We start from the raw sequence: 57,671 nt of genomic DNA, 5'->3' as shown, positions 1-57,671 counted from the left end.
GCACACTGGTCACTACCATCGTATCGGCTGAGCAGCTCGACGGCGCGGAATATTACGCGGCCGGATGGGCTTTGCTGCAAGCTGCATTAGGGAATGCGAAGGCGGTAAACAGCGATGGCCAGGCCGTTCAAACGGCGGTTGTGGCTGCGACGGAAGCACTTGCTGCAGCGATTCAAGAGCTTAAGCCATTGCAGGATATCGCTGCGTTTAAAGCAGCGACTTCTTCCAGCAACGCAGGCAGTGGCGGCGGAAAGACCAATGCTCCAGAAGGTGCAGTCGATCAAAATGAAGGCACATCATGGGGTACAGATAAAGGAGTGGACAGCTGGTGGATGGTCGATCTGGGCCAATCCTCGCTGGTGAAAAAAGTAGTGCTCAACAAATGGGCGGGAGTTGTCCATTACAAGGTGGAAATTTCCGATGATGGTGTAACGTTCCGCACCGCAGCGGATACGAAAACGCTGGCGATGCCTTCAGACAGCCACAAGCTGACGGATAACAACACGGGCCGATATCTCAAGCTGACGATTACTGAGGGTCAAGGCTGGGTCGGCATGATGGACTTCAAGGCATTCGGGCTTGCTCTGGCCGATAAGGCCGAGCTGCATGCTGCAGTCGCTGAAGCAGCTGGCTTGACGCAAAGCGAATACACGTCGGCAAGCTGGTCTGTGCTTGCTGAAGCATTGGCTGCTGCGCAGCGGGTAAGCGCGGATCAGGAAGCCGATCAGGCGCAGGTAGCTGCAAGCGCAGCAGCAGTGACAGCTGCGGTTGCAGGGCTGGAAGTGGCGACGGAACCAGAGGTGCCGACGCCAACACCGACACCAACGCCAGGGGAGCCAACACCGACGGTACCTCCGGTGACACCATCGCCAGAGATACCGACACCGACAGTATCTCCGGTGTCGCCAACACCAGGGACGCCAACGGCATCTCCGGCGTCAACGCCGGGCAGCTCGTCGGGGTCGGGTACTGGGGCGGCTAGCCCACAACCAACAGCAGCTCCATCGGCTGCTGTGATTACGATCGCAAGCGGCGTGCCGGATGCTTCCGGCAAGCTGGTCGCGACTGTCACCGCCAGCGAGCTGGGCAAGGCGGCGACGCAGGCAAGCGGGAACGACGTCACGATTCGCGTCGTTCCAGCAGCTGCAGCACAGCAGGCAGTCGTACAGCTGCCAGCGGCTGCAATTAAAGAGCTGACCGATCACAACGTTCCGGTGCTGCATGTATGGCTCGACGGCGTACGCATCAGCGTCTCCGTCGAAGCCCTTGCCGGAGCAGCGGCGCAAAACACCGCTGCAACGCTGGCCTTCACAGCCGAGAAAGTAGACTCGGCTGCCCTTACAGCTGAGGAGCGCGCGCAAGTTGGCACGAATCAGGTTTATGATTTGACGCTTGTCCATGATGGCAAGCAGATCGCATGGAGTGAAGGGCAAGTTGAAGTATCCTTGCCCTATACGCTGAAAGCAGGCGAGCAGCCGCATCAGGCAGTCGTTTATTATTTGAACAGCAACGGCACTGTAGAAGCCGTCCATAGCGGTGTGTACCGCGAGTCGGAGCAAGTGATCGTATTCAAGGCGGCGCATTTCAGCCGTTATGCAGCGGCTTATGCAAATGTTTCGTTTGACGATATCGCGCAGTATCCATGGGCAAAGATTGCAATTGAAGGCCTTGCGGCCAAAGGCATCGTTCAAGGTACAGCGGCAGGCAAATTCCAGCCTGCCGGCAGCGTAACCCGGACGCAATTTGTGCATATGCTCGTTCAGGCCTTCGGCCTTAAGAGCACAGACGGCGCTACAACGAAGCTGAGCGACATCAAGGCTGGCAGCTGGTATGAGCAGTCTGTCCTTGCCGCAGAGCAGAACGGTATTATTAATGGCAGAGCGGATGGCTCCTTCGGCATCCATTCTTCCATTACACGTGAAGAAATGGCGGTTATGCTGTACCGCGCTGCGAAGCAAAGCGGATTCGCAGCTGATGCAGGAGCAGCGCAGCCTGCGAATGCATCCTCCTCCTTCACAGATGCCGAGCAAATCTCCGATTATGCGCAGGAAGCAGTAGCTGCGATCAAGCAGCTTGGGCTGATTTCTGGTATGGGCAATGGTGCTTTCGCGCCACAGGCGATGGCAACTCGGGCACAATCGGCAGTCGTAATTGCCAAGGTGCTTTCCGTATTATACGAATAACAACAAAGCCTGCTAGGCAGTAAATGAAGACGGTGTTCCAGGTCGATAGCGACCAGGGCACCGTCTTTTTGTCAGTCATTTGAACGAAAGCGAAGCCTGTTCAATTAATTTAGATTCAAAAAACCCGAGCCGCTTGCGGAAACAAGCGGCTCGGGTTTTAAGTTTTTGCAAAACAGTTAATATCTGTGTTGCATTTACAATCCAATTAGTCAAGAACAGCCGTAATATGCTCGGATGTGATCGCCCAGTGAGTAGCGCTCCAAACCTTCTCTTGGTTTTGGATGAAAATAATTTGCGGCGACTCGTGCTTAACCGACGTGTCTTCAGCGATTTTGTTCGATACAGGGCGGGATTCGATGACCTTTACAAGGACATAATCGGTATCCTGACGCGGATTAGCTTCCAGATAAGTTGTAAATTCGCGGTGCGCGTTCGCGCTGACCGGGCAAGTTGTACTATGTTTGAAAACAACCAGAGCACGATCCTTGGAGCCCTCCAAAGCGGCATCCCATTGCTCTGCTGAATCTATTTCACGATATTGTGTCATTGTTAACACTCCTTTTGTCTGTTAATCAATAATTGATATTAGCTTACTTCCCTTTATTGTACCCTTCTCGGAGCAAAAAGTCATCTTGCCTTTTATTTGGACGAGAGCCACACAGAAGGATTGACCTATTTTCCATGCCTTATAGTTTTGGGTAACATATTAATATAGAGAAATGTTAGAACGAACTGAGGATGGCTGGACAAAAGACTATGCTTCAAATAAAAAGAGAAATCCATTGTTTTTAAACATGTTGGACTTCTCTTTACATTTATATTTAATGAAACTAGTTGAATGTTGGATCTGTGTAAACGCCTGACATACCAAGTCCATCAAATACACGACTGTACTTAGAGAATGTTAGATAAGCAGTGCTGGAAGGTGTTTCTTTGTATCTTCCGCCAAACACGCCTTCAATTCGCGCATAGTTTTTTGTGCCTTTGTATGCTAAGGAATATACCAAACCACCGCTATCGCCATTTATCAGAGAAGTGTTATTTTCAGTTAGGACCATGTCAGTTGGCCCCTGAAGTAAGTCATATCCTACTATCTGCACCCTCAGTTTACCATAGCTATCTCCTCCACCAGATCGAGCATGAATATATATATAATCACCTACTTCACGGTGAACACCGGAGTAGTCCGTTGCTCCGATTGTCATGGTGTTGCCATTAAGATAGTAACTTGGGGTTACTCCGCTAGCATATTCAATGTAACCAGCATCGAATAATGAGTTGTCTGAAAAAACAGCATTGCTCATTTTACCGATAGCAGTATTTCCATCTGACAGATCATACCAAGTACGGTTCCCACAGTGTCCGGCTGTTACGCCAACATCTTTAGAGTTGGCTCTTCCATTAAATGAGAGAGAGCATACTCCCGTACTCTGGGTAGACTGCATGTCAATTTGCTCACCAGGGTACAAATGATAGGCTAATGGCTCATATACAGCGCTTTCCTTGTTTACTTTCCAGTGAATAATGTTAGAGTCTATTTCTTCATCCAAAGCAACTTTTTGTGTTTCTTCAAGGGTATTAGTAGTAATAGCAATAATTTGGTTGTTTTCTATATCTAAACCAACACCTTGAAGATTCATTATTTTAGCCGAACTGGAAAGCTGTTTTTTTGCAGCCTCTAATTGATTCTCTGAATATCTTACTTTTTTTAAAATAAAAGAATCAGGGTAATTACTGATTTCTTTTATTACCCTTTCTAATTCCGGCGTGACCTCTTTCAAAAGGAAGTATTTTTGTCCTTCAACAGAAGTGTAGGTTCCACCATAAATTTCACTATAGTGATTTTGTAAATATACAGCTATTAATCCATGATCTTCATCCCTTTGTGTCTTCTCAGCATTACTCTCTTCAAATGGAATATGCGATGTTATAGCATTCAATGGAGGAGGACCAAGATTAATTTTAATATCTCCAGTTAAGTTTTCTTCTTTAACGGTGTCAAATAGTTTTTCGTCTGTTGCAGAATAAACTGTGCCTGTTAATAATACTAATGCTAGTATATTTAATAGGTATACGGTTAAACTTCGCTTCATTTTCTTGTCTCCTTCAAATTTATATTCTATTTCTTAATTGTATCTTTCAACTTTTTGAGCAATAGCATGTGGTGGAGAAGAAAATGTCATGTAAGGAGCGGTAACTTTAACACGTTCTCCCAATACAAGTTCATCAAATAATTTTTTATCTTCTATTACATAATAGATTACATCATTTAGATCATCATTTTCCAAGAATTCTGAAAGTGTTCTATTAGATGCCTCCTTCTTGGTAATGTTCTGTACAACGGCTATCGTATTAGATTTATTCACATCTACTTTCTTTTCAAAAATATAATCCCCTTTTTCAGAATTTGCAGCACCACACCCAACAAGCAGAAGACAGAGTAGTAAGATTGTAAAGAAAAGTTTGGATCTCATCATGATCCCTCCTAGAGCAATTTCTCTAAAGATCATTTCCTCGTTTTGTACGCCAAAACAAACCAAATGTTGCTAAAAAAAGTTATAAATGTGAAAATGGAGGCGGGGCATCAGACGAATAAACCCTTGCCAGAAATATGTCCTCAAAATCCAACAGACAAAATAAGGAGTTGATATTTAAAGATTAATATTCAAGTACATGAAAGGTAAAACGATTTACTACTAGCATAATGACCCAGAACACAAAAGTAGTTTCAAAGTAACTTTTATTTCTGATGCTACGTCTATAACTAATAAATACACTGTTACGAAGGAGTGGGTACACTGTGGTGTTAATGAAGTTTAGTAATACAGCTCTTATTAGGGCTGCTGCTGCCTTATCGGTTATTGTAGGAATATTATATTTGCCTTCGTTATTTCGTATTCCCTTACCAATTAGCTTAGGTCCTGAACTAGTAGAAGGACAAAGAGCAGCGGAATTATGGGCGTTATATGCTATTACAGGTGGCATTTTATTATTTATGAGCTCTTTCTTATTGAGATTATCAAAAACTCTGATTTTAAAACGTATAGTATTAAGTGTTCTATTACTTGCTACTGTATTGTTAATTTTAGCGCAGTTCATACCGCTTTTTTGGTGGATACTGGTTAGTATTACTTCCTTTTCTTGGTCTAATATACTCGGTTTTTCTCTACATCTAATTCTGTTAGTTTTAGGTTTTTGGGGAGTTATAGTTAGTATTTACTCATTTGAACGTTTAAGATAAATGATATCAATTAATATTATAACCATAAGTTATGGTAATGAGAATTTAAAAGATGACCCCTTTTACTAAAGGGTCATCTTTTAAATGTTTCTTAGAACATTTACATCAAGAAGTATAAAACTTCTGTCCTTACTGACCGATATCCTCTAATTTCCAGTATAATCCGTTTGATTGAAAGTTTTCTGTCGCTACTTCAATAGCAAAAATATTCTCTTCTTGCTGCTTGATTTCTTTTAACACATCACTTGTAGATTGACCATCAATTTCAATGAATCCAGAAAGTTGAAGATTTTGCTCGGATAGGATAGAGTCCAGCACTTCTTGATTAAGACCGTTCAATGCAACAGTTACCCTTTCACCGCTATCATTGAAAGCGCGAGCATAAAAAACGGAAGAATCCAAGTTATACAGAGTAGCCAAGGAGTCTACTTCATCAAAGGTTAAAGCACTTTCAAATGTAATTGTGAAATCATACTCTTGTCCCGATAAAGTAGACGATAGTGTACGATTTGCATCACCAACATATTGAGCCAAATCATCTGGGGTTTGCAACTCGGTATATGTGTAATCTACTGCAGGATTGCTATCAATTGTGCCCAACTGAGCTACAATCTGTTGCTTTTCTTCCCAAGTTAGGAAAGCAGGTTTTGATAGAAAAGACATTGTATTTATTGTATTCCAGTAGTGGCCTCCAAGTGAGTCGGATGAGCCTGGCACAGTATTGTAATCTGTTCCCAAAAATGGAGCCATGCTCTGTGATGAATACGCTATCATGTATGCATTGGTTGTGCCTGATCTTGACCAAGATGCATAAAAATTATAATCTTGATAAGCTATAATATCATCTTTTCCACGAGCAACCACTTCAATCTCATCAACTTTACCGTCCCCATTGTCATCTTCGAAATCGAATTTAGGATTTGGTAAATTAGTAGAAGCTCCACCACCTGAGTCAAGAGAACTTCTGCCGTTATCTCTAAAATCAAAGGTAGGGTAATTTTTAGTTAAAGTTTGAAAATTGCTTACTTGTGTGGAAGACCACCAAAAATCAAGCTGGTTATAAGCAAGAGAAGAAGAAATTTTTTCTGCCTTAAAAGTACCGGAATAAGGTTTATCCCAATTTGTCGAATTGGTATTTGACCATGACGTGGAATCAGCGAATGCATTGGTGGAAAATAATAAACTGAAAGAAACTACTGAAACACTAATTTTTGATATCATTTTTTTACTAGTCATAATTGAACAGCTCACTCCCTTATTTTTATATCTATTACACTAATCAAAATAAAGTTCTCCTTTCTTTATCTTGAAGACTGAAACCTGTTTAAGTACTTCTATTTATATAGACGGATAATCCGGTGCTCATCTAACGCTTTTTTTCAAAAATTACATTATTTATTTTTTAATGTGGTTTTTAGGTGATAGTTCTGGTTTGATTTATTATTAGTCTTATATCGTAATGATTACATATTGAAAGCTTCGGTTTTTGGTAGTGGCGTATCTGTGGAAAAGTCTATTCACTATTGTTGTTATTTTGCTCTGGATTTTGGAGTATTGTTTAGTTTGAATCATACTTTAAAAAGGTTGGTTTTCTTTACTTCAATCTATTTAAAGTGTAATATTTACATATAGTATTTTTATTTACAAATTAGGGATATTAGACTTTTATATGAACACAAAAAAAGAATGGGATGCGATTATGAAGAAATGGCTCTGCTTGATTAGTCAAGAATTTGGAACCCTATCACCGCGGTCTCAACAACTAATTTATCGTTCTTTTTATAAACTAATATATAAAGATATCGTCCTCATTTTGAATGATCACGCCACTGCAGAGGACATTATTCAAGAGGCTTTTTTGAAAATTCTAGAAACTGTTCAAAAAGGAAACATTACAAATTTACAAGCCTGGATGAGAAAGGTTGCACGAAATATGGCTTTGGACTACCTAAGAAAAAACTCGAAAATCCATTTTGTAGCGAACTGTCCTGTCGTTAATAGTGTTAAAAATGTTTTAGAATTAACTACAGACCAGATAAGTGTAAGCAAGAATGTTGAGAATAGGTTCAGAGATGACTTATTGCATCAGTCGATTGCTGAGCTGAATCCTAATTATCAAATAATGATTAAATTGTTTTACATAGAAGAATTGTCCTATAAAGAATTAGCTAGTAGACTTAGTCTTTCAGAAAAAGCGGTTAGCCAAAAACTTGCACGTGCCCGTAAAAAGCTATTTCAGAAATTTCAAACGAAATGGGCTGATTAGAAAGATTGTACGGTTATATTCATTGTGGAATTTATTTATCGGAGAAGGACGGAAGGCGTAGTTAAAGAGGTCTAGTCATATAGGACTTACAACGTAATAAATAAAAGACATAGGCGTCTGTTTGATAATCAAGAATGTTTAGATGCCTATGTCTTTTTTATTAAGGATCAGGTAGTGAAAATTAATGACCCATCATCATCGCAGGGTCCGGTGCATCCTCTTCTTGCTCGTGATCATCCCGCAGCTTCGGCTTGCGCAGGATGATACTTAATAATACTCCTGCTACTGCAATGCCCGCTGATAGGAAGAAGGTATCGCCAAAGGCGAGTGACATATTATCCAGCATGTTGCTGCTAGCGCCAGTCTCGGACATATGGACCGTGATCTGTGACGAAAAATAGCCTGTCAGACCAGCAATGGCAAAGGATGTAACGACCTGCTGGCTAGCTGATGTCAAAGGCGTTACACGGCTGACAAGTCTGCGCGGCGCAGAGTTCAACACATGGGTGTTAAGCGGCATCATGGATAAGCCCATCCCCGCTCCCATCATGCCAATAGGGATCATAACGAGACCGATTGGGGTATCCGCCCCAATTTGGGAAAGGGAGAACAAAGCGATTGTAATGATGGATAGTCCCGTTAAAGCTAACGGGCGAGCGCCCAACTTGTCAAACAGCTTACCGCTAATCGGCATAAAGATCATCGAGCAGATGGCCATCGGCAAGGTAGTCAGTCCGCTCTCAAGGGCAGAGAACCCGCGGACATTTTGCAGGTACAAAGGAATCATCAGCATCGATCCGAACAAGGCAATTTGTGAAATCCATGATAAAATAATACTGCGAGTAAAATCAGAGGAGCGGAACACGCGCAGCTCCAGCAGCGGTTGTTTTTGTAATAGCTCAACAATAATAAACAGAATGAGAGCCGATCCCCCTACGATTAATCCGGTTAAGGTTCGGGTGGAGCCCCAGTCTGTTCCCCCTTCACTGACGCCGAATGCTAGCATAGCGAATGCGATAGGAGCAAGAATCATCCCCAAAATATCGAGTGCAGGAGCTTTTTGACGTTCAAGATTCGGCAGGAATTTATTACCAACAATTAAAGCGGCAATACCGATTGGTAGATTGATTAGAAAAATCCAGTGCCATGACGCAAAGCCGATCAGCCAGCCGGATAATATCGGGCCAATGGCAGGGGCTAGCAGCATTGGAATTCCGAGCATCCCCATAACAGCGCCGCGTTTATTGGGTGGCGCCATTTTAAAGATCATGGCCATACCGATAGGGGAGACCATGCCGCCGCCAACGCCTTGAATGATTCGAAACAAAACAAGCTGCTCAGGCGTTTGTGCCAATGCGCATAGGATGGAGCCCAGTGTGAATAGCGCGATAGTAATGAGAAATATTCGTTTTGCCCCAAATTTATCGGTCATCCATCCGGCAAGCGGGATAACAGCGGATAGAGCCAGCGTATAGCCAGTGATCGTCCACTGGATCGTTTTGAGCGAGCTGTCGAAATATTCTTGCAGGTTAGGAACAGCGACATTGACGACGGTACTGTCCAGAATAACCATCATCATGCCAATAATGACGGCCAGAAGCGGTGCCAAAATCGATTTGATGGAAAATTCCGGTTCTGAGGCTAACTGTGAAGCATTTGGTGTAGACATGTGTAGGCTCCTCGCCCTCTCTTGGGTTTTGTATACCGATCTGAGCTCAAAGAACCAGTCAGCCTAGCGAGCTGCTCCTTGACGAAGGAGGAGTAGATTTCGTAAACTTGACTAGTGGTTTCTTTGTAAAACTGGTCGGTCACGCTAGGCTTTATTTTATCGATTTTTTGCTGAAAGTCAAATGATTTTGAAAGAAGGGATTTTATTGAGCCTGATTAGAGACAGAATTATTGAGTCTGCCGTCCGCCATTTTATGGAGAAGGGCTATGCGGCAACATCGATTCAGGATATTTCCGATGATTGCGGAATCGCCAAAGGCTCCTTATATAAATATTTTCAGTCGAAGGAAGAACTATTCAAGGAAGTTCACAAAAGTCGGCAGCAGCTGCTGGATGATCAGCTTGCAGGGATTCTTAAGGAAGAGGGGCTCTCGCCTCGTGAAGTTTTTGTGCGGGAAACGGAAGTGACGCTGGAGTTTTTTGTGATCAATAAGTTTATTATGCAGGAAATTAAGGAATTAATTAAAACGAAGAAGGAGCTAGCCCCTTTTTTCATCCAAATGAGAACGATGATGTACGACCTTCATAAAAACAGCCTGATTCGCCTGCTTGGAGAACAAATAACGCCTCATATTTGGGATATGGTGACGGTATATGGCGGGATCATTAAAGAGTTTAACTTCCTGATGATTTTTGAAAATAGACCGATCCGCATCCGGGATATCACCCTATTTGTTTTAGAACGGATGGAGGAAATGGCTGCAAATATTTTGGCCAAGCAGGAGAAGCCCATTTTAACGGACGTATTGATGTTCGATCGGATAAGCCAAGGAATGAAGTGCAAACAGATTTCGATGGAAGAGAAGCGCAGCCAATTGCTGGACGCCTTGCTCGCTGTAATTAAGGAACTGGCGATTACAGGCTCCAGACGGACCCAACTCGTCGATGCGACCGAGGCGCTTGCTGAGGAATTTGCACGTGACCAGCCAAAAGTGGTCATTATCCAGGCGCTGCTTGGTTTGCTTCAGCAGGAGCATGAGCTTAGGAGCCTCACCCTCCAGCTGGAGAAGCATGTGATGAAGCTTAAAAAGGATCATGTGGACCCTGGGCCATGCTAATTCCGATGTTGCCATACTGTTCGCCGCGTTTCATACGTTCAAAGGCCTCTTTGATTTGAGGGAGCTCGTACACGCGATCGATGACAGGGTGCAACTGGTGCTGCTCCATAAATGCCAGCATAGCGGCGAATTCCTCGCGGCTGCCCATGGAAGTGCCGATCACACTGACCTGAGGGAAAAATAACGCCCGGATCGGTATCGTGATTTCATCACCGGAGCTGGCACCGAAGGTGACGATGCGTCCGTTCGGCTTGATAACCTCGAAATATTGTCCGAAGGTTGCCGGTCCAATGCTGTCCAGAATCACATCAACGACATGCGGGCCCAAGCTGCTGCGCCAATCGGTATGGCTGTCTAATGCGCTGCTTGCCCCTTGGGCGATAGCCGCCTGCTGCTTGGCTTTGCTGCGGGAAGTTACACTTACCGTTGCACCTGCTGCTAACGCCATCAGCATGGCGAAGGTAGCGACCCCGCCGCCAATGCCAGGGATCAAAACATGCTCGCCCCGCTGCAATTGCCCTTTAGTGAACAGCGCCCTGTAGGCGGTCAAGGCGGATAAGGGCAGCACACCTGCTTCTTCCCAGCTTAAATAAGCTGGCTTAGGGAAAACATTTGCTGCAGGGACAATGACCGATTGGGCAAATGTCCCATTCGTCGGACCGCCTAATATGGCGGGCACCGCAGGGACCTCGGCTGTTTTTTCCCATCCTAAGCAGGGATGTATAATGACCTCGTCGCCGAGCTTGGCGAATCCGGCATTCGTTCCAATCGCTTCCACGATCCCTGCTCCGTCCGAGCCGAGAATAAGCGGAGCATCGGCAGCAGTTCGCGCATCCATCAGGAATAAATCCCGATGATTGATCCCGGCTGCCTTCAGTCTTATTTTGACCTCGCCTACACCGGGCAGCAAATCTGCCTCTTCTTCATAATTCAACCCCTCTAAACCACTTGCATTCTTATGTAAAATTGCCTTCATTTTATGTCCTCCTGCCATTAATGGTTGATGAAATACTTAGCTAACCGCATTGTACACAGTGAAAACCATTAGGTAAAATGATTGAATTAGATAGTCGCTATCATAAATAATCATAGTGGAAAAGAGTTGGTGAGATGGAGAGCGGGGATTTGCGAATATTCCGTGCGGTTGCCCACGAGGGCAGTGCGACGAAGGCGGCTGAGGCGCTGAATTATGTGCAGTCCAATGTTACGACCCGAATTCAATATTTAGAGTCGGAGCTGGGGCTCCCGCTATTCGTCCGCTCCAATCGAGGGATGACGTTAACGGAGGCGGGAGAAAATCTGCTGCAATACGCAGACCGTATCTTGGCCTTGCTGGATGAAGCGGCTCGTACAACCAAATATGCTGAGCAGCCAGCGGGACCGCTGCGAATCGGTTCGATTGAGACGACCGCAGCCACTCATTTGCTTCCGCTGCTTACCCGCTATCAGTCTGAGTTTCCTGACGTCCAGCTATCGCTAGCTACAGGCGGTACCCATTCGCTCGTGCAAAGGGTTGTGAAGGGGGAGCTTGATGGCGCCTTTGTATATGGTCCGATCGAGGAGCGGGGAATCAGCAATGTACGGGCATTTTCTGAGGAGCTGGTGCTCATATCGGAAGCTGGCGGAGACAATATGGGCGATCTGCTGGCTAAGCCGATGCTTTTTTTTGACGTAGGCTGCACGCATCGTGCCAGAGCGGAGCATTTTTTACACGCAAGCGGGCTAACCTCCTATGAAATCCGTGAGTTCGGGACATTGGATTTAATCGTGAAGGGCGTATCGGCAGGCTTTGGCATCTCTTTGCTGCCGAAATCCTCAATTGCCAAGGCGGAAAGGGAGGGAGTAGTCTCTTCCCATCGACTGCCGGAGGCTTACCGAGAGCTGCCTGTCGAATTTATTTATCGCTCAGACATGTTGGATTCAAGTCCATTATTAGGCCTGCTAGCGTTGATTGGAGAAGGGGAGAAGGTTTTATGAAGCTAGAGAAAAGAAGGAGCAGGACAATGCCCAGGTAGAATTATTGATACGGAGCTATTTGTTTAAAGCAATTTACTGTACATGCAGTAATGAGTCCATTTGGTCGAAACGACTAGCTTCCCGCAGCGTCAATCCATTGCCCAATCAGTTAATTACCATCTTATCCAATGTTCGGCAGTTATGTTGAGAGCAACATAAGTTGCTTTTGGTACGTCTATGCTACAAACAAGGGGGAGGAACATGAGGATAATATGGTGCGTTTTACTGGTGCTACTCATGGGGCTTGCGATCATAGCTTGCAGCGAACCTCAAGCTGAGAAGCTGACCACAAAGACATTGCAAGAACTCTACCCAGGGGATATTGCGAATGTGGATTCCATTGAAATTACTGACGGCAGCTCGGGCGAGCGGAAATTGTTCTCTAACAAAAAACAGATCCAAGAGTGGATCGATCAGTTGAAAAACATGAAATTTGAGCCTGATCCGAACCAAGAAGACAGGAGCGGCTTCCTGTACGCGGTATCTTTACGGGAAGGTCACGAGAGCAAGCTGGGATTCACTCCGAATTCGCAGGGCGGGCATTATTACATCCACAACGAGGAATTGAAAACCCGAATTCAAGAGTTTTTTGGAAACGGGAATTTCACAAAAAATGATGAATAAGAACCACACCAAGGCGACATTCATTGCGCTAACGGTGAACGTCAGCATTCCTATAGAGCGTTAATTAAGAGCTTTGCAAAAAGAAAAGCGCCTCGGCAGAACGAATGCAGCGTTGATGGGCAATCAAGCCAAAAGAAGCCTTTCTCGACCGTTTGGATGACGGTAGGGGAAGGCTTCTTCTATGTGCGAGCAGCCGTTCGCCTACTCGCTAGCGCTCTATAACGAATGACTAGGCGATATAAGGCTGCACAACCGCTTTCACTCGCTCGAGCCCCTCCCACATATCTCCCGGCCCATCATAGACGAGTACATAAGCGCCGTCAAATCCGGAGGCTTGTACCTGATCGAGGCAGCGGCGAAGCTCGGCTTGATCGGGATGGCCATGCTCATTATTCATCGCTTTCACATGGATCGAAACGCTGCGCAGAGCTGTGCGACCAATATCCTCATATTTGGCTGGCCCGCTGAAATTTCCGAAATCGGTAATCAAATCAAGCGAATCTCCTGCCTGCTCCAGCAGCTCCATACAGCTGTCACCTATACTCGTCAGCAATTTAAAGTTTTCGGTTACGACCTTCACCCTGCGCGAAGCGCCATAGTCTACCAGCTTAGCCAAAGCTTCGGCAGACTGGCGAATGGCCGCGTGATCAGTTGGCTCCGCTTCCCCGGCGATAATGCGCACCTGCTTGGCGCCGCAAGCTGCCGCTACGTCAATCCATTGCTGCATCAGCTGATAGTCAGCTTCTCGGCGTTCCGCCTCGGGAGATGTAAGATCGCCATAATCGACGAGCAGTGTGTCAAAGGATAGACATGCAGCCGAAAAAGAATCTTTTAGCTGCTGCAAATAGGCTGCATCCGTAGATGGAAAATGGAAATGGCATACCTCGATGGCTTGGTAGCCTTTGGCTGCTGCGACAGCTGGCAGCTCCAGCAGCGTCAGCTCTAAGGGCTGCTCATGATCCGTCGTTTGATGGGTTTGCGTCTCAGCGTCCCAAGACGTCCAATGAAGCGGGCCAAGCAGTCTATGCAGGCTCCAGCTGTTCAGCGATAAATATGACATACAACATCCCGCCTTATCTTTTCATGTGAATTACATAATAAGGTTATTGTACCACGCGCAAAATTTGCCGCAAGAGACTTTCCATTTTTCACAAAGCCTTGCTGTGGGCCGCGAGGAACCAGGACAATAGGGGCCAAATGCAATAGGACGCAAGAATATTGTCGAATTCAATCGAATGAGGGGCGGATGCAAACAAAACCCGATTTTGAATATAAGAGTCGAGGCCCTTGCTGCTGCCTCTGATATAAGCGATGATTTTAGGAAAAGCACGGTTTCCCTTTCGCTTGCTGTTGGCTAAGCCATTTCCAAGCGAGGGAGCCTGGCGAGGAATGGAGTGAACGACTAACCTATGAAAACATTTAAATCTGTTATGCTTCTCGGCCTTATGCTTTGCCTTATGCTGCCTTACACGGTCTTAGCACAGAGCGGTTCCAGTTCCAATAAAGCAATTGTTGCAAAGCCGCTTTCAGTCAGTCTGGCTTTTGACGGGGAGGAGCTGGAGCTGCCAAGCGGGCAGTATGTGTTTGAATTTCAGAGCCGGACTTATGTGCCCGTTCGATTCGTCTCTTTTGCACTACAGAAGACGGTGAAATGGAATAGCGAGACAGCGACGGTTACGGTAGCTGTACCAACGGCGGAAGAAGCGGCGGCATTGAAAGAGCAGCTCGCTGGCGTGATTGCTGCTGGAGAGGAAGCTGCTGTGGCTGCTGCTACACCAGTTTCGATTCGGCTTACAGCGGTGCAGGCTTCCTTCGTGTTTGAAGGGAAGGAGCAGGCTTTGCCCGAGAATCAGTCCGCTTATTATTATAAAGGCTCGATCTATGTGCCGCTCCGTTTTATGGCGGAAGCATCCGGTGCTGCGATTAAATGGGACAGCAAGACAGGCGCTGTAACAGGCGAAACAGCTGCGTATCAGCAGGAGCAGGCCGAAGCTGGCGGCAGTGAAGGAAGCGGCGAAGGCTCGGCGGGCAGCGGCGGTACTCAACCGGGTACCACAGAAGGCAGCCAACCAGGCACAGGCGGAAGCGGCCAGCCTGGGACCGGCGGCGGAATAGTCGACAATACGCCGAAGCTGGCGTATGAGGTCATTACAAGCGAGGCGGAAGCCAAGCTTGATACGCTCAAAACCGAAGCTACCTCGACGCTGACGAATTTGTATATGACATTTGTGGCAGCGCGGGATGAAGCGACTAAGGAGCAGGTGAAGCTGCAAGCCCAGACGGAGGTTGCCCGAATTAAAAGCGATTTTGAAGCGATATTAGCGGATACGGAAGCGAGGCTGACGGCCAACGGGCACAGCACAGCTGTTATTGCAGAGTACCGCGCCGCATTTGAGAAGGATTTGGCGACTGTGCTTTCCTATGCTGAATCGTTGGCGTAATACCCTGTATACAATAAGCAGCTCATTCTAAAGCGGGCAGGTCGCTTTGAACGTTTTATAGCTAGTCGATGAAAGGTCCCCGGGTCCACTGTCGGGGGCTTTTCGTTTATTTTTTAAATTCTAAGCGGATATAAGTTTCATCCTTATATCCGCTTAGAATTCTAGGGCAAAGCTCTTCGCTCGTCCCAGAAGGACGACGAAGTCGTTTTTGCTTGAAATATAAGCATTTATAAGTTTTGCACTTATAAATGGACTTATATTTCTCGGACTGAAACGCGCCGCGCCGCCAAAGGACGGCGACAGCCGTTTCACCTTGCAAGGTACCGTGTTAGCAAGTTGTAGCTGGGAATGAAAATTTGATACAATTAGGATCAATAATGAAACAATTTGTTTCAAAAGAGCGGAATGAAGGGATAGGAGCTGATCAAGGTGGAAACTAGGAGCAACCGTTATATAATAGGGATATGGCTTGTTATTTTGGCCGCTTGGATTTTGTTTGTGTTTCATCTCTCCTCACAGTCCTTCGACCAGCAGACGATTAAGCCGAAGCTGCAAGCGTGGATTGGGCAGGAGCAGCTGATCCGGCTATTGCCTGATTTGTCGATTACGTATTTAGGCAAGACGATCGAGGCCAAATCGAACCCGTATCATTTTGTCGAATTTATTTTTCGCAAGAGCGCCCATCTGTTCGTTTATGCTATGCTAGGAGCAATCTGGTTTATGCTGCTGCGCGTCGTCATGAAGGGTCGTTTGCTTGCGCCGGCGATGCTGTCGCTTCTTGCGGCGGTGAGCCTGGCGGCGCTTGATGAGCGCAACCAATTAACCAGCCTGAACCGGACGGGCAACCGTATGGATGTGGTCGTTGATTTTACAGGAGCGTGCATCGGAATTGCGGTGTGCCTGCTTCTGCTGGCAATGGTGAAGCTGTTTTTCAGAAAAGGAAGGTCGCGTTAAATTAAAATATAGATCCTTCTTCACAGCCCCTGTCAGACATCATTTAGAACGGAGTGACTTGTGTCTGTGAATAGCGCAAACTTAACGCTGCATACGGATAAATATCAGATCAACATGATGTATGCGCATTGGAAAAATGGAACGGCAGATACGCCAGCGGTATTCGAGGCGTATTTCCGCAAGCTGCCTTTTGGCAATGGATATGCTGTATTTGCGGGACTTGAACGCATTGTGAAATATATGGAAGAGCTGTGCTTCGGCGAAGAGGAGCTTGCCTATTTGGCTGAGCAGGAGGAGCAGTATGAGCCAGCCTTTCTCGAACGGCTGCGGCAGTTTCGATTTAAGGGCAGCATGTATGCGATGGAGGAAGGCACGATCGTGTTCGCTAATGAGCCGCTGATTCGCGTAGAGGGTACGATATTTGAATCGCAGCTTATTGAGACGGCGCTGCTGAACTTCATGAATTACCAGACGCTGATTGCGACGAAAGCCTCGCGTATTGTGCAGGTTGCGGACGGCGATACGCTGCTGGAGTTTGGGACAAGGCGGGCGCAGGAGGCGGATGCCGCCGTATGGGGCGCGCGTGCCGCTTATATCGCCGGCTTCCATGCGACGTCCAATATGCGTGCGGGAATGCTGTTCGGGATCCCGGCTAAAGGGACACATGCCCACTCCTGGGTGCAGGGGCATGATACCGAGGAAGAAGCATTCATGAAATATGCCGAGGCGCTGCCGGATCAGGTGACGCTGCTCGTCGATACGTACGATACGCTGGAAAGCGGCGTGCCGAATGCGATTAAGACGGCTCGCTGGCTCGAGAGCCAAGGCAAGCAGCTCAGCGCGATTCGCCTCGACAGCGGCGACCTCGCGCTATTGTCCAAGGAGGCGCGAAAGCAGTTGGATGCTGCGGGGCTGCCGCATGTGAAGATCGTCGCATCGAATGATCTCGATGAGACGCTGATCTTTAACCTCAAGGCGCAGGGGGCGCGCATTGATACGTGGGGTGTGGGCACGCAGCTGATTACCGCTGCGGACCAGCCTTCGCTGGGCGGCGTATACAAGCTGACCGCACGCTGGAAGGACGGGCGTTACGTGCCCGTCATCAAGCTGTCTGCGAACCCCGAGAAGGTGACGACGCCGGGGCGCAAAGATGTGTTCCGTATCCGCAACCTGAATACGGGGAAGGCGCGTGCCGATTATATTGCATTATGCGGCGAGGAAGAGAAGCCTGACGGCAGCAGGCTTAAGCTGTTTGATCCGCTGCACCCGTATTTGTACAAATACGTGAACGGCTATGAGGCTGTTCCGCTGCTGAAATGTATTTTCGACAAGGGCAGCCTCGTTTATGAGCTGCCGTCCCTTGCGCAGGTTAGGCAGTTCCATCAGGAGCAGCTGAGCAGCTTTCTGCCGGAAGTGAAGCGCAAGCTGAACCCGGAATTTTATCCGATTCATCTAAGCGAGAAAACGTGGCAGATGAAGATGGATTTGATTCAGCAGCATCAAGAGTAGCAGCGCGAATAGCTGCATCATGAGCTGCGATTAGCTGGGCGACTAGAATAGAACAAAGCAGCAGAAAGAAGGTTGTTACGATGCTGATGAATGAGAAAATCAAAGCCTCAGAGGTGGAGCTGACTGGCCTAAACGGCGAGCCGCTTGGCGTCGTTTCCCGCGCCGAGGCACTCGCGCTGGCGAAGCAGCACAAGGCAGATCTCGTATGTTTGTCCATTATGAGCAGTCCGCCGCCCTGCAAGCTGATGGGACGCGGTACTGCGAAGCAGGAGGCCAGCCAGGCCAAGCGGCAGGAGAAGGCGCAAGGCCAGCCAGTGAAGGTGAAGGAGCTGCGCCTGGGCATTGATATTGAACAGCATGATTATGACACGAAGCAGCGCCAGGCAGTGAAGCTGCTGGAGTCGGGTCATGCGGTGCAGCTCGTCGTTCGCGTTCAAGGAGGCAAGCAGGGGACTGCTGGCAAAGCGCTGCTGGAGCGCCTGCTAGCTGATCTGGCAGAGCAAGGCAAGCCGCAGACAGGCATTCAAGTAAGCGGCAAGCAGGTAATGGTACAAGTTAACCCGTCATGAATTGGCGCATAATCGTTGATTAGCATATTTTGGGATGCCCAAAGCATAAAAATCGGTTATAGTAATGATACAGAGGTAAATACTAACGCTGAGGTGATTTTAATGCCATTAAAAACACGCATTCAAGAGCTAAAAGCTCAACTTCCGAAGGAACATCAGGAATTATCCCATTATGTAGAGCATGCCCTTCAGGCGTTGGAAAACTTTGAGTCGGAGCACCGCCGTTTCGCTGCCACACAGGCAGTGGCCGGAGTGAGAATTTCGGGCGCAGAGGAAGTTGTCTTTTACGAAACGATTGCCAAGATCAAGGAAGAGCTTGTGAACACCTTGCATAAGACAGTGGAGGACTACGTTCACAAAGGCGATAAAAACTGGAGCAAAAACTTTAAAGACGGCATCGACTAGAGTGCCAAGCTAAATAACCCGACTATACAAAAAAGCAAGCCTGCCTTGACCCGCGAAAATAACACTTCGTCGGTTGAGGCAGGCTTGTTAAATTTTTAGGCTGCATAGGTAGACAAGTCGTTTAATTGGACACGTCCGGCTCTTTGAGTGGTTCTTTGTCTTTAGCCTTCTTGCGGTCAAAGCGGAATACTTTGTTCATGCCGTTGTAAATGAGCTTGGATTCCTTGGTGAGCAATGGCCCCAAAATCGCAAGCAGCAGTACATATAAGGCAGCAAAGGGCTGAAGCAATTCCATTAATCCTCCGGCTTTGCCGAGATTCGCCATAATAATCGAAAACTCGCCACGCGAGACGATCGTCAGTCCAATATTCGCAGAAGCTTTAGGCGATAGCCCTGCGCTTTTGCCCGCCAGCATGCCTGCGAGCACGTTCCCGAATAGCGTAAGGGCAACAGCACCTAGCGATAGCCATACTGCGCCTCCGAGCGCTGTTGGATCAATCGTTAGACCGAAGCTGAAGAAGAATATTGCGCCGAAGAAATCACGGAAAGGCAAGATCAGATGCTCGATCCGTTTCATATGAGCGGTTTCGGCAAGTACTAGTCCCACGAGAAGGGCGCCGATTGCTTCAGCGACGTGAATCGTTTCGGAAAAGCCTGCAACGAGAAACAACGCGCCAAAGATCAACAGAAGAAACAACTCATTCGAGCGGATATTTAATATTTTGTTCAACAGAGGAACAGCTTTGCGACCAACTACGAGTACAAGGAGCATAAATCCAAGCGCATAGGATGCGGAGAGGAGTACACCGCCAACCGAGCTGGAGCCGCTGAGTACAAGCCCGGAGAGGATGGAAATATACACAGCGAGGAAAACATCCTCGAACATAATAATGCCTAGAATCATCTCGGTTTCACGATTCGCGGTTCGCTTCAAGTCCACGAGCACCTTCGCAACGATAGCGCTTGAAGAGATCGTTGTAATACCGGCCATTATGAGCGTTTCCTCAAGCGGGAAGCCTAGGGAGAAGCCATAAACAAGTCCAAGCGTGAAATTGATAACAATATAAATGGTACCGCCTACAGCGATGTTTTTACCTGATTTCATCAGACGTCCGACCGAAAATTCCAGACCGAGATAGAAGAGCAGGAACAATACGCCTAATCGGCCGAGAAATTCAATGAAGGGGGCGCTTTCGATAAAGCGGAAATCGAAAACGCCGAATTTTGGAGCATGCGGCCCCACAGCCATCCCGATCAAAATATAAAACGGAATGACTGAAAATTTTACTTTATTTGCTAATAAGCCGACTAGGGCAATCAAAGTGACGGCGAGACCAATCTCCAGCACCAGATGATCCATAATTAACGGCTCCCATTCACGAGCAATTGCTTAAGCGTCTTAAGATGCGGGCGTTCACCTGCAACAATCAGTGTAGAGTCGGCTTTGAAAATATAATCCGGACCCGGATTAATATGCTTGCCATCTTTGTCAATCGCGGCGATAATCGTCGTCCCCGTCCGCTTGCGGATATCCGAACCCCCGATCGTTTTGCCTACGCAGCTTGCGCCGGCTTCGACTTTATACCACTCAATGGTCAAATCGTCGAGCGCGACTTCAATCGTCTCAAGCGCCTTCGGCGTATAGGTCATTCCTCCAATAATGGCAGCAACCTGACGGGCCTCCTCGTCATCCATGGATACCATGGAAATGCTGTCATCCGGATCATCATATTCAAAATGGTACATTTCTCTTCTTCCGTCATCATGGATGACGACAACGAGCTTGTCGCCGCCTCTCGTCTCCATTTGATACTTACGTCCAATGCCTGGTAAATCCGATTCTCTAATATTCATTTTCGCCAGCTCCTATATCGTGAGTTTGTGTGGTTATCGTGATAGGACGGATACGTATAATGCTGGCAATCGACTATATAAAGCTTCCGGTGAATTTAACAGGCATCAAAAATAAATCCTTTATTTGCTGCGGTATAAAGGCACGGCGAATGGATAGTGGGATCAGCCGCTGCTTTCGGCATGCGAGCAAGCCTAAAATGAGGGTGATGCCTATAAGCGTTGTCTGGGAAAGCTGCTTCAAAATACCGGAATGATATCGGATCGCCACACCATGATGATCGCCTGTTGCAATCGTTAATTGATCGGAGGGAGATTTCAGTTCGGGCAAGTCCTCCGCTTGATAAGCAAATAGTATGGCTGTGCATAGCAAGGCTAATATGATCAGGCCTTTCACTAGCCGGCTTTGCCTTGCCAACTGCTGCAAAACATGGTTGTTCACCTGTTCACCCCCTGTCTCTTATTACTATTATAAATGATTGTAGGCCGAATGTCACAAGGCTGCCGCGAAAGGTATTGACGTTGTCCCGAGTGTTGGATACACTGGGGGAATTAAATGAAATAAGCATTTTTTCCAGTTGGAAGGAGATTGAATGATGAGTGAAGCGAATAAGGCGATTTCGCCGTTAGTTGAAGCATTGGGCTTAAAGCCGCATGTAGAGGGCGGTTGGTATAAAGAATTGTGGAAGGCTTCCTTCCAAATTCCGCAGGAGCTGCTTGGTGAAGCTTATTCTGGACCGCGTGCCGCAGCGTCCTCGATTTATTTTTTATTGCACCCGCATGAGATGTCGGATTGGCATAAAGTACTATCTGATGAGCTGTGGATTTGGCATTCGGGCGGCCCAATTACGCTCTCCCTAGGCGGCACTGCAGACGATCCAACGCTCAGAAAGGAAATTATTGTAGGCGGCGATGTGCTGAACGGCCAGCAGCCGCAAGCGGTAGTGCCAGCAGGCGAGTGGCAAATGTCGCAGCCGATTGGCGATGAGCCATCGCTGTTCTCCTGTATTGTTTCTCCGGGGTTCCATTATGATGATTTCCAATTAATTAAACGTTAATCCAAACTTTCAAACGATTTTATAAAAAATCCGCCTGCATGAGGCGGATTTTTTTATTATAAGGGGATTATGCTGCATGCTAGGAATCGAGCAGCAGAGCTTATCTACGCCTCTGCACGAGTATCCTCGCAAGCCTGCTGCTCCTGCTTCCTGTGCCAGCGGATGAACAGCTCGGCAAGTTCAGGGTCCCACTGGGTTCCCTTGCCTTCCTCCAAGATGCTGAGCGCTTTGCTCACGGTCATGCCCTTGCGGTAGGGGCGATCAGAGGTCATCGCATCGAAGGCATCGGCGATGGCAATAACCTTGCCGAGCAGCGGAATATTTTCGCCTGTCAGCCCGTCGGGATAGCCTCTGCCATCAAAGCGCTCATGATGGGAGCGCACGCCCGGAAGCAGCTGCTCCATTGCGTCAGCCGGCTCAATGCGTCGCAAAATATTTTCGCCTAAAATCGGATGCTGCTTGATCTGGTCGAACTCCTCATCGGTCAGCTTGCCGTCCTTCAGCAGCACGGCGTCGCGGACACCGATTTTGCCAATATCATGGAGCAGCGCCGATTTGCGAATCGTAGCCAGTACGGAATCGTCCCAGCCAGCGAGCTGCCCGATGAGGACGGAATATTCAGCTACGCGCTCCGAATGTCCTGCAGTATAGTGGTCGCGGGCTTCAAGCGCCGCAGCGAGTGTAATGAAATAGCTTTGCAGCAGCTGGGCATTGCGCTTCTCGCGTTCCTTCAATCCATCGACCATATGATTAAAGCCGGCAACGAGCTTAGAAAATTCATCCGAATAAATATCCTCGGCCTTACGGTCGAGATTGCCCTCCTGAACGCTGACCATCGCCTGCTGGAGCGTCTCAATGGGCGACTGAATATCTTTGGCGAGCAGAGATGCGCTAAGCCAGGAAAATAAAATGCCAATAACGAGAATGATGATGGCCCATTGCCAATAGGCGGCGGAAGTGGAGTCGGTACTGGCGAAACCCTCTATGCGAATTTGCGTTGCGAGGCTGAACATAAGCATCGGCAGCGTCCCGATAATAAAAGCGCTGAGCAAAAACTTGCGCCTGATCGTCATCAAAACCTGCCCCTCGAGCGTCAAATCAGCGTTAAACCGTTTAATATGCAGCGCGCGTATATGCGTAATGAGCGGTGGGATCGCCCTAGTTGTCAGAAAAAACTCAAGCATGGCATGCATCGCCGCAATAAGCACCGCACATGCCGCACCTATTGCAATATAGTAGTAAGGAAATACGATCCATTGCAGCTTTATACCTATATAAGTGAGACTGCCCACGGGAATCGCCAGACCTAGAAAGTGGGGGCCGACGATTCGCTTAACCGATAGGAGCGGAAAGTTATGTACTTGCAGATAGGCCTCTCGGAGCTGGGCAGAAGTAGCTTCTATGTGAAAAATAACGCGTATAGGCTTGATGTGCCGCTTGAAAGCCAGCCATTCGCAGCTGAACATGATGAGCAGCGAAACGATGAGCAGAAGCGCCAGCCGAAAAAATTCAATGCTGGTCAGCTGTAAGGTTGAAAAAATCAAAATGCTTCCAACCCCAAGTACAGCGACAGACCCGCCAAACAGATAATTACGGATAAGCTGAACAAGAAATTTTTTGAAAATAAATACATCAGGCTGTTCATCGCTTATCATTTGTTTCATAGACAGGCTCCTCACTTCAAGTGGAAAATGAGATTTCTGAAGACCAACCTCTTCTACAGGTTATCACACTTGCAGAAGACCGCAATAGAAAGTTGAAAGCCGCAATTATCATCGTAGACAGGGCCGAGAAACTGCTATATGATGAACCAATCGTAAGTGGATCGGAACGTCACATACTTAGCTAGGCAACATAAAGGAGCGAGACAAATGCGCGAGGCGCTATGGTCGAAAAATTTTATTTTATTAATGGGCTCTAATCTGCTGTTGTTTATGGCCCTTGAAATGCTGCTGCCGACACTTCCTGTGTTTGCCGCGGAGCAGGGGGGCAGCCAAACGCAAATTGGCCTGATTATGGGCTTATTTACGTTTACGGCCGTCCTTTCCCGGCTTGGAACAGGCTATGGCATTAAGCGGCTGGGCCAAAAGAAGCTGCTGCTTCTCGGAGTAGCTATAAGTCTTATCGCGCTTACCGGCTATTATTTAGCTGCGACGCTTGCTGTGCTGCTGGTGCTGCGCGTCGTGCACGGCATCGGATTTGGTATTGCAACGACGTTGTTTGGCACAGCGGCATCCGATTTAGTGCCAGCCTCTCGAAGAGGAGAGGGCATGGGCTTTTTTGCAACAGGGAATTCGATTTCATTCGCTCTAGGTCCCTTTTTTGGCATTTGGATCATGACGGAATATGGCTTTAAGGCGCTGTTTTTAATTGGAGCAGTTGTTATACTGCTTAGCTTGATCAGTACCTGCTTTGTGCGCTTTCCGCGTGTGGAGAAAAAGGTGCCAGCCGCAGCGCCTGTAATAGAAACGGGAAACTGGATGGACAGCGTCGTGGAGCGCAAGGCGTTTATGCCTTCGCTGCTTGGCTTGCTTATCGGCATCCCCTTCGGCACGGTGCTCAGCTTTATCGCCTTGTTTGGCAAAGAGCAGGGCCTAGGCAGTGTCGGCATTTTCTTCCTTGTCGTGGCTATCAGCGAGTTTCTGATCCGCTTTATTAGCGGCCCGTTGTTCGATCGCAAAGGACGCATGTGGGTGCTGCTGCCTGCTGCTATTCTATGCATTATTGCTAGCGTCATGCTTTATTTTACGCATTCTACAGCGATGCTGCTGCTGTCGGGCCTGTTTTATGGCTTTGGCTTTGGCGCCCTATTCCCAGCGCTTCAGGCTTGGGTTATCGATCTCGTAGAGCCAGAGCGCAGAGGCGTAGCGACGGCAACCTATTACAATGCTTTTGACATCGGTATCGGAAGCGGTTCTATTTTGCTGGGAGCCGTAGCCGCTGTGACGAATTATTCGACGATGTATTTGCTGTCCGGCGGATTTTTCGTCCTCTACATTGTGCTTTATGTCGGTTTTGAGCGCAGGCTGCGCCGCAAGGCCATGAGAAAGCCCATACAAGCCTAGCATTGACATGTCAAAGCTATAACGGAAACAGCCCTTCACCATTTAAAATGGCGGAGGGCTGTTTTGCTGCTATACCGGAATTTTGAGCTGCTGTCCGATGTAGATGCGGTCGGGATTTTTAATTTGGTTTACGTCGCGAATAGCTTGCCACGTCGTGTTATAGCGCTTCGCAATCGACCAGAGCGTATCGCCTTTTTTTACGGTGTACTGGGCATAGTCGGCAGCCGTCGCAGGCTCCTCCTGAGTAGTGCTTGGCGCCGTAGACGATGGGGCGGGCTGAATGACCTCAGGCTTTGGCTTCGTCCCGCCAGACGAGGCAGACGGGGCAGACGGGGCAGACGGAGTAGACGAAGAAGCAGCGGAAGGCGTAGCGCCCTCCGTAATGCGGCCCTGAGCAGCGGGGCTTGCCGCTGTCTCATGCTCCCTCAAATAGCTCGTTAGCGCTTCGTCCAGCGCGCCAAACATGCCGGCCTGGGGATAGCTGGCGAACATCGTGTATTCATCCCCGCCTGCGGCCATAAAATCATTCGTCGCAAGCGTGTATTGTTTTTTCGCATCAAGAGGAGCGCCGCCTATGGTAACGGAATGAACGCGCGAGCCTTTTGCCTTGGCGGTATCGATTTTGAAGGCGATGCCGGATACTTGCGGAAAAGCGCCCTTCGGATTCGGATAATCCGACACGCCATTTTCCAACGCGGCTTTAATATCGGCGCCTGTTACGTTAAGCGTCACGATTTGATTGCCGAAAGGCAGCACCGTAATAATCTCGCCTAGCGTGATCGTTCCTTCATCAATTGAAGCGCGGATACCGCCGCCATTCATTATGGCGATATCGGCCTTCGTGATTGAACGCAGACTGTCGGCAATCAGATTGCCCAGATTTGTTTCTCCTGCGCGAACCTGCTCCCGCTCGCCATCAAGCTTCACGGCCGTTTCGCCAATCTCGCTTGAGAGAACTTCCTGCTGCTCAGCGACGATGGAATCGACCAGCTCGGCGATTTTTTTGTCGGGTGCAATTGCAGCAGCGGCTTTGTAGTCAATCAGCTTTGCTTCCTTGCTGACTACCTTGTCTTGATCGATCCATAGATCGACGACGCCAATGTATTTGGTATATTCGCCAGCGCTGGCAATAAGCATGCCATGGCCTGCTTCAAGCCCTTTTTGCAGCACCGTATGGCTGTGTCCATCAATAAAAACATCAATGCCAGCGACTTCCTTGGCGATGCCAAGACTTGTATCGGCGCTGGATTCATCCTGTCCGATATGTCCTAATGCAACAATGACGTCTACCTGATCCTTCAGCTCGGCGACAATAGCCTTCGCCTCCTCGGCTGGGTCGGTGAACACAAGCCCGTCCACATTTTTCGGATGCGTCTTGTAGGCGGTTTCAGGTGTAGTCAGGCCGAAAATACCGATTTTTACGCCGTCCACCTCTTTAATAACATAAGGATGAAACAGCGGCGAATCGTCTTTCTTTACTCTAATGTTGGCGCTCAGAAGCGGATATTCCATTTGGGGTTCAAGTTCCACGAGGCGGTTGTAGCCATAATTAAATTCATGATTTCCGGGGACGGCCGCATCGTAGCCCATTGCGTTCATGACGCGCACGACGCTTTCGCCTTCTACGAGGGTTGCGAAGGTAGTGCCGTGAATGGCATCGCCGCCATCAAGCAGGAGCGTATTCGGATTGCTGGCCCTGTAGCTGTCGATGATTCCGGCAAGCCGTGCAAAGCCGAGTTCACCATTGCTTTCGGATTCGACTGCTCTGGCATGCATATCATTGGTGTGCAGCAGCGTAATATGCTTGCCGTCCTTCTCTCGGGTGGATGCAGCCGCCGAGACGCTTGCCGCGCCTATAAGTAGAGCCGCGGTCAAAAGAATAGATGTGAACCACTTAAACTTGTTCAACATAGCAGGTGATACCTCCCATCAGAATGTCGTTTATGGTCGCGCCTTATACGTATTCCACATGATGACATGAAAATCCTGTCCAAAAGCTGTAGTTGTTGTTTTGCTTTTTTCCTTATATAATGAAACTGAAATATTGCTTATTTTTCTTTGAACATATTCTCAAGATAGATAAATGTGGAAGAGCGACTCACCAAAGGAGATGCCTGATGGAGGAACTCAGCGACAAAAAGATGAAAATGATTGAAGCAGCGCGCATGTATTATGAGCTTGACTACAATCAGCAGGAAATTGCCAAGAAGCTTGGCGTGTCACGTCCAACCGTTTCGCGTTTTTTGCAGCAGGCGAAGGTTGACGGAATCGTACAGATCAAAATTATGGACCCGGCAGCCGACAACGCGGAGCGCGAACGGCAATTGCAGGAGCGCTTCGGCTTGAAGCGCGCTATTGTAGCTACGGTGCCTAAATATGAGGATGCGATGGCCAAGCGTGTCATTGGTGAAGCTGCCGCTGCGTTTCTAAATGAAACGGTGCAGGATGGCGATACGATAGCCGTAACCTGGGGCACGACGCTGTATGAAGTAGCAACTAGGCTGCCGAACAAGCATGCGAAGAAGGTCAAGGTCGTTCAGCTCAACGGCGGTGTCAGCCATTCCGAGACCGATACGTATGCACACGAAATCGCGCAGCTGTTCGCTAAAGCTTATCAGACGTCGCCCTATTTGATTCCGCTTCCTGCTATTGTTGACCATGCGGTCGTGAAGCATGCGATTGAAGCGGATCGTCATATACGCAAAATTCTTGATATGGGCAAAAAAGCGAATATCGCAGTTGTGACCGTAGGGGCGCCAACCGAGGATTCGGTGCTGATGCGGGCGAATTATTTTTCCGATGAGGATTTGGGCATTATTTTCTCGCGCGGCGTAGGGGATATTTGCTCAAGATTCATAGATATCGACGGGCAGTTGGTCAGCGAAGAGCTGGACCTGCGCACGATTGGCATTGATTTGGGCGAGCTGAAACGCAAGGAATGGTCAGTACTAGTAGCTGGCGGCCCAAGCAAAGTCGAAGCAGTATATGGCGCGCTTGCTGGACAATATGCGAATACGTTGATTACCGATCACATTACGGCGAAGCATTTGCTGGATTACAAGCCGGAAGCGTGAACGGGATGGGCTAGAGAGATGATAGGTGGAGGGATTTGTTAATGGGCAGTACGAATGCAGCGAATGTAGCTGGAGTTATTGATCACACAATGCTAAAGGCAGACGCGACAAAAGCGGAAATTATTCAGCTTTGTGCCGAAGCCAAGACGTATCATTTTGCCACCGTATGCGTGAATGCAGGCTGGGTCGCTCTTGCAGCTGAACAGCTGGCAGGCTCTGGCGTCGGCATTACGACGGTAGCGGGCTTCCCGCTTGGCGCAACGACTTCAAGGGCGAAGGCAGCGGAAGCGGAAGACGCCATTGCCTGCGGTGCCACAGAGGTGGACATGGTGCTGAACATTGGGCTGCTGAAATCAGGTGATGAAGCAGGCGTGAAGCGTGATGTCGAAGCGGTTGTGGCAGCTTGCAAGGGCAAGGCGATTGTTAAAGTCATTTTGGAAACAGGCTTGCTGACGGATGCGGAAAAGGTGCGGGCTTGCGAAATTTGCAAGGAGGCTGGTGCTGATTTTGTTAAAACTTCGACGGGCTTCGGTAAAGGCGGCGCCACAGAGGAAGATATCGCGCTAATGCGCCGTACAGTAGGGCCGGACATGGGGGTTAAAGCTTCCGGAGGCGTACGCGATTTGGAAACCGCACTGAAAATGCTCGCTGCTGGTGCTACTCGCATTGGGGCAAGCGCAAGCATCGCCATCGCGAGTGGCGGTAAAGGCGAAGGGTATTAGGTGAAATGGGTATGAGTCGTTTATCTTGGAAACGGCAGTGGATGACGGATGTTCGGGTGAATGTGCTGGCTGGAATGACGGCTACGCTCGCGCTGGTGCCGGATTCACTGGCTTTTTCATTTATGGCGGGAGTGCCGCCCGTTGTCGGTATTTATGCTTCAATTTGTATCCTGCTCGTTACGACGTTTCTTGGCGGTCGTCCGGGGATGATTTCTGCAGCGGCAGGCTCGATGGCGGTGCTGATGCTGACGCTCGTAAAGGAGCATGGCATTGAGTATTTGTTCGCAGCAACGATTTTGACGGGGATTTTGCAATATTTAATGGGTGTATTTAAGCTAGGCAAGCTAATGAGGTACGTGCCGCAGGGCGTGCTGACGGGGTTTATTAATGCGCTGGCGATCCTCATCCTCATTTCGCAGCTGCGGTATTTTCAGGGCGAGTCCTGGCTGATGTATGCGTTAGTGGCGGCGACGCTGGCCATTATTTATTTTCTCCCACGTTACTTCAAGGCGATTCCTTCCCCGCTGGTGGCCGTTGTCGTGCTGACCTTAGCCGTTTGGGTGTTTGGCATGGACGGAGTTACCCGAGTTGGTGCAATCGACGCATCGCTGCCAGCGTTTCTGCTGCCTAATATTCCGCTTAGCTGGGAGACGCTTGCGATCATTTTTCCTTATTCTTTGTCGCTGGCAGTCGTTGGATATACGGAGACGATGCTGACGCATAATTTGCTCGATGAGATGACTGGTGAGCGTACGGACAAAAATAAGGAAATGCGCGGACAAGGCGTTGCAAATGTTGTTGCGGGATTTTTCGGTGGCATGGCGGGCTGCGCGCTCGTAGCGGAATCGGTGCTCAATGTGAAAATGGGCGGGAAGCATAGGCTGTCTACGCTCGTTTCCGCTTTGTTCCTCTTGCTGCTCGCCGTTCTGTTTGGCGATTTGCTGGCGCAGGTGCCGATGGCGGCTCTTGTCGGCATTATGATTATGGTCTGTATCGCCATCTTCGACTGGCGCTCGGTGTTCAAGCCGCGCAGTGTGCCGCTTGCCGAAACGGTCGTGATGGTGGCGACGGTAGCCGCCGTACTGTTCACGCACGATTTGGCTGCTGGCGTCCTGGTTGGCGTACTTATCAGCTTCGTCTGGTTCGTTGTGTCGGTGTCCCGCAAGCTGCACATTCATAGCGAATGGGAAGGCAGCAAGCGGATTTATCGAGTGCATGGACAGCTGTTTTTCGCTTCCTCCTCTGGTCTGGAAGAGCTTATTGAGCTGGACTGCAAAGCCGATGAAATTCATATCGACCTTAGCCAGTCGCGCATATGGGATCATACAGCGCAGCTGGCACTCAATAAAGTGGTAGAGCGGCTGAAGGCTAGCGGCAAGGAAGTGACCGTGAGCAAAGGGGCAGCCTTGCAAAGCTAAACGGGTGCATGAGCTTGTGCCTATGCCTGTGCTTGTGCTAATCAGCTAAGCAACCCATATTATATTGGCTGAAAACCAAAAAGATCGCTGTCCCCAAGGCATTAAGCCTGGCGGATAGCGATCTTTTTGTTGATTCATAAGCCCGTTCATAAGCATGTTAACCTTATTCGGTTGGGCTTATTGTGCTGCGCTAGCTTCTGGAGAAACAGCTGCATCCGGATTAGCGCTTGCGTCTGTTTCCGTTTCATCTGTTTTCTCTTCAAGCGTATTGGTAATCGTTGCTTTATCGCGAATCTCTTGAATCCAAGTAGCTGATTTCTCTTGAATTTGCTGATTCAGCAGCTGCTTGCGGATTTCTTCCTTCTTCTCTTCAAAAGTTGGGGAAGTAGCCGCTTTAAAGCCGGTTTTCTTAATAATATGGAAACCGAAGCTCGATTTAACGACGTCGCTGATTTGATCTACTTCGAGTGCGAAGGCTGCTTCCTCGAAAGCAGGGTCCATGACGCCTTTGCCGAAGAAGCCAAGATCGCCACCGTTGTCTTTCGTGCCTGTATCGGTCGATTTTTCTTTCGCCAACGTTGCGAAGTCGCCGCCATCTTTCAATTCTTTCAAAATAGCGTCTGCTTCTTCTTGCGTAGCTACCAGAATGTGCGAAGCTTTAATCTCTTCACCTGTGCCATAGGAAGCTTTGTTTTGCTCATAAGCTTCTTTAATTTGATCATCGGTAATGGTAATGGATGGCTCAAGCAGCTTGCGGATTTTCACTTGCGTCTCAGCATCTTTACGCAGGCTCTCCAGCGTTACACCGTATTGTGCCAGCGCAGCATTGAATTGCTCGTCCGTGCCGAAGCTTGCTTTTAGCGTATTAATTTCTTCATCGATATCTGCTTCTGTAATTGTAACATTGGAAGCTTTCGCTTCTTGCGTAATCAGCTGCTGCGTAATCAGATTGTCGAGCGTCGTTTTGCCGCCTGATTTCAGCATTTCTTCGTAAAGATCCTCTTTCGTAATGTCCACTTTGTTAACCGTTGCAACGGCTGCATTGCTGCCACCGCCGAATACCGGTTTAATAGCGACGATTACTAGCAAAATAGCCAAAACAGCCGAAAGTGCAATCCATGCTGTATTGCCGCTTTTACGAGGCGGGGGATTTGATCCACCCAAAGGCGCCCCTCCTGCTGCATATGGTGAAGCTGTTGTTGGTTCAGTCGTATGTTGATTGTCCTCGTGTGTGTTGGTTTCTTGCTCCGCAGCATTTTTTAATTCTTCTTCTTTACGCTGCGATTCTTGGTTATCCATTCTTCAAACTCCCTTCATCATCGTACACGCTTTTTATAATGGGTTCGCGAAACGTTGCAGTGATCAGGGTCAGCTCACCGTAACCGTTTACGCTTGTCTAACCTACTATAACAAAACTTAGGTTAAAAAACCTTAATCTTAAATAAAAATAAAGGAATTTGAACACGGTCGGCTTTTTTTGCACCGTTCGACCAAGCGGTGTACAATGGAAGAAGCAAGCGCTTTATATGAATCTGAAATAAAAAAAGAAGTTTCGCGACTTTTCATTTAAATAGTAGAGAGGATGTTAATCGATGACGTATTTGCCTGCAAATTCCCGCTATGATGGGATGAAATACAATCGTACTGGCCGCAGCGGACTGCTGCTTCCAGCAGTATCACTGGGCCTCTGGCACAACTTTGGCGGTACGGATCGTCTAGAAAATGGACGGGCGATGGTTCGCCGCGCTTTCGATTTAGGCATTACCCATTTTGACCTCGCTAATAATTATGGGCCGCCTGCCGGCTCCGCAGAGGAGACGTTTGGCCAACTGCTCAAGCAGGATTTGGCTGCTTACCGCGATGAGCTTATTATTTCCACAAAAGCCGGATATTATATGTGGAAAGGCCCATACGGCGAGTGGGGCTCGCGTAAGTATTTAGTGGCCAGCCTCGATCAAAGCCTTAAGCGTATGGGACTGGAGTACGTAGACATTTTTTATCACCATCGTCCAGATCCGAATACACCGCTTGAGGAAACGATGGCTGCGCTTGACCATATCGTTCGCCAAGGCAAGGCGCTCTATGTTGGCTTGTCCAACTATAGTGCGGAGCAGACGGCTGAGGCTTCCCTTATTTTGCAGCGTCTTGGCACGCCATGCCTCATTCATCAGCCTTCTTATTCGATGTTCAATCGCTGGATCGAGGATGGTCTGCAGGATGTTCTCGATGCGGAAGGCATCGGCTCCATCGTGTTCTCGCCGCTAGCAGGCGGACTCTTGACGAACCGTTATTTAAACGGCATCCCTCAGGATTCCCGCGCGGCTGGACCAAGCGTATTTCTGCAATCCGATCAAATTACGGAAGCAAAGCTTGAAAAAATCAAGCTGCTTAACGCTCATGCTGCGGAGCGCGGGCAGACGCTTGCGCAGATGGCGCTCGCATGGGTACTGCGCGGGGGCCGTGTAACATCGGCGCTGATCGGCGCAAGCCGTGTGGAGCAAATTGATGATAATGTTGCAGCGCTCAGTACGCTTGATTTCTCTAGCGATGAGCTGGCTCGTATTGAATCGATTTTAAAGGGTTAAGACAAGCTAATTCAGTGATGATGAACCATTCCAAATCGCAATTGTTTTTTTCGAACGCCAAGGCCCTGCGCCTTGGCGTTTTTGCTTCTCTCGCTTTCGTTAAGGCTGTATAATAAACGGGACAAATGCCAAACATTGTCGGATGGGAAGTGAGCCGCTTGAGCAACATGTCTCTAAGGGTCAAGGGACTGCTGGTTATTGTATTAATTACCTTCATTCCACTGCTGTTTGCCGGCATTATTAACTATATGGGCTTAAGGCAGGGAATGATCGATTCTGCTACAGAGAAAACATTAAGCCAATTAAACAGCAGTGCGAATAATTTGTCAGCTTGGCTAGCAATCAGGCGGGCAGAAGTGCTGGTCATTAGCCGAACCGATGTCGTGCGTTTTGGAAAAGCTGAAGAGAAGCTCAGCTATTTCAACCGTGAGCTAGTGCGGGCAGGCTTTGCCTTTCGTTCCCTTGGCTTCGTGGACAAGGACGGCATGGCGATTCGTACGGATGGCGCAGCACTCAATTTTAAGCAGCATTCCTTCTTCCAGACAGCCATTAAAGGGAAGGTGCTGATTAGCGACCCTTTCAAAGCGAGCTTTTCGCCTAAAGAACAATTTATCATGGCTGTTCCAGTCTACAATGAGGACAATCAAATTACCGGAATCGTATACGCATCCATTGATATGGATATGATTATTCCTTATTTGCAAATGGACAAGCCGGATGAAGCTACCTTCTGGCTATATAATGAGGAAGGCGTCGTTTTATTCTGCTCGGAAGAAGGCGTATTGCCGAAGACAGCAATGATGAACGGAGCTTTACAGGAAATACAGGTAAATCAGAAGCTGCTTTCTGAACAGGCCGGCATGGAAATTTTATCGTCTAATATGAAAGAATACGCTGTATTCCACTCTAAGGTAGAAGGTATTGCCGCTTGGCATTTCATGCTGGAAATGCCGATGTCGGATTTAGAGATCGGGACGCTGCCGGTGTTGCTTAGTACGCTGCTGACGCTTGTAGGCTCAGAGCTTGTCATCGTGCTGCTGTGCTATCTGTTTTTTGCCAATATCGTCAATCGATTGAAAAATATATTAATCGTCACCGAGCAGGCTGCCGCTGGCCAATTTAATGCAGAGCATCTGTCAGAAATGCCAGGAGACGAGGTAGGAAAGCTGTCGCGATCTGTGAACGGCATGGTCGTGCGTTTAAGAGGAATGTTTGAGCGGCTGGAGGCAGTTATTAATCAAAATCAATATTCCTTTGTTGTCCTCGACGAGCAGTACCGTATTTCATATCTCAATAAGAAGGCCGAGGAAATGATTGGCTACAAGACAGAAGAAGTATCGGGGCATGCGACGCCGCTGCTGTTCATGGACATGGAGGAAATCCGCATAGCAGCAGAGGAGCTTGGGGAGAAATTGGGCCGTGAGGTGATACCGGGGATTGACGTGCTCAAGGAGCTGCGCAATGACCAGTTTTCCTACGAGCGGGAATGGACCTTTATTTCAAAAAATGGCAAACGCATTCCCATCCTGCTCAGCACGAATGGCCTGCGGGATGCAAATGGCAAATTTACCGGAGCTGTTGGCATGGTTCTGGATATAACCGATAAGCTGCAAGTGGAGAAATCGCGCAATCGACTGCTTGATATCGTTGGCTCTGCCAAGGATTTAATCGCTTCGGTCGATTCCCAGGGCGAAATGATCTACATTAATCAGGCGGGCAAGGAGATGCTCGGAATCCATGAGGAGGAAATGGATCTTTCTTCGCTGAGTGGGCATCTGAGCAGTGAAATGTTCTTTTATCTCATGAATGGCTCAGAGCTGGCCAAGCAGTACGGGTATTGGGAAGGCAATGTCGAAATTTTGACGAAGAACAAGCAATTGAAGCATGTATCGCTTGTGCTCGTTTCCCATCATAATCGCAGAACAGGAGAGGACTACTTCTCCTGCATTGCGCGGGACATATCGGAGCAAAAAATCATTCAGGAGGAGCTGCTTCAGGCGTCGCAGGATGCGGCGGAGGCGAATGCGGCCAAGGGCAGATTCCTTGCCCTCATGAGCCATGAAATTCGTACGCCGCTGAACGGCATCATCGGGTTGACCCAACTACTCAAACGCACGGGATTATCCTATTCGCAGAAGGACTATGTGGACAAAATCAGCACGTCATCGGAATCTTTGCTGCGCATCATTAATGACATTCTTGATTTCTCCAAAGTAGAGGCTGAGAAGGTCGAGGTTGAACTGCTCGCCTTCCATCCGGAGGAGCTGCTTGGCCGGGTAGCGGATCAGCTCAGCGTCTTTATGGGCGGCAAGGAGCAGTTCGAGTTTTTAATCCATACGGCTTACAATTTGCCTAGCACGCTGCTTGGAGATTTGCTGCGGCTGGAGCAGGTGCTGCTGAATTTATGCATCAATGCGATTAAATTTACGAAGAAAGGCCATGTTAGTCTGCGTCTTGAAGTGGTAGAGCTGCGGGATGCGGAAGTACAGCTGCGATTTGTCGTTGAGGATACAGGCATCGGCATGAGCGAGGAGCAGCTTGGCAGGCTGTTCCAGCCATTCAGCCAGGCGGACGGATCTACGACGAGGAAATATGGGGGCACAGGCCTTGGTCTTGTCATCTCCCAAAAGCTCGTCACGCTGATGGGCGGCAATCTCGTCGCGGAAAGCAAGGTCGGACGCGGCAGCAAATTCAGCTTCGTTATTACATTCCCTATGCTCGAAGAAGCCCCGCCTTACAGCATGGAGCTAGGCGAGGAAATGATTGGACAGCCAGTGTGGATCGTCGAGGACAGCCAGATGATGCGCCATCATTGGTGCGAAAGGCTGGAATCATTCCAAATGGCCCCGGTTCCCTTCGCTTCTTGGAAGACGGCGCGGGAACGGCTGCGCCGTATCGGTGCCGGAGCGATGCCGAAGCTGATTTTGCTCGATATGGAGATGCCCGATATGTACGGCGCGGAAACCTGGCTCGATTTCCATCAGGAGGCCGAGGCGGCTGGCGTAAAGACAGCCGTGCTGACCACTTCATTCGGTCGGGACGAAATGCTGCAAATGCCAGAAAAGGATCGTCCGCTTGCCCTGCTTACAAAGCCAGTAACCCGTTTAGCTATGCTTAACGGCCTGAGAGGGATGTTAACGGAGCGTTCCTTTATTCCTCCTTGGAATAGGGCGATGAGCGAAGTGGCAGTTGTACAGCTTGAAGAGCGCAATGCTAAAATCTTGCTTGCCGAAGATAATAAAATTAATCAAATCGTCGCTCTGGAAATGTTAAAGGAACGGGGCTACGAGGTCGGTCTTGCCGAAAATGGACATGAGGTGCTGGATATGCTGGAGCGGGAGGAATGGCATCTCATTCTCATGGATATTCATATGCCGGAAATGGATGGCATGGAGGCGACGCGGTTTATTCGGGCCAATCCCAAATATGACGGGCTGCCGATTATTGCGGTTACCGCCAATGTGCTGCGTGCCGATCATGAGCAATACAGGCAGCTTGGCATGGATGATATTATAACGAAGCCAATCAGCGCCGGCTTTCTTTATTCCGTACTCTCGCACTGGTTGAATCAGACGGGCATATTGCCGGTACCAACGTTATGGGAGGATGAGCCCCATGTGCAGCCGCAATATGAACAGGCAGCCTATTCCTCGCTGCCGGTCATTCCGGGTGTGGATTTGCCGGAGGCGCTCGCCAGAGTGAATGGCAAGCTTCCGATATTGATGCATATGTTAGAACAATTTCAGGCCGATTATCCTTCATTTATCGACAGGTTAATCGCTTCAATGACAGAGAGGGATCTCGTTACCGCCAAGCGTCTCGTGCATACGCTTAGGGGAGCGGCGAGCCATTTATCCGCTTATCAACTGGCGAATGCAGCGACGGAACTGGAGCTGATCTTCAATCAGGAAGATATAGACGAGGAGGAATGGAGCCTGAGGCTTGCAAAGCTGGAAGAAGAATTGATACATTTGCTCAGATGTTTGGAGAAAAACAAGTGACAAAAGTTCGACAAAAACCCCTAACAATTCTCTAACAAATTATTGTAGTCGGTCATAGCTATATTGTATAGTAAGAGGACAGACTTAATTCGACAGAAATCTTCAATCCCAATAAGGGGTGACGCCAATGTATAAAGTAATAGTTATAGAAGATGACGTCATGATGAGTGATATGCTGTCTATGTATTTGTCAGAGGAAGGCTATTCTGTCAAACAAGCAGGATTGGCAAATGACGGCTTGCGTATTATTTCGGAATTCGAACCTGATTTGGTTTTGCTGGATCTTATGCTCCCGGATATGGATGGGATGGAGATATGTGCATTGATTCGCGAGCGTTCGAATGTGCCTATTATGATTTTATCCATGAAAAACGAGGTGTCAGAACGTGTGCTGGCGTTGAAGTCTGGTGCAGACGATTATATGTGCAAGCCATTCAGCATGCACGAGATGACAGCGAGAGTCGAGGCGTTGATTCGCAGAGCTAACATTAAGCCGGCCGGAGTGGAGACGGAGCAAGAGCCAGGCGAAGAGGAGCGGAACCCGATTCAGCTTGATTTTGAGCGGAGATTGCTGTTAGTCAGAGGGATGCTGGTAGAAACAACGTTCTCGGAATATGAAATTATGAAGCTGTTTTTGGCGTATCCTGGCAAGGTATTCAGCAGGGAAGAGCTCATTAATGCCATTCGCGGCTTTGATTCCTTTGTCACCGACCGTGCGATTGATGTACACATTGTGAATCTGCGGAAAAAAATCGAGCAGAACCCAAAGGAGCCTCGTCTCATTCGAACCGTTTGGGGCTTCGGCTACAAGTACACAGCCCAGAATTCCTCAGTCAGCCAGGAGAAATAATAGCATGCATTTAATTAGGAACCGTCTGGCTTATCCAGACGGTTTTTTATATGGAAAATAACATTCTAACAACTATCTAAAGGTAATTGCCGTTATTTCCTAATTATTGTATGAGAATATAGATTTAACTTACTATTGGATCGAAGGATGGGAAATATGAGGGAACAAGTCATTGCATTACTGCCTGCAAAGCTGAATGCCTGCCGCGAGCTAGGCCATATGCTGCTGAAAGTGCAGAATGCAAGCAAGGGGCTTGCTGCAGTACTGGTGCAGCTTGACCATTTTTATCGCATTATCGGAGCTAGAGGGATGGACTATGGCTGCGAGGTGATGCAGCTTATTGAAGAGCGGCTCGTGGAGGCTGGAGCGGACAGGTCTGCTATCTGGCAATTGAACGACAGTACTTTTCTGGTTGCAGCAGTGCTGGATGCCGGTCAAGCGGATGGATACAGCATGCTTGAACGTTTCAAAACAACGGTGCAACACCCCGTAGGTTTTGGTTCCGATCGATTTCATTTAACGGCCAGTATTGGCGTGAGCCTGTTCCCGCAGGATGGAGCGACCAGCGAACAGCTCATTTGTCATGCGGAGACGGCTCTGTATAGCGGCGTTTTAAAGGGAGAGGGGCAGATTTCTTATTATTTGCAGTCGGCAACAGAGCAAATCAACCGGCATTTGGAGCTGGAGACCGCCATTCGGACGGCGCTGTATAAAGGGCAATTTCATTTAAACTACCAGCCCATCTATCAAGTGGAGACGGGCAAGCTGCGGGGCTTCGAAGTGCTGCTGCGGTGGAATCACCCGGAGCTTGGCAGTATTCAGCCAGCTGAATTTATTCCCTTTGCCGAGAAAAACGGCATGATTATGCCAATTGGCGCATGGGTAATCAAGCAGGCCTGCCGCATGCTGGGTACCCTGCCGGACCAAGCTGCACTGATTATGTCCGTCAATATTTCGCCGACAGAGCTTGCAGAGTACGCTTATGCTGACATGGTGCTCAACACGCTGGAGGAGGCAGGAATACCGCCACAGTGTCTACAGCTGGAAATTAAAGCAGGCTATAATTATGCGAATTGCGAGCGATCCATTAAAGCTTTGACTAGGCTGCATGCGAGCGGTGTATTTATTGCGCTGGATGATTTCGGTTCTATGCATTCGTCGCTGGCGAGTTTGCAGCATCTGCCAATCCATGCCCTTAAGCTGGACCGATCCTTTGTTAGAGAGATAGATAAGGAAGGCGTTGAACACCATATCGTGGAGGCGATGATTGGGCTCCTGCATAAGCTGGGCATTTGTGTCATTGCTGAAGGGGTTGAATATGTGAAGCAGTACGAGCTGCTGCGAGGCTGGGGCTGTGATTACATGCAAGGGTATTTGCTGGGCCAGCCCGCACGACCAGATATGCTGGATTTAACTATGATTCGCAAGCCTGAACGAACAGGCGCATAAGCTTCTAATATAAAGCTTGCCCGAGCGAGAGCGATAGGGCAGGCTCTTTTTTTCCTATATGGGTTGAGAGAACATGCTAATAAACGCAACAAAGCCTCCAAATCCACTGTCGCAGCGGTAGGAGGCTTTTCTGAAATATAGGATTAAATGAGTGATGCAATCCGCAAATGCTTTGGTTACATCGCGCAGCCATTTTTTCGCTTCAAGGCGAAGAAGTCGCTTACGCTTGTTTAGGTTGGGGATGTTGTTCCTTTAAGTCCAGTGGGGGCCAGAGGGTGTTTAGCTAACTTCCAGATAAAGTTTAGTACCATCGCTGTATTGAAAAATAGCAACCTCACGTACGACTTCAACTTTAGAGATCCGTTTCCATTTTTTTCGAAAGTCGAAATTGAGTTCCATTTCACGCAGTTTATGATGAAGCTGCTCAACTGACGCGGCTTGTTCGTTAGTATAATAAACAGGTACAGAACGACTTTTGAAGGTAATGATTTTCATCATGACCTTGTCCACCTCCGATCGTTTTTTCCTATTCTATCCTAAACGTTTTAGCCGCTTATGAAACAGCCGTAAGAATATTGTTTAATTTGCTTATATATTTCTAACATATAGTGTAAGCTGAAAAACTGCTACTTTCCAGCTAGGATTACATACTGTAGGGCTGCAATAATGGCAAGATGCAATGGATAGAAGCTGCGCCAGAGACTGCGAGGAACTTTGATGGAATCAACCGCTTGCAGCATGCTTGGCGAGTACACAAGCAGCAGGGTTGCGACAACGCTGAACAACTGAATGGTCCAGCCCATATAGAATAAATAAAAGATGTTGAGCAGCAGGTGAGCCGGGGCCATACCGTGTTTCGGGACATAGCGGTAGATGAGGACGAGCACTAGCAAATAGGCGCCGTAGCTGCACGGAACGACTTCAAGCAGCAGCAGTAGAAAGGCAGCCAGTGACACTTGGAGGGCAGGTCTCGACTTCAATTGGTCCAGAAGCTTGAGGGAGACAAGACAGACGAGCAGAGTGCCCACCGTGTTGATTTCCCAAGTGCCGAAGGCCAGGGAATATGGGATTTGCGATAAAGCGGCAATGGCGGTCATACGCCACAAGTATTGATTGATGTTTTTCGTGCGGAAATACCCAATGACTAACGCATAAGCATAAAGCGGCATGGCAAGCCTGCCGATGATTCGCCAAGTATCATCTTGGGGAAACCAGATCAAGCCAATATGATCAAGCAGCATCGTAACCATTGCGATAATTTGCATATTCATCCCCCTAAGCTGTGACTATTATAGCATGGGGTTATGAACGGGAGAAGAACAGCATTTTACGTGTAAAGCAGGGTAATGACAAGCAGCTCGTAGAGAACGAGTGGAAGAATGGCATTCTGTGGAGGAATGAAGGCGCGCGGGTCCTGCACGGTACAATGCAAATACAGCAGGCAGCGGTCGACATGTGCAATATAGCCTTCGTACACTTGGCCATCCATCGTGTGCACACGCACGGGCCGGTGCATATGTCCGTGGCACAAACGGTGAATCTGCTCCTGTACTTGTTGAACCATAGCCGTATGCGCAGGCTCTGCCTGATACAGCACAGCCGCCGCTTGCTCCGCTGCTTTTGCTTGCTCTGTCATATGAACATCGCTCCTTTGCCCCGCAGTATGCCAGCAGGGAGTTTCATCCTAAGTTAAGCTATATGCGGGAGAGGAAGGGATGATGCCATGTAGGTAGATAAAGGCGGAACATCGTGCTTTTTAGGACTAAAACTGATAAAATATGGAGGGTAATCATAGGTATGAAGTGCCCCTTTTTTAGGAGAAAATGAATAGGGTAAGGCTAGTCAGAATGACGGAGGTGCCATATATGTTAGAGGTAAGCTTTAAGAATCTGGGATCTATCAAGAACGGAACGGTTAAGTTAAACAAGCTGACGATTCTTGCTGGAGAAAACAATACAGGTAAAACGTATGCAAGCTATGCGATATACGGATTACTTAAGCACCTCGCGAATGTAGAGGGTACTTACCCAACTATAGATTCGGCTGATTTAGATAACGAGGGTGAAATTAAAGTTGATTTTAATGATTATCTGGAAAACTATGATGAAAGAATTTCAGCCATTAATAAAGAATTTTCCTCAGACTTATATAAAATATTTGGCACGAACCAAAATGCTTTCCAGAAAAGCCTTGTAGAGGTGAACCTTGATAAGGAACGCTTTAAGAATTATGTAATGAATACTGGTTTGAAAGGGGGTACGACCTTTGGAAATTTTCTGTTTGCTTTTGAAGTGAATAAGGAACAGGGTAATGCTCAAGCAGTTATTTCCTATTTTTACAAAGATGATGGTGAGAGGTTTAGTAACCCTTTTGTAAAGATGCTCATGAAGTCTGATTTAGATGATTTTCTTTTTAAACATTTTAAAAATGATGTATTTATACTACCTGCTGAAAGATCAGGTTTAAATTTATTTTATAAAGAGCTAAATGCTAACCGAAATGAACTAGTCCACAAAATTGGAATTGATATGTTAAATGAGCCTGAACAGTTTAAATCGCATTTAAATAAAGTTATTACGGCCTATTCTACTCCGATTTCGGATTACATTACCTTTCTGAATCGCCTAGAAAGATATTCGAATGTAGAAAGTGAATTTAAAGATTTGGCAAGTGAACTTCAAAGCAGTATTATCAAGGGTTCATATGTTATTGAAAACCAAAACATCGTGTATCAGCAGATGAACGACAAGGGAAAAGCATCGAAGTCGAAAAACGAGGGTATACAACTCCATGTTGCATCGTCTACTGCTAAAACATTGTTCGGTTTAGTATTTTATTTGAGTTATATGGCTGAGAAAGGCCAAACACTTATTATAGACGAACCAGAGTTAAACTTACATCCTGATAATCAAAGAAAAATGGCAAGGATTTTGGCTAAATTAGCTAATAGGGGGATAAATGTTTTAATATCAACCCATAGTGATTACATAATTAAAGAGTTTAATAATCTGCTAATGTTAGGAAAGGACTTCCCTGATAAAATTGAGTTGATGAAAAAATATAAATACTCGGAAAGCGAAATTTTAAAGCAAGAGGATATATCCCCTTATGTATTTATTGATAATAAAATCAAACCGATGGAAATAGATGATTTGGAAGGCATAATCGCAGAAACATTTGATGATGTCATAAACCAATATAATGATTCGGTTGATGAAATATACTTAGCGATAAGGGAGGGGCTAGAGAATTGAGTGAAATGCTTGATGCCCTTGAACAGATTATAGCTCGATCTTATAGGATATTCCCGGACAATAATAATTTATTGACAATCCGAGAGGATAAGAATAATAGCGGTAATTCCTCCCTTGGTTCTTTCGTGAGCTTTAAAAAGACAGGTAGAATATTCAGCTTCACATTAGATATTGATAATTCCAACCCATTTCCCTACTTCTCAGAAAGAACAGGTTTGAAAGGCAAAAATGACGCCATAATTTTTGCGGAGAAGGATGGTAAAATATTTATATTGCTTTTAGAATTGAAGTCTAAAAACCTATCCACTTCTATGAAACAGCTACGCAGTGGTGAGAATTTTGTTCAATTCATTGTCAAGACCATCGAGCTTCATTTTAAAGGAGCTATAAATGAGCAGTTGGAGTTTAGGTACCTCTTATTTACTACTCGAAAAATCCCGAAAAAACGTACGGCAAGGCTAATTATTAATTATCACGATAACAAAGGTAAGAAGGTTGCAGAAGAAGATAGCAATCGGGCCTATGCATTAGTAGATTTTTTGAAATAACTGGGCATGCTTAGAATGGAATCATTAGTTAAAAAGTATACAAGTAATATTAAATTTTAAACAAGCGTGAACCCCTGTGAGGGGGGTTCGCGCTTGTTTTTTAGCATAACTTATTTAATCACGCCGCAGGCGATGCGAGCACCCGAGTTGCCGGATGGATCGGTGACGTAATCATCTGCTTTCTCGTGAATAACTAGAGCGGCGCCGCCTGATTTAATCAGCGAGTTAGGTGCGTCCTTGGCGAGCGTCACATTTTTTGAAATGATCTCAGCTTCGATTTTTCCGGTAGCGTCTACTTGAATATTGGGCAAATCGCCAGAGTGGAAGCCTTTGGGATTGCTGAACCCGTGCTGCTTGCTTAGCGGATTGAAGTGAGCCCCCGCCGACGTAAACTCGGGAGCCTCGCATTTCCCGGTTTCGTGAAAATGGATGCCGTGCATGCCGGGTGCGAGCTGCTCCGCCGCAAGGCGAATATGTACACCGTCAGCTTGCTCCTGCAGGCTTGCTTTGCCAATGACCGCACCTTTGCTATTCATGAGGTCCAGCTTGATCTCCGTAGTGGGGATCGATTTTACAGCGGCATGTGCCATAGGGAGGGAAGCGCCCCCTAGTGCTAGGCAGAGCGTTGTGACGTATATGGTTTTTTGAATAAACATAAGTTTTCCTCCATTTCCAGTGATGCCATTTAATATGCCCCGTCAATCGCTTGCCTATGCGGAAATCAAGGAATCCCATATATGCGCTTGTCATAGCATACATGTCCATACCTCTCTACTCTATTTGCATATGATATATCAGAAACCATGAGAGAGGTGGCATATATAATGTCAGTTAAATCGAAATTCCAGGTGAAAAACATTAAATCAGCGTCGCGCCAATCGAAACGGGCTCGTACTTCTTCTTGCTCCTGTCAACGCCAAGAGTCAGCAAATGAAAACAGAAGCAATGGTTGTCATCGCAGAGATCCGGCAGTTGAAGGGGTACAGGATGCTGGTAAAGTATTAAGCAAAATTTTCAAACGACTGGAAAATGAAGAGGTTGCCGAAAAGCTGGTAAAAGCGATCCGCTGCCATGATGCCCGGGCCGTTCAAAACATTATCGGCTGCGATTGTAAAGTCGTTCACTTCTTCTGCACGCAGCGTTCCGATTGCGTTAGAATCTGCTGCTCGTTCGGCAGAGACCACGAGGTTACAATATCGTTTGATATTTGTATCAAAAGAGAAAACAATAACCGCTACTAGCCCGCGATTAGATGCCAGAATAAACAAGAACCGCCAGGCCCTCCGAGGGCTTGGCGGTTCTTGTTATGCTCTATTCTGTCACCGTGCTGCGCGAATCGGCATACGATAGGACAGCAAGGTTAGGCAGACAAAACGAGCATGGACAACGATTATAATGGAGGGGACGAACGATGCCGCTAATTCCGAATTTCCCCGCACCTTTGCTTCAGGAGCATGCTGTATGGCACCATACGCATCATGTAACGCCCGGCACCATTCCGCCTCGCGGATTCGGTGATCAGTTTTTGCGTTTTCACCGTGACTATATTAACCGCGTGTACAGCTGGTATAACAGCCAAGGCTATGACAGCAGGCTGATTGCGCCGTGGCCGGAAATTCCGGAGGCTATACGCCGCGCTCCTTGCTATAATCCGGCTGCGGAAAATCGCATTCGAAATAATCCGCGCTCCTTTAATACGCTGGATGAGCTGGGCAGCTACATCGAATCCAGCGGCATTCATGGCTGTATGCATATGATTTCGGCCCAGCTGATGAATGAGCCGGAAATCAATGATTTCGATTTGGCACCGCGCCATACGACGTTTTATCAAATTCACGGGCTAATCGACCAGTGGTATCGCAACTGGGAAAATGCCTGGGGCCAGCGCGCTGACGCTAAAGGCCAAAGGCAAAGCCAAGGCCAGAGCCAGATTCAAAGTCAAAGCCAAAACCGCCCTGTGCCGCAGCAGCGCTCCACTGGCGGGGCCGCTTCAGCTGCTACGTGCAATCGCGCAAGGCGCGCATTACGCTTGCGTAATATTCCGCTTTGCGCGGTACGAACTGCTCTACCCGCACGCTCTTTACGGAAGGCGTCTGCCTGCCGTCCGGGCTTACAGCCACCCCTGATACCATCAGCTCCGTCCGCTCGTGCTCGAACAGCTGGAGCAGCTCTTCCAGGTCGGCCTCGTACACGCCGGCCACCTCTTCGGCTTGCAGCTGTAATTCCATCAGCGGCAAGGAACAGACGAAGCCGAACACATCGCTGACCTCGCGGTCGATGAAACTGACGCCGCCAGCCGTTCCTACGGTATCCTCACGCAGCTGCCCAAGCGGGATCAGGTCGCCAAAGCTGGCGGTTACGCCAATCTCCTCCTGCAGCTCGCGTGCGGCGTCGCGCATCGTTTCGCCTGCCGAGAGATGGCCGGCGACGGTAATGTCGTAGCAGTCCGGACAAGTATCCTTGCTGGACTGGCGCAATTGAAACCGAACGTAGCGGCGGTCTTCCTCCTTGCGTGTGAGCCAGCAGTGGAAGGAGCGGTGCCAGTAGCCCTTCGCATGCGTCTCCGAGCGTGTAGCTGTCCCGATTGGATTCATCTGCTCGTCATAAATATCAAAATATTCCTCTGTCATTGCACGAACTCCTTTGTATAAAAAAATAGGGCAGTTTGCGCGTTTAGAGACTGCGACGAAATAAAGTACCGCTAAATTCCTCGCAGCCCTTAGTGAGAGCGTCCCGAATCCACAGCTTCAAGCTGAGACGTGCAGTGCTTGCAGCGAGTCGCTTTCAGCGGAATGCTGGACAAGCAGTAAGGGCAGTCCTTTTCCGTAGGAGCAGCTTCGGCGGGAGCCTCCTCTGCTTTGCTGCGGCGCAGCATATTAATGCCTTTAACGAGGAAGAAAATACAGGCAGCTACGATGAAGAAGTCCAGCATCACATTAATAAACTGGCCGTAGGCGATAACGGCAATGCCATTTTTCGATGCATCGTCGAGCGAGCGGACAACGGTACCGACAGCTTTCAATTCCTCTGTATGCTTGGGATCGAGGTTAATGAATAAGTCCTTAAAATTGACTCCGCCCAAAACCCGTCCAATCGGCGGCATAATAATGTCGTTCACAAGCGAGGTGACAATTTTGCCGAAGGCTCCGCCAATAATGACACCGACTGCGAGGTCGATGACGTTGCCTTTAATCGCAAACTCCTTAAATTCCTGTACAATTTTCATCAAAATCTCTCCTTTATAAAATGAGCTTGCCCGAAAACATGGCATAAGCGAGCGCAACAAATGCAGCCATGCAAAAGCGCTGATTGCTCTTTATTGTATATAAAACAAGCCAGAAACACCATTCCTAAAGCAGTCGCATAAAAAGATAATCCTAAAATTACATAAAATAACAATTTTCCTTGTCATTTTGGTTACAGGAATCAGCTTCGGTACGATGTGCATTTCTGAAAATGGTAGTGGAACCCTAGTCTAGGAGCGACACTTATTCGCCATTTTGCATCATTTTCTGCTTTTTTTGTGAAAAAAGATATGTAAAAAGAGAGGATTTTATTGGATATTGTCGAATTTCAGTATTGTGAGTAAATTAATGGATATTTGAGGAGTTTTATGAATCACCAATTCGTTATAGGGAATCCCTTTTTTACACTGTTTTCATTTATGATTGTTTGCTTTGCCTGTTTTACGCTGTTCAGCATGATTGGTTACCCGCCATCAGGCAGCAAAATAGTAGCATTCAGCCGCAAGTTCGGCAGTTCTTTCGTATTTGGGCTAGGTGTTTGGACGATGCATGTGCTGGCCATATTCGGATCGACTTATCCATTAGTTTTGGATTGGACTATGCTCTACACTTTGTTGTGCTGCATGGCTCTTACCTATGCTTCAATATCCATTTACGAAAGTGGCTGGCCAAGATCGATAAGGAAGGTGTTAAGCAGCCTGCTGCTCGCTGTTGGCTCAACGACGCTGCACTATTTAAATCTGCTGGGTAGTCCGGTGAAAAGCTATGAGCTGGATCATTATTTGTTCATGGTATCGATCATAGCTGCTTTTCTAGGAGCGCTGGTCGCCTTTAATTTGTATGAAAGCAGAGGAAAGGATGGCAAGCTGATTAGCTGCCTTATTCTCGGTCTGTCGATGATTATTATGCACACGATAGGCATGCAGGCAATGAAGGTGGAGTATGTGAATGTCTATACGACCGACAGCATGAACGATTCCATGATGCTCATGTCGTTTCTGCTGGGCATTGCCACAATGCTCATATTCAGCTTCTGCCTATCCACCTGGATGTTCAGCCGCAAGTACAGTATGGTCGATGCCAATTACAAGCTGCTGGTCGAAAACTCCCTCGATACGATTGCGATTATTAAAGAGGGGAAATGGCAATATTTCAATCCTTCCGGTTTACGGATGTTTGAGGCAGACAGCGAGCATGAATTGATCGGCGAGTCGATCTACGATTTTCTTCACGAGAAGCATCATGAGGAAATTCGCCAATTGCTGGGCGATGAGGAGAACGAGGATTTGCTGCGCCAAAAGCCTGTCGAATTGGACTGGAGAACTGTGCATGGCAAGCTGCTGCATACGGAATTGGTACGAACAAGCACAAGCCATACGGGCAGCCTAGCCTATCAAGTCATTATCCGCGATATTTCGGAGCGCAAAAAAAATGAGGAGCTTCTGATCAATTCTGAGAAGCTGTACATCGCAGGCCAGCTGGCTGCGGGAATTGCCCATGAAATTCGCAATCCGCTCACTTCGCTGAAAGGGTTTCTCCAGCTCATTGCTTCTGGGCGCAGCAACAATCATTATTATGAAATTATGAAATCCGAGCTGATACGAATTGAATCCATCGTGAGCGAGCTGCTGATGCTGTCGAAGCCGCAGGTTTATCAGCTGTGCTACAGGGATGTGCGCCCGATTATGGCGGAATCGGTGACGCTGCTGGAGACGCAGGCCATTATGCACAATATCGAAATTCGGCTGAATATGGCTGCGGAGCCGCTATACGTCTTCGGCGTGGAAAATCAAATCAAGCAGGTGTTTATCAATGTTATCAAAAATGCAATCGAGGCAATGGCTGGCGGCGGTCTCATTCTCATTACGCTAGAGCTTGCGCAAAAGTCGCGAATCGTCATTCGCATTCAGGATGAAGGTCCCGGCATTGCGAAGGAGCAGCTTTCCAAGATCGGCCAGCCCTTTTATACGACGAAGGATAGAGGGACGGGACTTGGCCTCATGGTTACCTACAAAATCGTCGACAACCATCTCGGCAGCATCAAGGCGGACAGTATTATGGGGAAAGGGACGACCTTTATTATTCAGCTTCCCTATCGCAAAGACCCGGAAGAAAATACATGAATATGAAACCGCACATTTTTTGCAACGCAAGGAGAAGGCTCGACGTACAACCGAATAGCTACAAAAAAATTATTCGGTGAGGTGTCCTTATGTTTAATCGGTTATTAGCAAGCATTGGCATTGGCTCGGCAAAAATTGATACTTTGCTGGAAAAATCCCGTTATTCGCCAGGTGAGGAAGTACGCGGCGTCGTACAAATTCGCGGCGGAAGCGTGGAGCAGCGCATTGAGAAGATCGAGCTGTCTGTAATGACCGAATACATCCGTGAGAGCAATGACCAGAAGCACAGACATAACTGTGTTATTGGAAAATATCCGGTCAGCCAGCCATTTGAGCTGAAAGCCGGAGAAAATCGCGAAGTGCCGTTTTCCTTCCAACTGCCTTTTCAAACTCCGCTCACATTAGGGAAAACGCCAATATGGGTGAGAACCGAGCTGGACATTCGCGGTGCCATCGATCCCGGCGATAACGATCGCATCGAGGTCGTGCCAAATGCAGCGATGGGCCTGGTGCTGGAAGCAGTTCAGCAGCTTGGCTTCCGTCTGCGTGAAGCAGATTGCGAATACGCTTCAAGGCTGGGACGCTCGCTGCCTTTCGTGCAGGAGCTGGAATTTGTTCCAACCGGAGGGCAGTTCCGCGGCAAGCTTGACGAGCTGGAGGTTATTCTTTATCCGGAGGCTCAACAGATCGAGCTGCTGCTGCAAATTGACCGCAAAGCGCGCGGTCTTGGCGGCTTCTTCGCTGAAGCGATGAATACGGATGAAACGTTCGTCCGCGTCGCTTTTACGCAGGAGCATCTGCAAGCCGGGACGCAAGCGATTGCGAGCCAGCTCGAAAACATAATCGCCCGGCATGCTTAGCCTAGAAGCGCCGAATCTGAGGTGCTGAGGCCAGAAGCGCCATAGCAAATAGCAGCAGCCTGCCCGCCGCGAGTTTATGACGCGGCGGTCGGGCTGTTTTTCAATATAACGATAGGCACGGCGGTTTGATTTGTTGCTATTACTTCCGGTTGCGGGTTATGGCATAATAGATGGAGCATGATTGATTATACTGGAGGAGCTTACGATGGCAGAACCGCTAAAAGCCTTATACGATGGCTTATTCATAGAAGATTTTGGAGCGCTGGTGCGCACGGCTTTGCCGACTTTTGATTTGGCAGGCTTTACGGCGGCAGTAAGGGCTGGCGAATGGGAGGAGCTGGCGCTCAAGGCGCGCTCACGGCGGATTACCGAAGCACTTGGCGATTTCTTGCCGAGCGATTACGAGGCCGCGCTTGAGGTACTGATGCAGATCGACTCGCAGTGCCGTGGTTTGCCTTATATTTTCTTCCCGGATTTTGTGGAAGTGTACGGAATGGCACCGCAGCATTTTGACCGTTCGATGCAGGCGCTGGCGCGGTTCACCCGTTATTCGACGGGGGAGTTTGCCGTACGCCCCTTTCTGCTTGCTGAGCCTGAGCGCATGATGCGGCAAATGCTGATATGGGCTGATGATGAGGATGAGCATGTACGCCGACTGGCGAGTGAAGGGACGCGCCCGCGTCTGCCTTGGGCGCAGGCGCTGCCGATGTTCAAGCGCAATCCACAGCCGATTCTTCCGCTGCTGGACAAGCTGAAAGCCGATCCTTCGCTCTATGTCCGCAAAAGCGTGGCAAACAATCTCAATGATATCGCTAAAGACCATCCCGATGTGGTCGTGGCGCTCGCCCAGCAGTGGTCCGGCAATAATCCGCTGACAGACTGGATTATTAGGCGCGGCTGCCGCACGCTGGTGAAGCAGGCGAATCCAGCGCTGATGGAGCTGTTCGGCTATGCCGCCGCAGAAGGCGAAGCTGGCGGGAGTGGCGCTTCATTGACGGTGCATGCCGAGCTTCGGGCAGTGCCTGGGGCCCTGCATATAGGCGACGAAGCGCGGTTGAGCTGTGTAATGAAGCTGCGGGATGGAGATGCGCTCAAGCTGCGAATCGAATACGGCATTGATTTTATTAAAGCTTCGGGCAAGCCTTCGCAGAAGCGTTTCCTGCTGTCTGACCGCGAGTATGGGGGAGGAGCGGAAGTGACGCTGTCGCGTGTGCACCGCTTCGCCGACTTGACGACGCGCAAGCATTACTCGGGACTTCACCGCATTACGCTATGGGTGAATGGGGTGCAGGTTGCGGATACGGAGCTGCAGCTGGAGGAGGCGCGCAGCAAATGAATATTGGAGCCCGCGTGCTGAAGACCGGATTGTCCGTTACGCTGGCGATTTTTCTGAGCCAGTTTTTCGGCTTTCCGTCCAGCCTTATTACGGCAGTAGCTGCTATTTTGACGATTCAGCCTTCTATCTACCGTTCCTGGCAGCAAATTCTCGATCAAATTCAGACGAACCTGCTTGGCGCAGGAATTGCCCTTGCTGCGATGAAGGTGTTTGGTCATACACCGATTGCGGTGGGCCTCGTCTGTATCGCCGTTATCCTTATTTGTATTCGGTTGAAAATGGAAACGACCATCGGAGTGACCCTTGTTATGGTCATTGCTATTATGGAAGCGCATGGACAAGGATTAGACGTGGCGCTGCAGCGATTTTTAATGGTCCTTACGGGTATGGGGGCCGCTTTTACGATTAATGTTCTCGTATTTCCTCCACGCCCGCGCAAGCAATTCACGGAACAGGTGCATCTCGCCTACGGGCAAATGTCTTTGCTGCTGCGAACCGCCGTTTCCAATGAAATGAAGGAGAGCGTGTTCCGGCAGGAGAAGGAAACCTTGCATGTGTCGGTGCGTAAGCTGGAGGATCGCTACACCCTGTTTGAGGAAGAGCGCAAGGTGCTTGCCCAGGCTAAAAAAAGCCATGCTAGGCAGTTGCTCGTCTCCAAGCAGACAATTAAGGCGCTGCAAAAGGGCGTTGATCTGCTTGAGGCTGTGGAGGAGCATTATTTTGCCGCTGCCGAGGCTGGGAAATGGGCGCAGCGCTTCGATCACCAGATTGAGGAGCTGACCAAATACCACGAATCGATTTTGCTCAAAATCGAAGGCAAGATGAAGCCGAACCTGAGCTTCGAGCCGGAGGAGGAGCGTGAAGCCCGCCTCATTACCGACCTGACGGATTATTTCCGCGAGGGGCGGGACGAGCATAAGCGTCTTGTGTTCGTCGCGTCGGCTATTTTCGAATATGCCTACCATCTGCGGAGGCTGGAGAAGATCGTGGATCAGGTCCAGCAGCGTGGTATGTCCACCGAGGAATGGACGGCAGAAAAGAATGCCAGCGGCAGAGAGGCCAAGGTTAGCGCACAGGAATAACAGCAGCTGAATAAAGGCGAGTGCAAAAAAAACCGTCCTTCGTCAAATGATCGTTCATTTGACGAAGAGGCGGTTTTTTATTTTTCAAAATATAAAAATGTATAAGTTTCATACTATACTTACGCTTATATATCTCGGACTGAAACGCGCTGCGCCGCCAGAGGACGGCGACAGCCGTTTCACCTTGCCTTGCTATTGTTCGTCAGTCAATCCATAAGCTATTCGGTCTTATTGCTGCCCTCATGGCGTCTTGGATGCTGCATATGGGCTTCGGGATCATTGTCATCGTCTTTGGGGATGAGCCGCGGATCGGTCCGCCCTTCATGATGGTTGTCGAAGTCCAGCTCCACCAGCCGCCAAGTCGCCGTCCCCATCTGGGGATCGGCTGGAAACACCTCGCCGCGCTCCAGTTTCTCTTCACGATTCCAATCGTTGCGGTATACACCCGCCACTTCAACAGGCTCGCCCGACATCGGCTTCATCTCATTGTATTGATGCTGCTGTTCTTGGTCCAATTGCTGTTCGTTCATCGTATCTCCCTTTCCAGGCCTGCATAGTCCGTCCAACATGACGGCGGGTCATTCTGCTATAGCATGCCTCAAAAGGGAATATGTATGAGTGCTAATGGATATAACGTTTTTCCAGCCGCTTTCCGCCGAACCACATCAGCACAATGACGATGCAGGCAACGACGATGCGCCAAGGCTCATGGGCGAAGTTTCCTATATCAAAGCTGAGCAGCGATACGCATAAAATCATGACCGCCTTGCCGAGAAGGGTTGCGATGATGAACGTGCGGAAGGGCACGGCGCTTAAGCCCGACACAATGTTAATGAGCGAGGACGGCGAAAATGGAAAGCAGGCGAGCAGGAACAGCGGCGTAAAGCCGCGATGCTCGATCCATTCGAAGAACCGCCCAGATTTCGGAAAGCGACGCTCGACTTTTGCTTTGACATTTTTCCCGAGCTTGCGCACGACCCAGAAAACGCTGATGGCCCCAGCAGAAACGCCAATCCAGGAAAATAAGAAGCCGAACCATAGGCCGAAAATATTGGCATTGGCCGCCACAATCGCGAGCAAAGGCAGAAAGGGCAGGAAGGCCTCCAGCAGAGGTAAAAGGATGCCAAGCAGCGGTCCGAATTCCCGATAGCTTTCCAGCGTGCGCTGCAGATGCTCTAAATCCATATGCTTTATTTGTTCTATCCAATTTTGCAGCAACGCCATACGTTAACACCCTCACTCACTTGATCAAAATATCAGCCGTTCTAAAAGGCATCGTATGGCTAAACAATACCAGAAAATAGTGGTAGATGCCAAGCTCCCGCATGTGGAACAAGCCAGCCCTGCCAGCTCGAGCTCGTTACCCCTGCTCTAAAATAGACGCCTCGCGGTTGCGGATAAACTGCCGCAGCTTATTGGCAAGGTCCCGATTGATTTCTCCGCGCTCATACAAGGTTTGCACCTCGACCCGCTCCGCCTGAATGGCAACCCAATGCAAATCGCGCTGCACGTCAGCGTCGCCTCCATTCTTTTTCGGCGATATCGGCTTTTGAAGCTTTTCCTTTATAAAATGGTAATGGCTGATCAGCTCGCTCCGCTCCTCCGAGCCAGATTCGTCCAGCCGCTTATCGAAAGTGTCGATAACCGCATCGCAGGCTCGCAGCTTCGTCCTTCTCAGCGCCTCGCGATCGGCTTGGCCTATCTTGGCATGGGCAGGCGCTTTCGATTTTTTGAGGGAGAGCATCTCCAGCGGGAGCCTCATCAGCTTTCTCATAATAATCGGCCAAAAGCTTCGGCGTCCTGCCAGCATCTGCTCAAGCTGCTCGAGGCTTCGTTCGAACAGTTCGAACTGCTGCCCGCTGATTTCCCCTTGTGCCAGCATGCGGCGGGCAGCTTCCCGCTCCATGCGGAACGCCTCAAAGCGCAGATCAATGATCCCCTCATCCGCTTGCTTCGTTGTCAGCCGGGGCTTCTGAAGCTCCAGCATGCGGAACCAACGCTCATATTCGGCAAGGACGGCAGCCGTTTCCGCTTCATTTTCCTTGCTCGCCGCTTGGTGGATGGCCTCAATGGCCGCATTCATCATTTTGAGCTGCCCTTGGCGCTCCTTCTCCGTCCGTTTTGAAACATTACCCGTATCGCTGCTGCTTGCGAGTAGCGGAAGCACGGTGCTCGCGACGAGCAGCGATAACAGAATAACCGCAGTCGCAAGAAAAATAATGACATTCCGCTCGGGAAACGGATTTCCGTCGGCTAGAAACAGTGGAATGGAGAACGCGCCGGCAAGCGTGATGGCACCGCGTACGCCAGAAAGCGAGGTCAAAACTAATATTTTGAACGAAGGCTTCTCGCGCTGCTGCTCAGAGCCGAATAAGCGGCCCCCTCTTGTAAAGGCGTACGTCCACAAAAATCGCAGAAGCAATAGCAGAACGAAAATGAAGCAAGCATAGCCTGTAACCTGAAGCGAGTTAATCGCAGGATTAACAAAAACGGTACTGAAGACGACAGGTATTTGCAGTCCTAATATGACAAAAACGAGTCCATTCAGTATGTACAAAATAACCGACCATGTATGGTCAGGCACCTCATCATTCCGGGCCCGAGCCTTATCGTATTCATCGCGTTCAACGGCATGGACGACGCCTCCGGCTACAGCGGCCAAAATACCGGATACGCCAAGATGCTCGCCAGTCAAATAAAGAGCAAATGGCGTGAGCATATGGATAAGCATATGCAGCGTTGGATCTTCCAGACCAGACCGGCGCAAAACAGCGCGAAGTCCTGTAATCAGGAAGGCCAGCACGCACCCGACCGCAAGGCCGCCCGTTGCAATAACGACAAAGCTGATGCTTGCTTTCATTAAGGAAAACGTGCCGGTTAGCGCAGCTGCCATCGCAAATTTAAAGGCGACGAGCCCGGAGGCATCGTTCATCAGTGCTTCCCCTTCCAGCAAATGCCGCAGGCTCTTGGGCAGATGAACCCGCCCCGCTAATGCGTTGACCGCTACGGCATCGGTCGGAGACAGCAGGGCAGCAAGTCCAAACGCTGCTGGCAGTGCAATGGACGGAATCATAAAGTGGATCGCATAGCCGATAAGAAATACGGTGACAAACACAAGGCCGACAGCGAGTAGGAAAATCGGGGCGCGAAGCCTCCATAATTCATTGCGCGGCGTGTGCTTGCCATCGTTATACAGCAGTGGAGCTACGAACAATATGAAAAATAGCTCGGGCTCCAGCGTCATATGGACGCCGGACGGTAGAAGCGTAATCCCAATGCCAAGCGCAATTTGGATAAGTGGAGCTGGAACAACCGGAAGATGCCGATTGATAATATTGGACAGCCCGATCAGAGCAAGCAAAATTAATATGGAGGAAAATATAGCCATTCCATCACCCTCTCTTGTAAATGCGTTCAGCTGCTGCTGTCGCTCATGACGGGCTTATTTTCACCTGTGTAACTAAATTTTACCCATAATCGGCCTGAATGCTTCCTATGAGGAACAGCAGGCTTTGCATGCGCTTTCAGCTTGGTTATGGACTTTCGGTTATGTATAATAGGAAGGGTATGGCAATCAAAAAAATGATTGAAGGAGTGACTTTCTTTTATGCAATACACTTATTTGGGTCAGTCAGGTTTGCGCGTTAGCCGCTTATGCCTTGGTACCATGAATTTTGGTGTGGATACAGATGAGAAGGAAGCGTTCCGGATTTTGGATGCCGCTTTAGATGCGGGCATTAATTTTATTGATACGGCGAACATTTATGGCTGGGGCGAAAACTCTGGACGTACGGAGGAAATTATTGGGAAATGGTTCAGTCAAGGCGGCGGACGCCGTGAGCGTACCGTGCTTGCGACCAAAGTATATGGCGATATGAATGATGACCATGATGGGCCGAACCGAGAAGCCGGCTTGTCCGCTTATAAAATTCGCCGCCATCTGGAAGGCTCGCTGCGCCGTCTGCAGACGGATCATATTGAGCTGTATCAGATGCACCATGTGGATCGTAACGTCCATTGGAATGAATTGTGGAGCGCATTTGAGACGGCTGTCTCGCAAGGCAAAATCGGGTATGTAGGCTCCAGCAACTTTGCAGGCTGGGATATTGCTGTGGCGCAGGGCGAAGCAAAAGCGAGAGGGATTTTGGGGCTCGTATCCGAGCAGCACAAATATAATTTGCTGTGCCGTTTGCCGGAGCTGGAGGTGCTTCCTGCATCGAAGGCGCTCGGTCTTGGCGTTATTCCGTGGAGTCCACTGGATGGGGGGCTGCTTGCGGGCAATCACCGCAGGGATAATGGCGGACGCCGCAGTGGAGACACCAAACGTCTGGACAAGCATCGGTCGCAGCTGGATGAATATGCGAAGCTTTGCGATGAGCTGGGTGAGCCTGAGGATCTCGTATCGCTCGCATGGCTGCTGGCGAATCCGGCGGTTACGGCTCCGATTATTGGGGTGCGCACGCTGGAGCAGTTCGAGCGCTCACTTCGTGCGGTAGAGCTAGAGCTGGATAGCGCGACGCTCGCCCGTATCGATGAGATTTTCCCAGGACCGGGCGGCGATGCGCCTAAAGCTTACGCTTGGTAATTGATGATAGAACAGCCGATCATCAAATTAATAAATTGAACAGTACAGGGTCTTTGTTCAGCTCGATGAACGAATAGCCTTTCATCTGCATGCGACTGATCAAGGGCTCATAGTCCTCGCGGTGCTTAAGCTCAATGCCGACGAGTGACGGGCCATTGTCCTTATTGTGCTTTTTCGTATACTCGAAGCGGGTGATGTCATCGGTCGGACCGAGCACATCATCGAGAAATTCTCGCAGCGCACCCGCGCGCTGTGGGAAATTTAACATGAAATAATGCTTGTATCCTTCATAAATGAGCGAACGCTCCTTAATCTCCTGCATGCGGTCAATATCGTTATTCCCTCCGCTAATGACGCACACGACGGTTTTTCCGGCAATCTGATCCCTGAACATTTCTAGCGCAGCTATAGGCAGCGCACCGGCTGGCTCCGCTACAATCGCATTTTCATTGTAGAGATCGAGCATGGTCGTACAAATTTTGCCCTCGGGAACAGGCACGGTATCATCGAGCAATTCGCGGCAGATCGCGAACGTCAGCTTGCCGATCCGCTTTACTGCAGCGCCATCGACGAATTTGTCGATATGCTCAAGCGTAACGACTTCCCCGGCATCTAGCGATTCGCGCAGCGACTGCGCCCCTTCTGGTTCTACGCCAATCACTTTCGTTTCCGGCGAAATGGCTTTTACATATGAAGCTACACCAGCAGCAAGGCCGCCGCCGCCTACGGCCACAAATACAAAATCCGGCACCGTATCCGACGCTTCCATCAGCTCTTGTCCGACTGTGCCATTGCCGGCAATAATTTTCAAATCGTCAAACGGATGAATGAAAGCCGTACCGCTGCGCTCGCTCTCCTTAATGGCTTCTGCATAAGCATCATCAAAGGTGTCGCCAGTCAAAATAACCTCGACACTGTCGCCACCGAAGAAGGACACTTGGTTTACCTTCTGGCGCGGCGTTGTGCTAGGCATATAAATTTTGCCCGGGATGCCAAGCGCATGGCAGGAGTAGGCAACGCCCTGCGCATGATTGCCTGCGCTTGCGCAGACGACGCCTGCGGCAAGCCGCTCTGGCGGCAGTGAACGCATTAAATGGTAGGCACCGCGAATTTTAAAGGAACGCACAATTTGCAAATCCTCGCGTTTCAGCAGGACATTGCAGCCGTAGCGCTCGGAGAGCACGCGATTATATTGCAGGGGCGTGCGGAGAATGACGTCTTTCAAATGCATTTGGGCGTGAACGATGTCTTCAAGCCCAACTCTAGGCGAATGAGATGATAAATATTCCATGTGAGGCCACCTTCCGGGATTAACATTTTGCGAAAGCTTCCAAACGCGCGACGCCGCCAAAGGACGGCGATAGCCGTTTCACCTTGAAATATAGGAAAGAATGTGATGGTTCTATCCTTTCTCTATATTTCTCGGACTGAAACGCGCTGCGCCGCCAAAGGACGGCGACAGCCGTTTCACCTTGAAATATAGGAAAGAATGTGATGGTTCTATCCTTTCTCTATATTTCTCGGACTGAAACGCGCTGCGCCGCCAAAGGACGGCGACAGCCGTTTCACCT

52 protein-coding genes (1 of these 52 running past the window's edge) are annotated in these 57,671 nt (G+C 48.7%); 28 read left to right on the top strand and 24 right to left on the bottom strand.

Annotated elements, in window-relative coordinates; all coding sequences use genetic code 11:
- On the top strand, positions 1-2,183 hold the final stretch of the coding sequence (locus AC50YG_RS21605) for a glycosyl hydrolase 53 family protein (protein WP_494829467.1). Its footprint begins 2,260 nt before the window's first position; the window shows 2,183 of its 4,443 coding nt (coding positions 2,261-4,443); its start codon lies beyond the left edge, outside the window; the stop codon is at positions 2,181-2,183.
- A gap of 205 nt (positions 2,184-2,388) precedes the next feature.
- Here the strand turns inward: AC50YG_RS21605 and ytxJ are convergent, their stop codons facing one another.
- The 3 genes from ytxJ to AC50YG_RS21590 form a co-directional block, all read right to left on the bottom strand.
- Positions 2,389-2,730, bottom strand: a complete 342-nt coding sequence (ytxJ, locus tag AC50YG_RS21600; RefSeq protein ID WP_341280672.1) for a bacillithiol system redox-active protein YtxJ — start codon at positions 2,728-2,730, stop codon at positions 2,389-2,391.
- A 283-nt stretch (positions 2,731-3,013) separates the two neighbouring features.
- Complete coding sequence (locus AC50YG_RS21595) at positions 3,014-4,276, bottom strand: chymotrypsin family serine protease (protein WP_494829464.1); 1,263 nt, start codon at positions 4,274-4,276, stop codon at positions 3,014-3,016.
- Between the two features lie 33 nt (positions 4,277-4,309).
- Positions 4,310-4,660, bottom strand: coding sequence for a DUF3221 domain-containing protein (locus AC50YG_RS21590; RefSeq protein ID WP_473756862.1), 351 nt, complete (start codon positions 4,658-4,660; stop codon positions 4,310-4,312).
- Positions 4,661-4,983: 323 nt separating this feature from the next.
- Here AC50YG_RS21590 and AC50YG_RS21585 point away from each other — a divergent pair, with 323 nt between their 5' ends.
- On the top strand, positions 4,984-5,424 hold the full coding sequence (locus AC50YG_RS21585; RefSeq protein ID WP_494829462.1) for a hypothetical protein: 441 nt from the start codon (positions 4,984-4,986) through the stop codon (positions 5,422-5,424).
- Between the two features lie 129 nt (positions 5,425-5,553).
- Here AC50YG_RS21585 and AC50YG_RS21580 read toward each other — a convergent pair whose 3' ends face one another.
- Positions 5,554-6,660 (bottom strand): hypothetical protein, encoded by a 1,107-nt coding sequence (locus AC50YG_RS21580; RefSeq protein ID WP_473756860.1) that lies wholly within the window; start codon positions 6,658-6,660, stop codon positions 5,554-5,556.
- Between the two features lie 433 nt (positions 6,661-7,093).
- On the opposite strand from AC50YG_RS21580, the gene AC50YG_RS21575 reads away from it, so the two are divergent.
- Positions 7,094-7,690, top strand: coding sequence for an RNA polymerase sigma factor (locus AC50YG_RS21575; protein WP_494829460.1), 597 nt, complete (start codon positions 7,094-7,096; stop codon positions 7,688-7,690).
- Between the two features lie 181 nt (positions 7,691-7,871).
- Here AC50YG_RS21575 and AC50YG_RS21570 read toward each other — a convergent pair whose 3' ends face one another.
- Positions 7,872-9,359 carry a DHA2 family efflux MFS transporter permease subunit gene (locus AC50YG_RS21570; RefSeq protein ID WP_494829458.1) on the bottom strand — a complete coding sequence of 496 codons (1,488 nt, stop codon included), beginning with the start codon at positions 9,357-9,359 and terminating at the stop codon, positions 7,872-7,874.
- Between the two features lie 205 nt (positions 9,360-9,564).
- On the opposite strand from AC50YG_RS21570, the gene AC50YG_RS21565 reads away from it, so the two are divergent.
- Positions 9,565-10,476, top strand: coding sequence for a TetR/AcrR family transcriptional regulator (locus AC50YG_RS21565; RefSeq protein WP_494829455.1), 912 nt, complete (start codon positions 9,565-9,567; stop codon positions 10,474-10,476).
- Here the strand turns inward: AC50YG_RS21565 and AC50YG_RS21560 are convergent.
- Positions 10,442-11,452 carry a zinc-binding dehydrogenase gene (locus tag AC50YG_RS21560; protein ID WP_494829450.1) on the bottom strand — a complete coding sequence of 337 codons (1,011 nt, stop codon included), beginning with the start codon at positions 11,450-11,452 and terminating at the stop codon, positions 10,442-10,444. The genes AC50YG_RS21565 and AC50YG_RS21560 overlap by 35 nt on opposite strands.
- 134 nt (positions 11,453-11,586) lie before the next feature.
- On the opposite strand from AC50YG_RS21560, the gene AC50YG_RS21555 reads away from it, so the two are divergent.
- Together AC50YG_RS21555 and AC50YG_RS21550 are read left to right on the top strand one after the other, a co-directional pair.
- Positions 11,587-12,453, top strand: a complete 867-nt coding sequence (locus AC50YG_RS21555) for a LysR family transcriptional regulator (protein WP_473756855.1) — start codon at positions 11,587-11,589, stop codon at positions 12,451-12,453.
- 240 nt (positions 12,454-12,693) lie between these two features.
- On the top strand, positions 12,694-13,116 hold the full coding sequence (locus tag AC50YG_RS21550; protein WP_494829448.1) for a hypothetical protein: 423 nt from the start codon (positions 12,694-12,696) through the stop codon (positions 13,114-13,116).
- Positions 13,117-13,345: 229 nt separating this feature from the next.
- Here AC50YG_RS21550 and AC50YG_RS21545 read toward each other — a convergent pair whose 3' ends face one another.
- Positions 13,346-14,176, bottom strand: coding sequence for a sugar phosphate isomerase/epimerase family protein (locus AC50YG_RS21545; RefSeq protein WP_473756853.1), 831 nt, complete (start codon positions 14,174-14,176; stop codon positions 13,346-13,348).
- Positions 14,177-14,525: 349 nt separating this feature from the next.
- Between AC50YG_RS21545 and AC50YG_RS21540 the strand changes: the two genes are divergently transcribed.
- From AC50YG_RS21540 to AC50YG_RS21520, 5 genes are all read left to right on the top strand, one after another.
- Entirely contained in the window at positions 14,526-15,557 is a 1,032-nt protein-coding gene (locus AC50YG_RS21540; protein ID WP_494829445.1) for a stalk domain-containing protein, read from the top strand.
- 429 nt (positions 15,558-15,986) lie between these two features.
- Entirely contained in the window at positions 15,987-16,511 is a 525-nt protein-coding gene (locus AC50YG_RS21535; RefSeq protein ID WP_494829443.1) for a VanZ family protein, read from the top strand.
- 66 nt (positions 16,512-16,577) lie between these two features.
- Entirely contained in the window at positions 16,578-18,020 is a 1,443-nt protein-coding gene (locus AC50YG_RS21530; protein ID WP_473756850.1) for a nicotinate phosphoribosyltransferase, read from the top strand.
- Between the two features lie 80 nt (positions 18,021-18,100).
- A complete protein-coding gene (gene infC, locus AC50YG_RS21525; RefSeq protein ID WP_473756848.1) occupies positions 18,101-18,589 on the top strand; it encodes a translation initiation factor IF-3 in 489 nt (162 codons plus the stop codon).
- Between the two features lie 102 nt (positions 18,590-18,691).
- Positions 18,692-18,994, top strand: a complete 303-nt coding sequence (locus AC50YG_RS21520; protein WP_473756847.1) for a hypothetical protein — start codon at positions 18,692-18,694, stop codon at positions 18,992-18,994.
- 121 nt (positions 18,995-19,115) lie between these two features.
- Here the strand turns inward: AC50YG_RS21520 and AC50YG_RS21515 are convergent, their stop codons facing one another.
- The 3 genes from AC50YG_RS21515 to AC50YG_RS21505 all read right to left on the bottom strand — a co-directional run bounded on the left by AC50YG_RS21515 (position 19,116) and on the right by AC50YG_RS21505 (position 21,287).
- On the bottom strand, positions 19,116-20,354 hold the full coding sequence (locus tag AC50YG_RS21515) for a cation:proton antiporter (RefSeq protein ID WP_494829440.1): 1,239 nt from the start codon (positions 20,352-20,354) through the stop codon (positions 19,116-19,118).
- Positions 20,355-20,356: 2 nt separating this feature from the next.
- Entirely contained in the window at positions 20,357-20,848 is a 492-nt protein-coding gene (locus tag AC50YG_RS21510) for a cation:proton antiporter regulatory subunit (RefSeq protein WP_046229531.1), read from the bottom strand.
- Positions 20,849-20,921: 73 nt separating this feature from the next.
- Positions 20,922-21,287, bottom strand: a complete 366-nt coding sequence (locus AC50YG_RS21505; protein WP_341280684.1) for a hypothetical protein — start codon at positions 21,285-21,287, stop codon at positions 20,922-20,924.
- A gap of 154 nt (positions 21,288-21,441) precedes the next feature.
- On the opposite strand from AC50YG_RS21505, the gene AC50YG_RS21500 reads away from it, so the two are divergent.
- Positions 21,442-21,903 carry a cupin domain-containing protein gene (locus AC50YG_RS21500; RefSeq protein ID WP_046229529.1) on the top strand — a complete coding sequence of 154 codons (462 nt, stop codon included), beginning with the start codon at positions 21,442-21,444 and terminating at the stop codon, positions 21,901-21,903.
- Between the two features lie 104 nt (positions 21,904-22,007).
- Here AC50YG_RS21500 and AC50YG_RS21495 read toward each other — a convergent pair whose 3' ends face one another.
- Positions 22,008-23,567 carry an HD domain-containing phosphohydrolase gene (locus AC50YG_RS21495; RefSeq protein WP_494829437.1) on the bottom strand — a complete coding sequence of 520 codons (1,560 nt, stop codon included), beginning with the start codon at positions 23,565-23,567 and terminating at the stop codon, positions 22,008-22,010.
- A gap of 207 nt (positions 23,568-23,774) precedes the next feature.
- Here AC50YG_RS21495 and AC50YG_RS21490 point away from each other — a divergent pair, with 207 nt between their 5' ends.
- On the top strand, positions 23,775-24,968 hold the full coding sequence (locus AC50YG_RS21490; protein ID WP_494829435.1) for an MFS transporter: 1,194 nt from the start codon (positions 23,775-23,777) through the stop codon (positions 24,966-24,968).
- A 69-nt stretch (positions 24,969-25,037) separates the two neighbouring features.
- Here AC50YG_RS21490 and AC50YG_RS21485 read toward each other — a convergent pair whose 3' ends face one another.
- Complete coding sequence (locus AC50YG_RS21485) at positions 25,038-26,876, bottom strand: 5'-nucleotidase C-terminal domain-containing protein (RefSeq protein WP_494829866.1); 1,839 nt, start codon at positions 26,874-26,876, stop codon at positions 25,038-25,040.
- Between the two features lie 209 nt (positions 26,877-27,085).
- On the opposite strand from AC50YG_RS21485, the gene deoR reads away from it, so the two are divergent.
- Genes deoR through AC50YG_RS21470 form a run of 3 tightly spaced genes read left to right on the top strand, consistent with a single transcriptional unit; the run spans position 27,086 to position 30,182 of the window.
- Complete coding sequence (gene deoR / locus AC50YG_RS21480; RefSeq protein ID WP_341280694.1) at positions 27,086-28,042, top strand: DNA-binding transcriptional repressor DeoR; 957 nt, start codon at positions 27,086-27,088, stop codon at positions 28,040-28,042.
- Between the two features lie 41 nt (positions 28,043-28,083).
- On the top strand, positions 28,084-28,764 hold the full coding sequence (gene deoC, locus AC50YG_RS21475) for a deoxyribose-phosphate aldolase (RefSeq protein ID WP_473756842.1): 681 nt from the start codon (positions 28,084-28,086) through the stop codon (positions 28,762-28,764).
- A gap of 11 nt (positions 28,765-28,775) precedes the next feature.
- The gene (locus AC50YG_RS21470; RefSeq protein ID WP_494829432.1) at positions 28,776-30,182 is read left to right on the top strand and encodes a SulP family inorganic anion transporter; all 1,407 of its coding nucleotides are present in this window, start codon (positions 28,776-28,778) and stop codon (positions 30,180-30,182) included.
- Positions 30,183-30,359: 177 nt separating this feature from the next.
- On the opposite strand, the gene AC50YG_RS21465 is transcribed toward AC50YG_RS21470, so the two are convergent.
- The gene (locus tag AC50YG_RS21465; RefSeq protein WP_473756839.1) at positions 30,360-31,481 is read right to left on the bottom strand and encodes a foldase protein PrsA; all 1,122 of its coding nucleotides are present in this window, start codon (positions 31,479-31,481) and stop codon (positions 30,360-30,362) included.
- Positions 31,482-31,774: 293 nt separating this feature from the next.
- On the opposite strand from AC50YG_RS21465, the gene mgrA reads away from it, so the two are divergent.
- The 4 genes from mgrA (at position 31,775) to AC50YG_RS21445 (ending at position 39,067) form a co-directional block, all read left to right on the top strand.
- Entirely contained in the window at positions 31,775-32,767 is a 993-nt protein-coding gene (gene mgrA, locus AC50YG_RS21460; RefSeq protein WP_494829430.1) for an L-glyceraldehyde 3-phosphate reductase, read from the top strand.
- Between the two features lie 167 nt (positions 32,768-32,934).
- Positions 32,935-36,768, top strand: coding sequence for a response regulator (locus tag AC50YG_RS21455; protein ID WP_494829864.1), 3,834 nt, complete (start codon positions 32,935-32,937; stop codon positions 36,766-36,768).
- Positions 36,769-36,895: 127 nt separating this feature from the next.
- The gene (locus AC50YG_RS21450; protein WP_494829428.1) at positions 36,896-37,618 is read left to right on the top strand and encodes a response regulator transcription factor; all 723 of its coding nucleotides are present in this window, start codon (positions 36,896-36,898) and stop codon (positions 37,616-37,618) included.
- Positions 37,619-37,774: 156 nt separating this feature from the next.
- Complete coding sequence (locus AC50YG_RS21445) at positions 37,775-39,067, top strand: putative bifunctional diguanylate cyclase/phosphodiesterase (RefSeq protein WP_494829426.1); 1,293 nt, start codon at positions 37,775-37,777, stop codon at positions 39,065-39,067.
- 279 nt (positions 39,068-39,346) lie between these two features.
- On the opposite strand, the gene AC50YG_RS21440 is transcribed toward AC50YG_RS21445, so the two are convergent.
- The 3 genes from AC50YG_RS21440 to AC50YG_RS21430 all read right to left on the bottom strand — a co-directional run bounded on the left by AC50YG_RS21440 (position 39,347) and on the right by AC50YG_RS21430 (position 40,703).
- Positions 39,347-39,565, bottom strand: a complete 219-nt coding sequence (locus AC50YG_RS21440; protein WP_046229519.1) for a hypothetical protein — start codon at positions 39,563-39,565, stop codon at positions 39,347-39,349.
- Positions 39,566-39,693: 128 nt separating this feature from the next.
- Entirely contained in the window at positions 39,694-40,332 is a 639-nt protein-coding gene (locus AC50YG_RS21435) for a TraX family protein (RefSeq protein ID WP_494829424.1), read from the bottom strand.
- A gap of 62 nt (positions 40,333-40,394) precedes the next feature.
- The gene (locus AC50YG_RS21430) at positions 40,395-40,703 is read right to left on the bottom strand and encodes a hypothetical protein (protein ID WP_494829422.1); all 309 of its coding nucleotides are present in this window, start codon (positions 40,701-40,703) and stop codon (positions 40,395-40,397) included.
- Positions 40,704-40,932: 229 nt separating this feature from the next.
- On the opposite strand from AC50YG_RS21430, the gene AC50YG_RS21425 reads away from it, so the two are divergent.
- Positions 40,933-42,321 (top strand): AAA family ATPase, encoded by a 1,389-nt coding sequence (locus AC50YG_RS21425; protein ID WP_494829420.1) that lies wholly within the window; start codon positions 40,933-40,935, stop codon positions 42,319-42,321.
- On the top strand, positions 42,318-42,869 hold the full coding sequence (locus tag AC50YG_RS21420; protein ID WP_494829418.1) for a hypothetical protein: 552 nt from the start codon (positions 42,318-42,320) through the stop codon (positions 42,867-42,869). Before AC50YG_RS21425 ends, AC50YG_RS21420 begins: the two co-directional genes overlap by 4 nt.
- Positions 42,870-42,979: 110 nt before the next feature.
- On the opposite strand, the gene AC50YG_RS21415 is transcribed toward AC50YG_RS21420, so the two are convergent.
- Entirely contained in the window at positions 42,980-43,525 is a 546-nt protein-coding gene (locus AC50YG_RS21415) for a superoxide dismutase family protein (RefSeq protein WP_494829416.1), read from the bottom strand.
- Between the two features lie 168 nt (positions 43,526-43,693).
- On the opposite strand from AC50YG_RS21415, the gene AC50YG_RS21410 reads away from it, so the two are divergent.
- A complete protein-coding gene (locus tag AC50YG_RS21410) occupies positions 43,694-44,110 on the top strand; it encodes a hypothetical protein (RefSeq protein WP_494829414.1) in 417 nt (138 codons plus the stop codon).
- A 176-nt stretch (positions 44,111-44,286) separates the two neighbouring features.
- Here AC50YG_RS21410 and AC50YG_RS21405 read toward each other — a convergent pair whose 3' ends face one another.
- The 3 genes from AC50YG_RS21405 to mscL form a co-directional block, all read right to left on the bottom strand.
- The gene (locus AC50YG_RS21405; RefSeq protein WP_494829412.1) at positions 44,287-44,706 is read right to left on the bottom strand and encodes a hypothetical protein; all 420 of its coding nucleotides are present in this window, start codon (positions 44,704-44,706) and stop codon (positions 44,287-44,289) included.
- 160 nt (positions 44,707-44,866) lie between these two features.
- Entirely contained in the window at positions 44,867-45,499 is a 633-nt protein-coding gene (locus AC50YG_RS21400) for an NUDIX hydrolase (RefSeq protein WP_494829410.1), read from the bottom strand.
- Positions 45,500-45,588: 89 nt separating this feature from the next.
- Positions 45,589-46,095, bottom strand: coding sequence for a large conductance mechanosensitive channel protein MscL (gene mscL, locus AC50YG_RS21395; RefSeq protein WP_341280708.1), 507 nt, complete (start codon positions 46,093-46,095; stop codon positions 45,589-45,591).
- Positions 46,096-46,482: 387 nt separating this feature from the next.
- On the opposite strand from mscL, the gene AC50YG_RS21390 reads away from it, so the two are divergent.
- The 4 genes from AC50YG_RS21390 to AC50YG_RS21375 all read left to right on the top strand — a co-directional run bounded on the left by AC50YG_RS21390 (position 46,483) and on the right by AC50YG_RS21375 (position 51,515).
- The gene (locus AC50YG_RS21390; protein ID WP_473756827.1) at positions 46,483-48,237 is read left to right on the top strand and encodes an ATP-binding protein; all 1,755 of its coding nucleotides are present in this window, start codon (positions 46,483-46,485) and stop codon (positions 48,235-48,237) included.
- Positions 48,238-48,326: 89 nt separating this feature from the next.
- Entirely contained in the window at positions 48,327-49,097 is a 771-nt protein-coding gene (locus tag AC50YG_RS21385; RefSeq protein WP_341280710.1) for a sporulation protein, read from the top strand.
- Between the two features lie 205 nt (positions 49,098-49,302).
- Complete coding sequence (locus tag AC50YG_RS21380; RefSeq protein WP_473756826.1) at positions 49,303-50,433, top strand: DNA alkylation repair protein; 1,131 nt, start codon at positions 49,303-49,305, stop codon at positions 50,431-50,433.
- The gene (locus tag AC50YG_RS21375; RefSeq protein ID WP_494829406.1) at positions 50,430-51,515 is read left to right on the top strand and encodes an FUSC family protein; all 1,086 of its coding nucleotides are present in this window, start codon (positions 50,430-50,432) and stop codon (positions 51,513-51,515) included. The genes AC50YG_RS21380 and AC50YG_RS21375 overlap by 4 nt, the downstream gene beginning before the upstream one ends.
- Positions 51,516-51,733: 218 nt before the next feature.
- Here the strand turns inward: AC50YG_RS21375 and AC50YG_RS21370 are convergent, their stop codons facing one another.
- The 3 genes from AC50YG_RS21370 to AC50YG_RS21360 all read right to left on the bottom strand — a co-directional run bounded on the left by AC50YG_RS21370 (position 51,734) and on the right by AC50YG_RS21360 (position 54,903).
- Complete coding sequence (locus tag AC50YG_RS21370) at positions 51,734-52,045, bottom strand: transposase (protein WP_473756153.1); 312 nt, start codon at positions 52,043-52,045, stop codon at positions 51,734-51,736.
- 91 nt (positions 52,046-52,136) lie between these two features.
- Positions 52,137-52,739 (bottom strand): TVP38/TMEM64 family protein, encoded by a 603-nt coding sequence (locus AC50YG_RS21365; RefSeq protein ID WP_494829404.1) that lies wholly within the window; start codon positions 52,737-52,739, stop codon positions 52,137-52,139.
- A 136-nt stretch (positions 52,740-52,875) separates the two neighbouring features.
- Positions 52,876-54,903, bottom strand: a complete 2,028-nt coding sequence (locus AC50YG_RS21360; protein WP_494829402.1) for a Na+/H+ antiporter — start codon at positions 54,901-54,903, stop codon at positions 52,876-52,878.
- A gap of 219 nt (positions 54,904-55,122) precedes the next feature.
- On the opposite strand from AC50YG_RS21360, the gene AC50YG_RS21355 reads away from it, so the two are divergent.
- Complete coding sequence (locus tag AC50YG_RS21355) at positions 55,123-56,100, top strand: aldo/keto reductase (RefSeq protein WP_494829400.1); 978 nt, start codon at positions 55,123-55,125, stop codon at positions 56,098-56,100.
- A 22-nt stretch (positions 56,101-56,122) separates the two neighbouring features.
- Here AC50YG_RS21355 and ilvA read toward each other — a convergent pair whose 3' ends face one another.
- On the bottom strand, positions 56,123-57,391 hold the full coding sequence (ilvA, locus tag AC50YG_RS21350) for a threonine ammonia-lyase IlvA (RefSeq protein WP_473756155.1): 1,269 nt from the start codon (positions 57,389-57,391) through the stop codon (positions 56,123-56,125).
- Positions 57,392-57,671 lie beyond the last annotated feature (280 nt).

The sequence above is a fragment of the Paenibacillus sp. J31R34 genome (assembly GCF_059383715.1).
This window is presented reverse-complemented; position numbering and strand designations above follow the sequence as displayed.

What these genes read in the sequence shown, in the direction of transcription:
- AC50YG_RS21545 (WP_473756853.1), bottom strand. Translation starts at nt 14,176, where the DNA reads ATGTCATATTTATCGCTGAACAGCTGGAGCCTGCATAGACTGCTTGGC.
- AC50YG_RS21465 (WP_473756839.1), bottom strand. Translation starts at nt 31,481, where the DNA reads ATGGATAACCAAGAATCGCAGCGTAAAGAAGAAGAATTAAAAAATGCT.
- AC50YG_RS21560 (WP_494829450.1), bottom strand. Translation starts at nt 11,452, where the DNA reads ATGAAGGCAATTTTACATAAGAATGCAAGTGGTTTAGAGGGGTTGAAT.
- ilvA (WP_473756155.1), bottom strand. Translation starts at nt 57,391, where the DNA reads ATGGAATATTTATCATCTCATTCGCCTAGAGTTGGGCTTGAAGACATC.
- AC50YG_RS21455 (WP_494829864.1), top strand. Translation starts at nt 32,935, where the DNA reads ATGTCTCTAAGGGTCAAGGGACTGCTGGTTATTGTATTAATTACCTTC.
- deoR (WP_341280694.1), top strand. Translation starts at nt 27,086, where the DNA reads ATGGAGGAACTCAGCGACAAAAAGATGAAAATGATTGAAGCAGCGCGC.
- AC50YG_RS21390 (WP_473756827.1), top strand. Translation starts at nt 46,483, where the DNA reads ATGAATCACCAATTCGTTATAGGGAATCCCTTTTTTACACTGTTTTCA.
- AC50YG_RS21375 (WP_494829406.1), top strand. Translation starts at nt 50,430, where the DNA reads ATGAATATTGGAGCCCGCGTGCTGAAGACCGGATTGTCCGTTACGCTG.
- AC50YG_RS21575 (WP_494829460.1), top strand. Translation starts at nt 7,094, where the DNA reads ATGAACACAAAAAAAGAATGGGATGCGATTATGAAGAAATGGCTCTGC.
- AC50YG_RS21370 (WP_473756153.1), bottom strand. Translation starts at nt 52,045, where the DNA reads ATGAACGAACAGCAATTGGACCAAGAACAGCAGCATCAATACAATGAG.
- AC50YG_RS21365 (WP_494829404.1), bottom strand. Translation starts at nt 52,739, where the DNA reads ATGGCGTTGCTGCAAAATTGGATAGAACAAATAAAGCATATGGATTTA.
- deoC (WP_473756842.1), top strand. Translation starts at nt 28,084, where the DNA reads ATGGGCAGTACGAATGCAGCGAATGTAGCTGGAGTTATTGATCACACA.
- ytxJ (WP_341280672.1), bottom strand. Translation starts at nt 2,730, where the DNA reads ATGACACAATATCGTGAAATAGATTCAGCAGAGCAATGGGATGCCGCT.
- AC50YG_RS21500 (WP_046229529.1), top strand. Translation starts at nt 21,442, where the DNA reads ATGAGTGAAGCGAATAAGGCGATTTCGCCGTTAGTTGAAGCATTGGGC.
- AC50YG_RS21470 (WP_494829432.1), top strand. Translation starts at nt 28,776, where the DNA reads ATGAGTCGTTTATCTTGGAAACGGCAGTGGATGACGGATGTTCGGGTG.
- AC50YG_RS21555 (WP_473756855.1), top strand. Translation starts at nt 11,587, where the DNA reads ATGGAGAGCGGGGATTTGCGAATATTCCGTGCGGTTGCCCACGAGGGC.
- AC50YG_RS21445 (WP_494829426.1), top strand. Translation starts at nt 37,775, where the DNA reads ATGAGGGAACAAGTCATTGCATTACTGCCTGCAAAGCTGAATGCCTGC.
- AC50YG_RS21495 (WP_494829437.1), bottom strand. Translation starts at nt 23,567, where the DNA reads ATGAAACAAATGATAAGCGATGAACAGCCTGATGTATTTATTTTCAAA.
- AC50YG_RS21550 (WP_494829448.1), top strand. Translation starts at nt 12,694, where the DNA reads ATGAGGATAATATGGTGCGTTTTACTGGTGCTACTCATGGGGCTTGCG.
- AC50YG_RS21520 (WP_473756847.1), top strand. Translation starts at nt 18,692, where the DNA reads ATGCCATTAAAAACACGCATTCAAGAGCTAAAAGCTCAACTTCCGAAG.
- AC50YG_RS21380 (WP_473756826.1), top strand. Translation starts at nt 49,303, where the DNA reads ATGGCAGAACCGCTAAAAGCCTTATACGATGGCTTATTCATAGAAGAT.
- AC50YG_RS21435 (WP_494829424.1), bottom strand. Translation starts at nt 40,332, where the DNA reads ATGCAAATTATCGCAATGGTTACGATGCTGCTTGATCATATTGGCTTG.
- AC50YG_RS21580 (WP_473756860.1), bottom strand. Translation starts at nt 6,660, where the DNA reads ATGACTAGTAAAAAAATGATATCAAAAATTAGTGTTTCAGTAGTTTCT.
- AC50YG_RS21360 (WP_494829402.1), bottom strand. Translation starts at nt 54,903, where the DNA reads ATGGCTATATTTTCCTCCATATTAATTTTGCTTGCTCTGATCGGGCTG.
- AC50YG_RS21355 (WP_494829400.1), top strand. Translation starts at nt 55,123, where the DNA reads ATGCAATACACTTATTTGGGTCAGTCAGGTTTGCGCGTTAGCCGCTTA.
- AC50YG_RS21400 (WP_494829410.1), bottom strand. Translation starts at nt 45,499, where the DNA reads ATGACAGAGGAATATTTTGATATTTATGACGAGCAGATGAATCCAATC.
- mscL (WP_341280708.1), bottom strand. Translation starts at nt 46,095, where the DNA reads ATGAAAATTGTACAGGAATTTAAGGAGTTTGCGATTAAAGGCAACGTC.
- AC50YG_RS21415 (WP_494829416.1), bottom strand. Translation starts at nt 43,525, where the DNA reads ATGTTTATTCAAAAAACCATATACGTCACAACGCTCTGCCTAGCACTA.
- AC50YG_RS21440 (WP_046229519.1), bottom strand. Translation starts at nt 39,565, where the DNA reads ATGATGAAAATCATTACCTTCAAAAGTCGTTCTGTACCTGTTTATTAT.
- AC50YG_RS21425 (WP_494829420.1), top strand. Translation starts at nt 40,933, where the DNA reads ATGTTAGAGGTAAGCTTTAAGAATCTGGGATCTATCAAGAACGGAACG.
- AC50YG_RS21385 (WP_341280710.1), top strand. Translation starts at nt 48,327, where the DNA reads ATGTTTAATCGGTTATTAGCAAGCATTGGCATTGGCTCGGCAAAAATT.
- infC (WP_473756848.1), top strand. Translation starts at nt 18,101, where the DNA reads ATGCTGATGAATGAGAAAATCAAAGCCTCAGAGGTGGAGCTGACTGGC.
- AC50YG_RS21430 (WP_494829422.1), bottom strand. Translation starts at nt 40,703, where the DNA reads ATGACAGAGCAAGCAAAAGCAGCGGAGCAAGCGGCGGCTGTGCTGTAT.
- mgrA (WP_494829430.1), top strand. Translation starts at nt 31,775, where the DNA reads ATGACGTATTTGCCTGCAAATTCCCGCTATGATGGGATGAAATACAAT.
- AC50YG_RS21490 (WP_494829435.1), top strand. Translation starts at nt 23,775, where the DNA reads ATGCGCGAGGCGCTATGGTCGAAAAATTTTATTTTATTAATGGGCTCT.
- AC50YG_RS21515 (WP_494829440.1), bottom strand. Translation starts at nt 20,354, where the DNA reads ATGGATCATCTGGTGCTGGAGATTGGTCTCGCCGTCACTTTGATTGCC.
- AC50YG_RS21410 (WP_494829414.1), top strand. Translation starts at nt 43,694, where the DNA reads ATGTCAGTTAAATCGAAATTCCAGGTGAAAAACATTAAATCAGCGTCG.
- AC50YG_RS21595 (WP_494829464.1), bottom strand. Translation starts at nt 4,276, where the DNA reads ATGAAGCGAAGTTTAACCGTATACCTATTAAATATACTAGCATTAGTA.
- AC50YG_RS21590 (WP_473756862.1), bottom strand. Translation starts at nt 4,660, where the DNA reads ATGATGAGATCCAAACTTTTCTTTACAATCTTACTACTCTGTCTTCTG.
- AC50YG_RS21510 (WP_046229531.1), bottom strand. Translation starts at nt 20,848, where the DNA reads ATGAATATTAGAGAATCGGATTTACCAGGCATTGGACGTAAGTATCAA.
- AC50YG_RS21540 (WP_494829445.1), top strand. Translation starts at nt 14,526, where the DNA reads ATGAAAACATTTAAATCTGTTATGCTTCTCGGCCTTATGCTTTGCCTT.
- AC50YG_RS21570 (WP_494829458.1), bottom strand. Translation starts at nt 9,359, where the DNA reads ATGTCTACACCAAATGCTTCACAGTTAGCCTCAGAACCGGAATTTTCC.
- AC50YG_RS21450 (WP_494829428.1), top strand. Translation starts at nt 36,896, where the DNA reads ATGTATAAAGTAATAGTTATAGAAGATGACGTCATGATGAGTGATATG.